The sequence below is a fragment of the Phreatobacter sp. genome, from assembly GCF_052440005.1.
Classification (GTDB): domain Bacteria; phylum Pseudomonadota; class Alphaproteobacteria; order Rhizobiales; family Phreatobacteraceae; genus Phreatobacter.
The window spans coordinates 1-45656 of the sequence record NZ_JBQVQL010000030.1; the positions used below are offsets into that span (position 1 = coordinate 1).

Annotated in this window: 46 protein-coding genes and 1 pseudogene; 24 read left to right on the forward strand and 23 right to left on the reverse strand. The window is 70.2% G+C overall.

The window, feature by feature from the left end; translation table 11 throughout:
* Positions 1 to 663, reverse strand: a 663-nt coding sequence (locus ACT6XY_RS09545; RefSeq protein ID WP_444748102.1) for a hypothetical protein, incomplete at its 3' end; no start/stop codon positions are given.
* Positions 664 to 1028: 365 nt separating this feature from the next.
* Positions 1029 to 1760: a rhomboid family intramembrane serine protease gene (locus ACT6XY_RS09550; RefSeq protein ID WP_444748103.1), complete on the reverse strand. Its 732-nt coding sequence runs from the start codon at positions 1758 to 1760 to the stop codon at positions 1029 to 1031.
* A gap of 144 nt (positions 1761 to 1904) precedes the next feature.
* Between ACT6XY_RS09550 and ACT6XY_RS09555 the strand changes: the two genes are divergently transcribed.
* Positions 1905 to 3062 (forward strand): trans-sulfuration enzyme family protein, encoded by a 1158-nt coding sequence (locus tag ACT6XY_RS09555; RefSeq protein ID WP_444748104.1) that lies wholly within the window; start codon positions 1905 to 1907, stop codon positions 3060 to 3062.
* Positions 3063 to 3066: 4 nt separating this feature from the next.
* On the opposite strand, the gene ACT6XY_RS09560 is transcribed toward ACT6XY_RS09555, so the two are convergent.
* Entirely contained in the window at positions 3067 to 4749 is a 1683-nt protein-coding gene (locus ACT6XY_RS09560; RefSeq protein ID WP_444748105.1) for an acyl-CoA dehydrogenase family protein, read from the reverse strand.
* A gap of 97 nt (positions 4750 to 4846) precedes the next feature.
* The gene (locus tag ACT6XY_RS09565; RefSeq protein WP_444748106.1) at positions 4847 to 5725 is read right to left on the reverse strand and encodes a DMT family transporter; all 879 of its coding nucleotides are present in this window, start codon (positions 5723 to 5725) and stop codon (positions 4847 to 4849) included.
* A 1125-nt stretch (positions 5726 to 6850) separates the two neighbouring features.
* Here ACT6XY_RS09565 and ACT6XY_RS09570 point away from each other — a divergent pair.
* Positions 6851 to 7900, forward strand: a pseudogene (locus ACT6XY_RS09570) (methyl-accepting chemotaxis protein); the annotation flags it as partial.
* An 81-nt stretch (positions 7901 to 7981) separates the two neighbouring features.
* Here ACT6XY_RS09570 and ACT6XY_RS09575 read toward each other — a convergent pair.
* Positions 7982 to 8332, reverse strand: coding sequence for a RidA family protein (locus ACT6XY_RS09575; RefSeq protein ID WP_444748107.1), 351 nt, complete (start codon positions 8330 to 8332; stop codon positions 7982 to 7984).
* Between the two features lie 164 nt (positions 8333 to 8496).
* On the opposite strand from ACT6XY_RS09575, the gene ACT6XY_RS09580 reads away from it, so the two are divergent.
* On the forward strand, positions 8497 to 8913 hold the full coding sequence (locus ACT6XY_RS09580; RefSeq protein WP_444748108.1) for a tellurite resistance TerB family protein: 417 nt from the start codon (positions 8497 to 8499) through the stop codon (positions 8911 to 8913).
* Between the two features lie 4 nt (positions 8914 to 8917).
* Here the strand turns inward: ACT6XY_RS09580 and ACT6XY_RS09585 are convergent, their stop codons facing one another.
* Together ACT6XY_RS09585 and ACT6XY_RS09590 are read right to left on the reverse strand one after the other, a co-directional pair.
* The gene (locus ACT6XY_RS09585) at positions 8918 to 9970 is read right to left on the reverse strand and encodes a patatin-like phospholipase family protein (RefSeq protein WP_444748109.1); all 1053 of its coding nucleotides are present in this window, start codon (positions 9968 to 9970) and stop codon (positions 8918 to 8920) included.
* Positions 9970 to 10755, reverse strand: a complete 786-nt coding sequence (locus tag ACT6XY_RS09590; protein WP_444748110.1) for a 3-hydroxybutyrate dehydrogenase — start codon at positions 10753 to 10755, stop codon at positions 9970 to 9972. The genes ACT6XY_RS09585 and ACT6XY_RS09590 overlap by 1 nt, the downstream gene beginning before the upstream one ends.
* A gap of 151 nt (positions 10756 to 10906) precedes the next feature.
* Between ACT6XY_RS09590 and ACT6XY_RS09595 the strand changes: the two genes are divergently transcribed.
* Complete coding sequence (locus tag ACT6XY_RS09595; protein ID WP_444748111.1) at positions 10907 to 11404, forward strand: Fur family transcriptional regulator; 498 nt, start codon at positions 10907 to 10909, stop codon at positions 11402 to 11404.
* Positions 11405 to 11408: 4 nt separating this feature from the next.
* On the opposite strand, the gene ACT6XY_RS09600 is transcribed toward ACT6XY_RS09595, so the two are convergent.
* A complete protein-coding gene (locus tag ACT6XY_RS09600) occupies positions 11409 to 13499 on the reverse strand; it encodes a HAMP domain-containing methyl-accepting chemotaxis protein (RefSeq protein WP_444748112.1) in 2091 nt (696 codons plus the stop codon).
* A gap of 239 nt (positions 13500 to 13738) precedes the next feature.
* Here ACT6XY_RS09600 and ispG point away from each other — a divergent pair, with 239 nt between their 5' ends.
* Together ispG and ACT6XY_RS09610 are read left to right on the forward strand one after the other, a co-directional pair.
* The gene (ispG, locus tag ACT6XY_RS09605; RefSeq protein ID WP_444748113.1) at positions 13739 to 15001 is read left to right on the forward strand and encodes a flavodoxin-dependent (E)-4-hydroxy-3-methylbut-2-enyl-diphosphate synthase; all 1263 of its coding nucleotides are present in this window, start codon (positions 13739 to 13741) and stop codon (positions 14999 to 15001) included.
* 3 nt (positions 15002 to 15004) lie between these two features.
* Complete coding sequence (locus ACT6XY_RS09610) at positions 15005 to 15862, forward strand: SDR family oxidoreductase (RefSeq protein WP_444748114.1); 858 nt, start codon at positions 15005 to 15007, stop codon at positions 15860 to 15862.
* Between the two features lie 98 nt (positions 15863 to 15960).
* Here the strand turns inward: ACT6XY_RS09610 and ACT6XY_RS09615 are convergent, their stop codons facing one another.
* Positions 15961 to 17574 carry a phosphoenolpyruvate carboxykinase gene (locus tag ACT6XY_RS09615; protein WP_444748115.1) on the reverse strand — a complete coding sequence of 538 codons (1614 nt, stop codon included), beginning with the start codon at positions 17572 to 17574 and terminating at the stop codon, positions 15961 to 15963.
* Positions 17575 to 17823: 249 nt separating this feature from the next.
* Between ACT6XY_RS09615 and ACT6XY_RS09620 the strand changes: the two genes are divergently transcribed.
* Together ACT6XY_RS09620 and ACT6XY_RS09625 are read left to right on the forward strand one after the other, a co-directional pair.
* On the forward strand, positions 17824 to 18885 hold the full coding sequence (locus tag ACT6XY_RS09620; RefSeq protein ID WP_444748116.1) for a lysine-2,3-aminomutase-like protein: 1062 nt from the start codon (positions 17824 to 17826) through the stop codon (positions 18883 to 18885).
* Positions 18886 to 18889: 4 nt separating this feature from the next.
* On the forward strand, positions 18890 to 19102 hold the full coding sequence (locus tag ACT6XY_RS09625) for an alkylphosphonate utilization protein (protein ID WP_106750662.1): 213 nt from the start codon (positions 18890 to 18892) through the stop codon (positions 19100 to 19102).
* 345 nt (positions 19103 to 19447) lie between these two features.
* Here ACT6XY_RS09625 and ACT6XY_RS09630 read toward each other — a convergent pair whose 3' ends face one another.
* The 3 genes from ACT6XY_RS09630 to denD all read right to left on the reverse strand — a co-directional run bounded on the left by ACT6XY_RS09630 (position 19448) and on the right by denD (position 21754).
* Positions 19448 to 19951, reverse strand: coding sequence for a MaoC family dehydratase (locus ACT6XY_RS09630; RefSeq protein ID WP_444748117.1), 504 nt, complete (start codon positions 19949 to 19951; stop codon positions 19448 to 19450).
* Between the two features lie 97 nt (positions 19952 to 20048).
* Positions 20049 to 20762 (reverse strand): DNA/RNA nuclease SfsA, encoded by a 714-nt coding sequence (sfsA, locus tag ACT6XY_RS09635; RefSeq protein WP_444748118.1) that lies wholly within the window; start codon positions 20760 to 20762, stop codon positions 20049 to 20051.
* Between the two features lie 5 nt (positions 20763 to 20767).
* Positions 20768 to 21754: a D-erythronate dehydrogenase gene (gene denD, locus ACT6XY_RS09640; protein WP_444748119.1), complete on the reverse strand. Its 987-nt coding sequence runs from the start codon at positions 21752 to 21754 to the stop codon at positions 20768 to 20770.
* Between the two features lie 371 nt (positions 21755 to 22125).
* Here denD and ACT6XY_RS09645 point away from each other — a divergent pair, with 371 nt between their 5' ends.
* The gene (locus ACT6XY_RS09645) at positions 22126 to 23751 is read left to right on the forward strand and encodes a GMC family oxidoreductase (protein ID WP_444748120.1); all 1626 of its coding nucleotides are present in this window, start codon (positions 22126 to 22128) and stop codon (positions 23749 to 23751) included.
* A gap of 142 nt (positions 23752 to 23893) precedes the next feature.
* Here the strand turns inward: ACT6XY_RS09645 and ACT6XY_RS09650 are convergent, their stop codons facing one another.
* Together ACT6XY_RS09650 and ACT6XY_RS09655 are read right to left on the reverse strand one after the other, a co-directional pair.
* Complete coding sequence (locus ACT6XY_RS09650) at positions 23894 to 24874, reverse strand: Gfo/Idh/MocA family protein (protein WP_444748121.1); 981 nt, start codon at positions 24872 to 24874, stop codon at positions 23894 to 23896.
* On the reverse strand, positions 24871 to 26037 hold the full coding sequence (locus ACT6XY_RS09655) for a M20 aminoacylase family protein (protein WP_444748122.1): 1167 nt from the start codon (positions 26035 to 26037) through the stop codon (positions 24871 to 24873). Before ACT6XY_RS09655 ends, ACT6XY_RS09650 begins: the two co-directional genes overlap by 4 nt.
* 155 nt (positions 26038 to 26192) lie before the next feature.
* Here ACT6XY_RS09655 and ACT6XY_RS09660 point away from each other — a divergent pair, with 155 nt between their 5' ends.
* From ACT6XY_RS09660 to ACT6XY_RS09670, 3 genes are all read left to right on the forward strand, one after another.
* Positions 26193 to 26480: a CopG family ribbon-helix-helix protein gene (locus tag ACT6XY_RS09660; protein WP_444748123.1), complete on the forward strand. Its 288-nt coding sequence runs from the start codon at positions 26193 to 26195 to the stop codon at positions 26478 to 26480.
* On the forward strand, positions 26477 to 26758 hold the full coding sequence (locus tag ACT6XY_RS09665) for a type II toxin-antitoxin system RelE/ParE family toxin (protein WP_444748146.1): 282 nt from the start codon (positions 26477 to 26479) through the stop codon (positions 26756 to 26758). The genes ACT6XY_RS09660 and ACT6XY_RS09665 overlap by 4 nt, the downstream gene beginning before the upstream one ends.
* Positions 26759 to 26831: 73 nt before the next feature.
* A complete protein-coding gene (locus ACT6XY_RS09670) occupies positions 26832 to 27080 on the forward strand; it encodes a toxin-antitoxin system YwqK family antitoxin (RefSeq protein WP_444748124.1) in 249 nt (82 codons plus the stop codon).
* Here the strand turns inward: ACT6XY_RS09670 and ACT6XY_RS09675 are convergent.
* The 7 genes from ACT6XY_RS09675 to ACT6XY_RS09705 all read right to left on the reverse strand — a co-directional run bounded on the left by ACT6XY_RS09675 (position 27064) and on the right by ACT6XY_RS09705 (position 33022).
* On the reverse strand, positions 27064 to 27921 hold the full coding sequence (locus tag ACT6XY_RS09675) for a crotonase/enoyl-CoA hydratase family protein (protein ID WP_444748125.1): 858 nt from the start codon (positions 27919 to 27921) through the stop codon (positions 27064 to 27066). The genes ACT6XY_RS09670 and ACT6XY_RS09675 overlap by 17 nt on opposite strands.
* A 100-nt stretch (positions 27922 to 28021) precedes the next feature.
* The gene (locus ACT6XY_RS09680) at positions 28022 to 28402 is read right to left on the reverse strand and encodes a methylglyoxal synthase (protein ID WP_444748126.1); all 381 of its coding nucleotides are present in this window, start codon (positions 28400 to 28402) and stop codon (positions 28022 to 28024) included.
* Between the two features lie 36 nt (positions 28403 to 28438).
* Positions 28439 to 29722: an HlyC/CorC family transporter gene (locus ACT6XY_RS09685; RefSeq protein WP_444748127.1), complete on the reverse strand. Its 1284-nt coding sequence runs from the start codon at positions 29720 to 29722 to the stop codon at positions 28439 to 28441.
* 121 nt (positions 29723 to 29843) lie between these two features.
* Entirely contained in the window at positions 29844 to 30326 is a 483-nt protein-coding gene (locus ACT6XY_RS09690; protein WP_444748128.1) for a GNAT family N-acetyltransferase, read from the reverse strand.
* An 8-nt stretch (positions 30327 to 30334) separates the two neighbouring features.
* Entirely contained in the window at positions 30335 to 31477 is a 1143-nt protein-coding gene (gene aroB, locus ACT6XY_RS09695; protein WP_444748129.1) for a 3-dehydroquinate synthase, read from the reverse strand.
* Positions 31474 to 32079, reverse strand: a complete 606-nt coding sequence (locus ACT6XY_RS09700) for a shikimate kinase (protein WP_444748130.1) — start codon at positions 32077 to 32079, stop codon at positions 31474 to 31476. The genes aroB and ACT6XY_RS09700 overlap by 4 nt, the downstream gene beginning before the upstream one ends.
* 55 nt (positions 32080 to 32134) lie before the next feature.
* Positions 32135 to 33022 carry an HpcH/HpaI aldolase/citrate lyase family protein gene (locus tag ACT6XY_RS09705; protein ID WP_444748131.1) on the reverse strand — a complete coding sequence of 296 codons (888 nt, stop codon included), beginning with the start codon at positions 33020 to 33022 and terminating at the stop codon, positions 32135 to 32137.
* Between the two features lie 120 nt (positions 33023 to 33142).
* Between ACT6XY_RS09705 and ACT6XY_RS09710 the strand changes: the two genes are divergently transcribed.
* The 3 genes from ACT6XY_RS09710 to ACT6XY_RS09720 all read left to right on the forward strand — a co-directional run bounded on the left by ACT6XY_RS09710 (position 33143) and on the right by ACT6XY_RS09720 (position 36608).
* Positions 33143 to 34336: an NAD(P)/FAD-dependent oxidoreductase gene (locus ACT6XY_RS09710; RefSeq protein ID WP_444748132.1), complete on the forward strand. Its 1194-nt coding sequence runs from the start codon at positions 33143 to 33145 to the stop codon at positions 34334 to 34336.
* Between the two features lie 16 nt (positions 34337 to 34352).
* Positions 34353 to 35339: a ketopantoate reductase family protein gene (locus ACT6XY_RS09715; RefSeq protein ID WP_444748133.1), complete on the forward strand. Its 987-nt coding sequence runs from the start codon at positions 34353 to 34355 to the stop codon at positions 35337 to 35339.
* 102 nt (positions 35340 to 35441) lie between these two features.
* Complete coding sequence (locus tag ACT6XY_RS09720; RefSeq protein ID WP_444748134.1) at positions 35442 to 36608, forward strand: M20 aminoacylase family protein; 1167 nt, start codon at positions 35442 to 35444, stop codon at positions 36606 to 36608.
* A 15-nt stretch (positions 36609 to 36623) separates the two neighbouring features.
* Here the strand turns inward: ACT6XY_RS09720 and ACT6XY_RS09725 are convergent, their stop codons facing one another.
* Entirely contained in the window at positions 36624 to 36890 is a 267-nt protein-coding gene (locus ACT6XY_RS09725) for a BolA family protein (protein WP_444748135.1), read from the reverse strand.
* A 129-nt stretch (positions 36891 to 37019) separates the two neighbouring features.
* Here ACT6XY_RS09725 and leuD point away from each other — a divergent pair, with 129 nt between their 5' ends.
* Positions 37020 to 37625, forward strand: a complete 606-nt coding sequence (gene leuD, locus ACT6XY_RS09730; RefSeq protein WP_444748136.1) for a 3-isopropylmalate dehydratase small subunit — start codon at positions 37020 to 37022, stop codon at positions 37623 to 37625.
* Positions 37626 to 37698: 73 nt separating this feature from the next.
* Here leuD and ACT6XY_RS09735 read toward each other — a convergent pair whose 3' ends face one another.
* Positions 37699 to 38262: a hypothetical protein gene (locus ACT6XY_RS09735; RefSeq protein WP_444748137.1), complete on the reverse strand. Its 564-nt coding sequence runs from the start codon at positions 38260 to 38262 to the stop codon at positions 37699 to 37701.
* Between the two features lie 135 nt (positions 38263 to 38397).
* Here ACT6XY_RS09735 and ACT6XY_RS09740 point away from each other — a divergent pair, with 135 nt between their 5' ends.
* The 8 genes from ACT6XY_RS09740 to ACT6XY_RS09775 all read left to right on the forward strand — a co-directional run bounded on the left by ACT6XY_RS09740 (position 38398) and on the right by ACT6XY_RS09775 (position 45387).
* Entirely contained in the window at positions 38398 to 40035 is a 1638-nt protein-coding gene (locus tag ACT6XY_RS09740) for a sensor histidine kinase (protein ID WP_444748138.1), read from the forward strand.
* Positions 40032 to 40754: a response regulator transcription factor gene (locus ACT6XY_RS09745; protein WP_444748139.1), complete on the forward strand. Its 723-nt coding sequence runs from the start codon at positions 40032 to 40034 to the stop codon at positions 40752 to 40754. Before ACT6XY_RS09740 ends, ACT6XY_RS09745 begins: the two co-directional genes overlap by 4 nt.
* A 117-nt stretch (positions 40755 to 40871) precedes the next feature.
* Positions 40872 to 41282 carry a RidA family protein gene (locus tag ACT6XY_RS09750; protein WP_444748140.1) on the forward strand — a complete coding sequence of 137 codons (411 nt, stop codon included), beginning with the start codon at positions 40872 to 40874 and terminating at the stop codon, positions 41280 to 41282.
* 23 nt (positions 41283 to 41305) lie between these two features.
* A complete protein-coding gene (locus tag ACT6XY_RS09755; RefSeq protein WP_444748141.1) occupies positions 41306 to 42103 on the forward strand; it encodes a chorismate mutase in 798 nt (265 codons plus the stop codon).
* Between the two features lie 38 nt (positions 42104 to 42141).
* Complete coding sequence (hisC, locus tag ACT6XY_RS09760) at positions 42142 to 43245, forward strand: histidinol-phosphate transaminase (RefSeq protein WP_444748142.1); 1104 nt, start codon at positions 42142 to 42144, stop codon at positions 43243 to 43245.
* Complete coding sequence (locus ACT6XY_RS09765; protein WP_444748143.1) at positions 43242 to 44162, forward strand: prephenate/arogenate dehydrogenase family protein; 921 nt, start codon at positions 43242 to 43244, stop codon at positions 44160 to 44162. Before hisC ends, ACT6XY_RS09765 begins: the two co-directional genes overlap by 4 nt.
* Before the next feature lie 5 nt (positions 44163 to 44167).
* Positions 44168 to 44608 carry a cupin domain-containing protein gene (locus tag ACT6XY_RS09770; RefSeq protein WP_444748144.1) on the forward strand — a complete coding sequence of 147 codons (441 nt, stop codon included), beginning with the start codon at positions 44168 to 44170 and terminating at the stop codon, positions 44606 to 44608.
* Positions 44609 to 44622: 14 nt separating this feature from the next.
* Positions 44623 to 45387 (forward strand): GNAT family N-acetyltransferase, encoded by a 765-nt coding sequence (locus ACT6XY_RS09775; RefSeq protein WP_444748145.1) that lies wholly within the window; start codon positions 44623 to 44625, stop codon positions 45385 to 45387.
* Positions 45388 to 45656 lie beyond the last annotated feature (269 nt).

Genomic DNA, 45656 nt, shown 5'->3' on the forward strand with positions numbered 1-45656 from the left:
GATCGGCACGGTGCGCACGAGGCGCGGCTGCTCGGCATTGCCGGTCGGCAGCGCCGACGGCGTCGCCGCGGTGCCGCCGCCGGGCGGGTTGAAGGTCGTCAGCGCGGCGATTCCGAGGGCGGCCAGCGCCGCCACCACCAGCACGACGAGGAACCACTTGAGGCGCCGGGGGGAGGGGTCCGGCACGCGCACCGAGGCACCGCCGCCGCGGGCGACCTCCAGCTCCTTCTCGAGCTGCACCAGCGCCGAGAGATGCGAGATCTGCGCGTCGAGCTGGTCGTACCAGCCGTCGAAGTCGTCGGGGGCCGGGTCGCTCGCCCTGTAGGCGCGGTCGAGCCCGTCCAGCGAGGCCCTGAGGTCGATGTGCGGCCCGGTCGGCGGGGCCCCGATGTCGGTCCCGAAGCGGGTGATGGCGATGGCGAGATCGTTCTCGGCCCGCGCGATCACGTCGCGCAGCGCCGCCCGGGTCTCCGCATTGATGCGATGGGCGAGGCGCTTCAGCTGGGCCGGCGGATCGGCCACCAGCTTGAGCTCGGCCGCCGCCTGACGCAGCGCGTCCTCGATCGTGCCCGCGGGGCGGGTGAGGCCCCCCATGCGTCCGCCATAGACGTCGAGGACATGGAACCGGTAGCGATAGGCGGAGACGAGCGGGGCGACGTCCACGAAATTCCGATCCTCGCTTCAGGCCGCCGCGGCGGCGCGGCCGGCGACCCGTCCCGTCGGGGGAAGGCACTGCGGCGGCGTGTCGACGAAGGTGGTGGTCATGGGGGTATGGTGTTCCGGCCCGGCGCATGGTGCGGAGCCTGTCACCTGTGCTGTCCGCAAGGGGCGAGCTTCGGGCAAAACCGTGTCGAAAAAACGGGCGGTGCCGCGCGGGCGATCGCTCGCCGCGCCACCCTGCCCGCCGCTGGCGGCAGCCCGTCCGTCGCGCCCCATATGCTCCCCCCGAATCGCACTCCAACGCGCAAGCGGGCCAAAGGTTCCCTGCTGTTTAGGCGAAAGGGTTCCCAGAGGAAAGCAAGGTCTCCTCACCGGAGCTTCAGCGGGATTCGCGGCACGGTCACCGGCAGCTGCCGCTCGTGGCTGAAGAAGATGACGTCGCGGTTCTTCATCACGCCGACCAGGGCGGCGCCCGCGGCGAGGCCGCCGACATGGGCCCACCAGGCGGTGGCGCCGCCCACGGTGGTGAAGAGGTGATAGACCTGCAGCATGACCCAGGTGCCGAGGGCCAGCCAGACGGGGATGGTCAGCGGCAGGATGTTGAACACCAGCCCGAACACCCTGACGCGCGGATAGAGCAGCAGATAGGCGGCGAGCACGCCGGAGACGGCGCCCGACGCCCCAACCAGCGGCGCCTGGGACGCCGGGTTGATGGCGAGATGCGCCGCCCCGCCGATCACCCCGCAGAGGATGTAGAAGACGAGGAAGCGCCAGTGCCCCATGGCGTCCTCGATGTTGTCGGCGAAGACCCAGAGGAACAGCATGTTGCCGATCAGGTGCATCCAGCCCCCGTGCATGAACATGTAGGTGATCCACGTCGCCCAGGTCGGCACGACGGCGAGGTGCGGGGCGAGCTGCGCCTGCTCCGTCACCACCGCCGGGATCAGCCCGAGGCCGAGCATGTTGGCGGTGGCCGACTGGGCCGGCACGAGCCCCGTCGTGGCGAGGAACAGCGCGACGTTGAGGCCGATCAGCGCGAAGGTGACATAGGGCGCCGTGATGTGGCGGTGGGGGTTCTGGTCGGCGAGGGGGAGGAACATGGGAGCATGTTAGCCGCGTGCGCCGAAACCTGCCATCGTGTGCGCCATGCCGCCCTCCGGCTTGATTCCACGATACAGGAAATGTAGTTGCGGATGATGGAACCCGGACGCAGCGGGTTCGCCGCCTCACCCGGGACATCGCTCATGACCGCCAAGCCGACCGGCCTTCAGCCACGCACGCTCGCCGCCCAGGCGCTCGGCTGGGAGGAGGCCGAGACCCACGCCGTGGTGACGCCCATCCATGTCGCCACCACCTTCATCCGCGACCCGGACAACCAGTACCGCAACGGCTTCATCTACGGCCGGCCCGACAACCAGACGGTGCGCCAGTGCGAGGCCGTGCTGGCGGCGCTGGAGGAGGGGCCCGAGGCCCTGCTGCTGGGGTCCGGCATGTCGGCGGCCACCGCCGTGGTCATGGCCCTGCCGGCCGGCGCGCACATCGTCGCGCCCACCGTCATGTACTGGGCGCTGCGCAACTGGCTGATGAACGACGCCGTCACCTACGGCTACACCACCACCTTCGTCGACACGACGGACCTCGCCGCCGTGAAGGCCGCGGTCGAGCCGGGCAAGACGAAGCTCGTCTGGCTGGAAACGCCGTCGAACCCGCTCTGGACGGTCTCCGACATTGCCGCCATCTCCGACATTGCCCATGCCGCCGGCGCCATCTGCGCGGTGGATTCCACCGTGGCGACGCCGGTCTTCACCCGGCCGCTGACGCTCGGCGCCGACATCGTCATGCATGCCGCGACCAAGTACCTCAACGGTCACTCGGACGTGGTCGCCGGCGCCCTCGTCACCCGCGAGGTCAACGAGTTCTGGGCGAAGGTCCGCCGCGTGCGCTCCATGCACGGCCAGATCCTCGGCCCCTTCGAGGCCTTTCTGCTGATGCGCGGCATGCGCACCCTGCACGTGCGTGTCGAGGCCCAGGCCAGGGCCGCCCTCGCCCTCGCCGAGCGGCTGAAGGCCCATGCCATGGTTGCCGACGTGCTCTATCCGGGCCTGTCCTCCCACCCCCAGCACGCGCTCGCGGCGCGGCAGATGCAGGGCGGCTTCGGCGGCATGATGTCGATCCGGGTGAAGGCCGGCGAAAACGCCGCCGTCTCCACCGCCGCCCGCGTCGAGCTGTGGAAGCGCGCCACCTCACTCGGCGGCGTCGAGAGCCTCATCGAGCACCGCGCCTCCATCGAGGGCGCCGGCTCGCCCTGTCCGACGGACCTCCTGCGCCTGTCGGTGGGGCTGGAGGCCGTCGACGACCTCTATGCCGACATCGACCGGGCGCTCAGGGCCGCCAACGCCTGAGCGATCAGTTCGCCCCGTCGAGCAGGCGGCGGGCGATGACCTGCGCCTGGATTTCCGCGGCGCCCTCGAAGATGTTGAGGATGCGCGCATCGCAGAGCACTCTGGACACCGGATATTCCAGCGCGAAGCCGTTGCCGCCGTGGATCTGCAGGGCGTTGTCGGCCGCCGCCCAGGCGACGCGCGCGCCGAGCAGCTTCGCCATGCCGGCCTCGAGGTCGCAGCGCCGGTCGAGGTCCTTCTGGCGGGCCGAGAAATAGGTGAGCTGGCGGGCGATCATCACCTCCACCGCCATCATCGCGATCTTGTCGGCGACGCGCGGGAAGGCGATCAGCGGCTTGCCGAACTGGACGCGCTCCTGGGCGTAGCGGAGCGCCAGGTCCATGGCCGCCTGCGCGACGCCGACCGCGCGCGCCGCCGTCTGGATGCGCGCGGCTTCGAATGTCTGCATGAGCTGCTTGAAGCCCTGGCCCTCGACGCCGCCGAGCAGGTTCTCTGACTTGACCTCGAAGCCGTCGAAGGAGATCTCGTATTCCTTCATGCCGCGATAGCCGAGCACCTCGATCTCGCCGCCCGACATGCCCTTGGCCGGGAAGGGGTCCTCGTCCGTGCCGCGCGGCTTTTCCGCCAGCAGCATCGACAGGCCCTTGTAGCCGGGCTCGGCCGGGTTGGTGCGCACCAGCAGCGTCATCACGTCGGCGCGCACCGGATGGGTGATCCAGGTCTTGTTGCCGGAGACCTTGTAGACGTCGCCCTCGCGCACCGCGCGGGTCTTCAGCGAGGCGAGGTCGGAGCCGGTATTCGGCTCGGTGAAGACGGCGGTGGGCAGGATCTCGCCCGAGGCGATCTTCGGCAGCCAGTGGTCCTTCTGTGCCTGCGTGCCGCCGGCGAGGATCAGCTCGGAGGCGATCTCCGAGCGGGTGCCGAGCGAGCCGACGCCGATATAGCCGCGGGAGAGCTCCTCGGAGACGACGCACATGCTCTCCTTGCCGAGGCCCATGCCGCCATAGCTCTCGGGCAGGGTCAGGCCGAAGACGCCGAGCTCGGCGAGCTTGGCGATCACGTCGAGCGGGATATAGGCGTTCTGGAGGTGCCACTCGTGGGCGTGGGGGAGGACCTCGGCGAGCGAGAACTTCCGCATCTCGTCGCGGATCGCCTCCAGCGTCTCGTCGAGGCCCGGCTCGCCGAAGTGACCGGAGGATTCCTGCTCGCGCACGAGTTCGGCGAGGCGGGCGCGGTTGGCCGCCGTATTGCCGGTGGCGATCAGCGTGTCGGCTGCGCCGGCGAAGCGGCGCAGGATGTCGCCGGCCTTAAGGCCGACATCCGCCGGGCGCACCATCTCGCCCTGGCTCATCGGAATGCCGCCGACGATCTGCGACAGGTACTCGCCGAGGCCGATGCGGACGATGAGGTCCTCGATCTCGCCGAACTTGCCCTCGGCGCCGAGGCGCTCCTGGTAGGAGGCGAGCTGACGGACGCTCTCCACATAGGTCGCGAGCCAGGCGAGGCCGTGGGTGGCGCGCTGCTCGCGCTCGATGGCGGCCCCGGAGATGCGGCCGTCCTCGGTGACGAGGGCGCGCACCGCCGCGGTCGCGTCCGCCAGCACCGCGTCGGCGGCGGTGACGGCGCCCTGGGCGAGTTCGGTCAGCGACTGCGCGGGAGCATCCTTGCTTGCGAGAGCAGGGCTCATGGTGGTTCCCTCGGGGTGTTCGTTGTTGCTGCAACGCAAAATAACGCAGCGCCGCCGCGTTTCAATCCGGCAAATGACCGGGTCGTCGCTGTCCGGGTCAGGCCGGCCGCGTCGCCAGCCAGACGCCGGCCGCCGTCACCGCCATGCCGACCAGCTGCACTGTGGTCAGGGTCTCGCCGAAGAAGACGAAGGCCATCAGGGCGGAGACCGCCGGCACCAGGTAGATATAGGCGGTGGCGCGCGACACCTCGCCCCGGCGGATCAGGTAGAGGAACAGGAAGATGCCGCCGACCGACAGGGCGAGCACCGACCAGGCCATGGTCAGGATCAGCGTCTGGTTCCAGATGGCCTCGGCACGGCCGAACAGCAGGAACAGCGGCAGCATGGTCAGGGCCGCGCCGACATATTGCCAGCTCGTCGTCGTCCGCATGTCGCCGCCGGAGACGAAGCGCTTCTGGTAGAAGGTGCCCGCCGTCACCGAGACCATGCCCAGCACGTTGACGACGAGCGGCGTGACGATGGCCTCGTAGGTCTCCGGGCTGACGCCGACGACCTTCGGGGCCAGCACCAGCACGATGCCGAGGAAGCCGAGCGCGACGCCCGCGCCCTGCCGCGCGGTGATCCGCTCGCCGAGGATGGCGGGCGCGAGCAGCGCGGTCATCACCGGCTGCAGGCCCGCCATGATGCCGGAGACGCCGGAGGGCACGCCGTTGGCGACCGCCCACCACACGGCGGCGAGATAGAGGGCGTGCAGCAGCACGCCGGACATCATGGCGTGGCCGACCTCCCGCCCCGATCGCGGCCAGGGCGCGCCCATCGCCACCGCGATTCCCGCGATCACCGCCGCCGCCATGGAGAAGCGCAGGAACAGGAACCACAGCGGATCGGCCAGGCGCGCCGAGAATCCGGCGACGATCCACCCCGTGGACCAGGCGAGGACGAAGAGAAAGGGCACCGCCCGCACGGCGAGGGACATGGACATCTCGAAAACCAGGGGCGCGGACCGTAGGGCGCGGCACGCGGAAACTCAATCATTGACGCTGGGGAAGTTCAGGGCCGGGCAACCCGCTGTAAATGCAAGATTTCTTCAATCGCTATGCGCGCCGGATAGCCATTCGTTAAGATGTCGCGGGCAGTATTGCGGCATTGCCCGCCCCTAGGCTTCAAAGAAATGGCTGCTCGTATGCCCGCACTGTCCGTTCGCTTGAGGATCGCTCTTCTCGCCATCGTTCCTATCGTCGGGGTTCTCGCAGCCGGCGGCGCGGCCTGGTACGGCCAGAGGTCGGCGGCCAGCGCCTTCGAGGCCTATGACGATTCGGCGGGCCTCGCGACGGATGCCGCCCGCGTCCGGGCCAGCGTCCGCGATCTGCGCTTCGCCGCCCTCGACTATGCCGAGCGGCACACCGAGGCGGCCCCCACCAATTTCGCCCGCGCTCGCATGGAGGCCATGATGGCCCTCGGCGAGGCCCGCCGCAAACCCGCCGCCGCCGCTCTCCAGACCGAGATCGAGCAGTCGCTGAAGCAGCTCGGCGAGGCCGCCTCCGCCTTCGACCTCGTCCGCGTCACGATCGAGACGCTGGGCACCAACGAGACCTCGGGCCTCACCGGCCGCATGAACGAGTCGGTGCAGCAGCTGGAGGTCCAGGCCCGCCGCGTCGCCGCCAACTTCGACGACGGTGCCGGCATCCTCGAGCAGGTCCTGCAGATGCGCCGGCACGAGAAGGACTTCATGCTGCGCGGCCTCGACTCCGACCTCGAGGCCTTCCGCCAGGCCCGCACCAAGTTCATCAACGAGGTGAACCGCTCGGTCGTCGCCCCGGCCACCAAGGCCGAACTCCTGAAGGCCGGCGAGATCTACTGGCCGGCGCTCGACTCCTATGTCGACGGCACCCGCACGGTCGAGAAGACCGTCCAGCAGCTCGACCAGCTCCTCACCGCCCTCGACCAGCAGACCAACGTCCTCGTCGCCGCCGCCAACGACGGCAAGACCCGCGCCAACGAGGCGCGCCTCGAGGCCCAGTCCGCGACCATGATGCTGGTCATCGGCATCATCGTCGGCATGGTGCTCCTCTGCGGCGTGGTCGCCATGGTCCTCGGCCGCTCGATGACCCGGCAGATCGGCGGCATCACCGTCTCGATGCGCGAACTCGCCGGCGGCAACACCGCCGTCGAGGTGCCCTCGACGGATGCGGCCGACGAGCTCGGCGAGATGGCCCGTGCCGTCCTCGTCTTCCGCGACAATGCCATCGAGCGCGAGCGCCTCGCCGCCGAGCAGATCGCCGAGGTTGAGTCCCGCAACCGCCGCGCCGCCGTCGTCGACAATCTCATCAAGGGCTTCGAGCAGGCCGCGGATCGCTCGCTCGGCGCGTTGCGCAGCGCGTCCGGCCAGCTCGACGGCGCCTCCGACCAGCTCGACGGCACCTCGGGCGCCGTCACGCAGGAGGCCGTCACCGCCTCCGGCGCCATGGAACAGGCGGCCAATTCGGTCTCCTCCGCCGCCGCCGCCGCCGAGGAGCTCGCTGCCTCCATCGCCGAGATCGCCTCGCAGGCTTCCAAGTCGACCGAGGTCGCCGGCACCGCCGTCACCGAGGCCGAGCGCACCGCCCAGACCATGGGATCACTCGCCCAGGCCGCCTCGCGCATCGGCGAGGTGGTGAACCTCATCCAGGCGATCGCCGGCCAGACCAACCTGCTCGCCCTCAACGCCACCATCGAGGCGGCACGCGCCGGCGAGGCCGGCAAGGGCTTCGCGGTGGTCGCGTCCGAGGTGAAGAGCCTCGCTGCCCAGACCGCCCGCGCAACGGAAGAGATCGCCTCGCAGATCGGCGCCATCCAGCTCGCCTCCGGCGACGCCGTGGACGCCATCGACAAGGTCGGACAGGTCATCGGCGAGATGCGCGGCATCGCCGCCTCCGTCGCGGCGGCCGTCGAGGAGCAGAACGCTGCGGTCTCGACCATTGCCGAGGCAGTCAACCGCGCCTCCGACGAGACCCGCGGCGGCGCCGAGGCCATGGGCCGCGTCGGCGGCACCGCCCAATCCGCGCAGGCGACCGCCGAGGACGTGCGCGCCCTCTCGGGCCGGCTCGGCGAGGAGGCCCAGGCGCTGGACCGCGAGATCCGCACCTTCCTCGACGGTGTCCGCGCCGCCTGATCCGTCACCCTTCCCCAAAGCGAAACGGCCGGGGAGAGCCCCGGCCGTTCGTGTTTCAGACTGCGGCCGAAGCCGGCATCGTCACTTCGCGGCGACGACCATGATCTCGACGGTGAACTGCGGCGCGGCGAGCTTGGCCTCGACCGTGGCGCGGGCCGGGGTCTGGCCGGGAACGACCCAGGCGTCCCACACGGCGTTCATCTCGGCGAAGGTCGACATGTCCGACAGCCAGATATTGGTCGACAGGAGGTTCTGCTTCGACGTGCCGCACTCGGCGAGGAGGGCGTCGATGGTCTCGAGGATTTCCTTGGTCTGCTCCGTCACCGACTTGCCGGCCGCCTTGTGGGCCACCTGTCCCGCGAGATAGACGGTGTTGCCGTGGACGACGGCACCGCTCATGCGCGGACCGACCTGCTTGCGCTCGATGGCCATGTTTGTCTCTCCTTGGAACTGCCTGATCGCAGAACGCGTCTCCTAGCGCGGGCCGCGCGTCAGGCCAACCCGTCCCGCCGCTTCGGCGCCATGCACCCGGCGTCGCATCCCCCGGCCCGCGCCCGCACGGCCCGTCTCCCCGCCACCCACCGGACCCCGCCCCCATGCTTGACCGCTTCCTGTCCATGATCACCGACCTGACGGACGGGCCCCATGAGGCCTTCGGCGACGACGACTACAGGCTCGCCGCGGCAGCCCTCCTCGTCCACGTCATGGCCGTCGACGGGCGCGTCTCGGACAGCGAGCGGACGCGTATCGAGACGGTGCTCGCCTCCGGCTTCGCCCTCTCCGCCGCCGATACCGGTCGGCTGATCGAACGGGCGATCGACGCCGAGGCCTCCGCCGACAGCTGGACCTCCTTCGCCGACCTCCTCGCCAAGCGACTCGACGAGGACGGCCGCCGGCGCATCGTCGACATGATGTGGAGCGTCGTCCTCGCCGACGGCGCGGCCGCCGAGCTGGAGGAGGCGGTGGTCGAGCGCGCCGCGGCGCTCATGGGTGTCGAGGCGCCGCGCCGCTGAGGCCTCAGGCCCACTCGGCCGCGATCTCGGCCTCGAGGTCGAGGGTCGAGCGCTCGCCGATGTCGGCGAAATGGGCCTTCAGGAACCGCCGCGCCGCCTTCTTGCCCGCGGCGTTGAGCTCCAGCAGGAAGTCGTAGTCGGTGACGACCTTCGAGCCGGCGGTCAGCCCCTTGAGCGAGTCGCCGAGCGCGATGCGATGCAGGTTCACGCGCTTGTACTCGCCGGGCTTGCGGCCGCGCGGCAGGCGGCCCTCGTTGACAAGGCGGGCGACGAAGGCCGCGGCCCTGAGTTCGGCCTGCAGCGAGGAATTGAAGGTGATCTCGTTCAGCCGGTCGACGATGCCGCGCGACGTCGTCGGCGTCTCCTTGCGGACCACCGGATTGATCTGGACCAGCAGCACGTCTTCCGCATCCGTCGCCCGGTAGAGCGGGAAGATCGGCGGATTGCCCATGTAGCCGCCGTCCCAGAACGGCGTGCCGTCGATCTCCACCGCCTTGAACAGGGTCGGCAGGCAGGCCGAGGCCATCACCGCGCGGCAGGTGATGTGCTCGCGCCGGAAGACGGTGAGCTTGCCGGTCTGCACGTTGGTGGCCGAGATGAACACCTTCACCCCGTCGAAGGCGGCGAGGCGGTCGAAATCGACGAACTTCCGGATCAGGTCTTCCAGCGGGTTGATGTCGAAGGGATTGAGGTCGTAGGGCGAGAAGTAGCGCTGCATCGCCGTCACCCAGGTCTCCATCAGCGAGCCCTCGTAGGGCACCACGGAGAAGAGCCGGTCGAGCGCGCGACGCTGCAGGGTCGTCATGCTGCCGTCGACGGAGGCCGCCTTCCAGAAGCGGCCGAGCCGTTCGCGCGCGGCCTCGGGGCCACCCTCCGCGAGCCCGTCGGCGAGCAGCACCGCATTGATGGCGCCGGCGGAGGCACCCGTCACGCCCTCGATCACCAGCCGCCCGTCGCGCAGTATCTCGTCGAGCACCCCCCAGGTGAAGGCGCCGTGCGCGCCTCCGCCCTGCAGGGCGAGGTTGATGGCCTTGGTGGCCTTCGGCGCCTTCGCCATCACGCCGCCGTCCAGCCGCCGTCGATCACGTTGTTGGCGCCGGTGATGTTCTTCGCCGCGTCCGAGCAGAGCCACAGGGCGAGCGCCGCCACCTCCTCCACCCGCACGAACTGCTTGGTCGGCTGGGCTGCCAGGAGCACGTCGTTCATGACCTGCTCCTTGGTCATCCCGCGCGCCTTCATCGTGTCGGGGATCTGCTTCTCGACGAGGGGCGTCCAGACATAGCCCGGCGAGATGCAGTTGGCGGTGATGCCGAAGGTCGCGAGCTCCAGCGCGATGGTCTTGGTGAAGCCGAGCAGGCCGTGCTTGGCGGCGACATAGGCCGACTTGAACGGTGAGGCGACCAGCGAATGGGCGGAGGCGATGTTGACGATGCGCCCGTGCTTGCGCGCCTTCATGCCCGGCACCACCGCCTTGGCGAGGTGGAACGACGCCGTCAGGTTGATGCCGATGATGGCGTCCCACTTGTCGGTGGGGAACTCCTCCACCGGCGAGACGAACTGGATGCCGGCATTCGACACGACGATGTCGACCTTGCCGAAATCGGCCTCGGCAGTCGCCACCATCGCGGCGATCTCGTCCGGCTTCATCATGTTGGCGGGGGAGAACAGCACCTTGCGCCCGGTATCGGCCGCGAGCTTCGCCCGCGTCGCCTCCAGCTCGGCCGCTTCGCCGAGGCCGTTCAGCATGACGTCCGCGCCGGCTTCGGCCAGGGCGGTCGCTATCGCCAGTCCGATGCCGCTGGTCGACCCCGTGACGATCGCACTCTTTCCCGCAAGGCTCATGATCCCTATCTCCTCAAGGCGGCCGGACCCGCTCGGCCATCACTGGCCCGGGTTTTGTCGCAATGCAACATGGCGATACGGCGACGCGCTTTGGCCCGTCCCCCCGCCATGCTAGGAAGCTGGAATCCCGGAACCGCGAAGGCAAGCAGCGATGCTGAAGTCCCGACACGCGCACGATCACTCCTGCGAGCACGGCCACCCGCCGGTGGACGTGCTGAAGGTGGCGGAAGCGCGCTGTGCCGAGAAGAAGCTGAAGCTGACGCCCATCCGGCGCGAGGTGCTGTCCCATCTCGCCGCCTCGCCCGCACCCGTCGGCGCCTATGACCTGATCGAGCGCATGCATCGCGAGAGCGGCCGGCGCCCCGCGCCGATCAGCGTCTACCGCGTGCTGGACTTCCTTTTGGAGGCGGGCCTCGCCCACCGCATCGAGAGCCGCAACGCCTTCGTCGCCTGCGCCCACCGCCACGAGGGCCGCGACCTCGTCGTCTTCATGATCTGCGATTCCTGCGGCTGCGTGTCGGAGGCCTCCGGCGCGCCGGTCGAGAAGGACCTCGCGGCCATCGCCGCAGGCGCCGGCTTCAAGCCGGCGACGCAGGTAGTGGAGATGTTCGGCCGCTGCGCCCATTGCGACGCACCGGCGGAGGCCTGACGCGTCAGGCCGCGCGCAGGGCCTCCACGAAGGTCTGCACCTCCGCCTGAAGCGTGCCGGCATTGGTCGACAGGTCGCTGGCGAGGTCCATCAGCGCATGGGCCGAGCGTCCCGTCGCCTCCGCCGCCTGGCCGACGCCGCCGATCGTGCCGGTGACGCCCGTCGCCGCACCCGCGGCGCGCTGGCAGTTGCCGGCGATCTCGGTGGTGGCCGACCCCTGCTCCTCCACCGCGCTCGCCACCGCTGCCGTGATCTCGCGGATGCTGCCGATGCTGGTGGCGATGGCGTCGATGGATTCCACCGTCTCCGCGGTCGCGTTCTGGATCTCGGCGACCTTGGCGGCGATGTCCTCGGTGGCTTTGGCCGTCTGCGCGGCAAGGCTCTTCACCTCCGAGGCGACCACCGCGAAGCCCTTGCCGGCCTCGCCGGCGCGCGCCGCCTCGATGGTGGCGTTGAGCGCCAGGAGGTTGGTCTGGTCGGCGATGGCCTTGATGAGGTTGATGACGTCGCCGATGCGGTCGGCGGCGCTGGCGAGGTTGCGGATCTGGCTCTCGGTCACCCGCGCGTCCGACACGGCCTTCTCGGCGCTCTGCGAGGAGCGCACCACCTGCACGTTGATCTCGCGCACCGATGCGGCGAGTTCTTCCGTGGAGGCGGCCACCGTCTGCACGTTGATCGAGGCGGTCTCCGCCGCACCCGCCACTTCGCCGGCCTGGCGGCTCGTCTCCTCGGCGGTCGCCGAGAGGTCGCGCGCGGCCTCCTCGACCCGCCCGGACGAGGCGGTGAAGGTCTCGGCCAGCGCGCTCATGCGGGCGACGAAGTCCTCCGCCACGGCGTTGCGACGGGCGAGGCGCCCGGCCTCCGCCGCACGGGCCTCGTCCTGGGCGGCGCGGGCGTCCGCCGCCGCGGCCATCGTGTCGCGGAACACCTCCATGGTTCCCGCCATGGCGCCGATCTCGTCGCGGCGGCCGGTGCCGGGGATGGCGGTGTCGAGGTTGCCCTCCGACAGGCTCTTCATGGCCCGCGTCATTCCGGCGATCGGCGTCGCGATCATCCGCGACAGCAGGAAGGCGATGACGAGGCCGGCCAGAGCCGACAGGCCGGCGGCGGCGAGCAGCAGCGTGGAGAGCGCCTGCGCCATGTCGACGGCGGCCGCCGTCTCGGCCGCGAGCAGCCCCGTCTGCGCGTCGATGAGGCCGCCCTTGCGCTCGCCTCCGGTGGTGAGCGGGCCCTGGAGGGCGGTGAGGATCTTGTCGCTGATCGGCGCCACCCGGTCGGTCAGGTGGTTCATCGGGCCGTTCCATGTCGGGCCGCTGCGCTCGTTGATGACCAGCGTGGCGCCGCGGCGGATCGAGATGATTCCGACGCGCACCCGGTTCAGCACGCGCATCTGGTCCGGCGACATGGCGCCGGTCATGTCGGTGATGGTCTTCAGTCGGGCGTTGACGGTGTTCCAGGACTGCTCGAACTGCGCCTTCTCCGCGTCCTGGCCACGATGGACGAAGCCGCGCAGGTCGCGCACTGCCGACAGGATGCTCGCCTGCAGGCCCACCGCGGCGCCGAGAAGCCGGTCGTTGGCCTGCGGGTTCTGGATCTCGCGGGTGACGAGTTCCGTCAGCGCAGCCTCCAGCGGCTGGAGCTGCGGCGTCACCATCCGCTCGTAGGTGGCGAGCGCCGGGTACTGCGCCGGCGTGTTGATGAGGGCGAGGAGCGCCTTGTGCGCCTCCTCCAGCTCCTGGAGCAGCGGCCGCACGGCGGTCCAGGAAGCGCGCTGCGCGTCGGTCGGGAACGAGGCGGCGAGCCCGTCCATGCGGTCGCGGCTCTCCTTCAGGCTCGCCCAGGCGGTGTCCCACCGCGACAGGTTCACGTCGTCGGGGGCGATCATCTGGTCGCGCAGCGCGATCCCGGTCTGCGACAGCTCGTCGGCCATCTTCATGCCGAGCAGCGCCGTCGGCGAGCGCACCGCCGAGACCTGCTCCATGCTTGCCGCGATCTGTCCTGCCTGCCGGACCGAAACCGCCGCGCTCGTTGCCGCAATGATGATGAGGGCTGCGAAGCCAATCACAAGTTTAGCGCGCAGATTAAGGGCGATCATGCTGAAATGTCCATGTCCGGATGCCGGCGGAAGCTTGAGTCTGCGTCCTCAACAGGACGTTAAGTTTCCGGTTGCGGGCAGCAATTGCTGCAACCTTACGCTGGGTGATCCGTAGTCTTCCGGAAGCACGAGACCCGTCCGCGCCGCCGCGGCTGCCCATTTGCGCGCCATCACTGCGTGGCGCTGGCGCAGCCCCGCGGCTCGGGCTATTTGAACGGGGTCAGCGGAGACGAGAAACGATGATCCAGGGATTTGGGGTGAAGCCCCGGCACCGGACGGTCGGAGTGACCGTCGGCAGGGGCGCTGCGGCCGTCATGGTCGGGGGCGGCGCGCCGATCGTCGTCCAGTCGATGACCAACACCGACACCGCCGACATCGAGGGAACCGTGCGCCAGGTCGCGGCCCTCGCCCGCGCCGGCTCCGAACTCGTGCGTATCACCGTCGACCGCGACGAGAGCGCCGCGGCCGTGCCGCACATCCGCGAGAAGCTGATGCGCATGGGCGTCGGCGTGCCGCTGGTGGGAGACTTCCACTACATCGGCCACAAGCTGCTGGCCGATCATCCCGCCTGCGCCGAGGCCCTCGACAAGTACCGCATCAATCCCGGCAATGTCGGCTTCAAGGACAAGAAGGACCGGCAGTTCGCCATGATCGTCGAGAAGGCGGCCGAGCACGGCAAGGCCGTGCGCATCGGCGCCAACTGGGGCTCGCTCGACCAGGAACTGCTCACCCACCTGATGGACGAGAACGCGAAGAGCCCCGAGCCGCGCGACGCCCGCGCCGTCATGCACGAGGCCATGGTGCAGTCCTGCGTCCTCTCCGCCGACCGGGCTGTCGAGATCGGCCTGCCGAAGGACCGCATCATCCTCTCCGCCAAGGTCTCCGCCGTGCAGGACCTCATCGCCGTCTACCGCATGCTGGCGGCGCGATCGGACTACGCCCTCCATCTCGGTCTGACCGAGGCCGGCATGGGCTCCAAGGGCATCGTCGCCTCCTCGGCCGCCCTCGGCGTCGTGCTGCAGGACGGCATCGGCGACACGATCCGCGTCTCGCTGACACCCGAGCCGAACGGCGACCGCACGCTCGAGGTCAAGGTCGCGCAGGAAATCCTGCAGACCATGGGCATCCGCACCTTCGTGCCGCTGGTGGCGGCCTGCCCGGGCTGCGGGCGCACCACCTCGACCCTGTTCCAGGAACTCGCCCAGGACATCCAGGGCTTCATCCACAGCTCGATGCCCGAGTGGAAGACGCGCTACCCCGGGGTCGAGGCGCTGAACGTCGCGGTCATGGGCTGCATCGTCAACGGTCCCGGCGAGTCGAAGCACGCCGACATCGGCATCTCTCTGCCCGGCACCGGCGAGAATCCGGCCGCCCCGGTCTTCGTCGACGGCGAGAAGGTCACCACCCTGCGCGGCCCGACGCTCGCGGCCGACTTCAAGGCCATGGTCATCGACTACATCGACAAGCGCTACGGCGTCGGCGGCCGGCAGGCGGCGGAATAGGCCATGCAGTCCTGCCTCGTCACGGGCGTCTCGTCGGGCATCGGCGAGGCCATCGCGGCCGACCTCGTGAAGCGCGGCTGGCGCGTCTTCGGCACGGTGCGCCGCGCCGAGGACGGCGAGCGCCTCGACAACGACCTCGGTCCCGCCTTCACCCCTCTCGTCTGCGACGTCACCGACGTCGAGAGCCTGTCGCGCGCCGCCGCGACGGCGTCGGACCTGCTCGGCGGGGCGCCGCTCGACGGCCTCGTCTGCAATGCCGGCATCTCCCTGCCAGGGCCGCTGCTGCACCAGTCGCTCGACGAGCTTGACCGCCAGTGGAAGGTCAACGTCCTCGGCCAGATCGCGACGGTGCAGGCGTTTGCCCCGCTGCTCGGTGCGCAGGAGGGGTTCGTCGGCCGCCCGGGTCGCATCGTCATGATGTCCTCGGTTTCGGGGAAACTCGCCTGGCCCTTCGTCGGCGGCTATGCGGCGACCAAGCACGCGCTGGAGGCGGTGAGCCATGCGCTCCGCCGCGAGCTCATGCCCTTCGGCGTCGACGTCGTCATCGTCGGTCCGGGGCCGATCGCGACGCCGATCTGGGAGAAGTCGGCCGGCGCCGTGGAGAAATCGCGCTACCAGGGAACGTTCTACGGGCCGCTGATCGACCGCTTCGAGCGGGAGGTTCTCGCCCGCGCCCGCCACGCCCTGCCGGCATCCGCCGTGGCGGAGGTGGTGCACACGGCGCTCTCCGCCGCGAGCCCGAAGGTGCGCTACACCATCACCCCGTCGACCCTGATGAACTGGGTCCTGCCGCTCCTGCTGCCGGCCCGCTGGCTCGACCGCATCGCGGCCAAGCGCCTCGGGCTGACGCGGAAGGGATAGCCGCGCCTCCTCGGCGGCCCTGTCACCCCACCCGCGGGAGCCGGAATGAAAAAGCCCGGCGCGAGGCCGGGCTTTTCCATTGAGATCGGTCGTGGAGCTCACTCCGCCGCGAGCTGCACCGCGGGCGCCGCCGCCTTCACGTCCGCGTCCACATAGGGCTCGAACTTGGCGAAGTTGTCCTGGAACATCTGCACGAGCTTGCGCGCCGTGGCGTCGAACTCGGCTTTATCGCGCCAGGTCTTGATCGGATAGAGCATGTGCGGCGGCACGCCCGGCACCGAGGTCGGCACCGCGAAGCCGAAATAGGGGTCGCGGCGGAAGTCGGCGCGATTGAGCGAGCCGTCGAGGGCCGAGCGCAGCAAGAGGCGCGTGATCGAGATCGGCATGCGGCGGCCGACGCCATGCTTGCCGCCGGTCCAGCCGGTGTTCACCAGCCAGCAGTCGACGTGGTGCTTGGCGATCAGCTCGCGCAGCAGGTTGCCGTATTCCGACGGATGGCGCGGCATGAACGGCGCGCCGAAGCAGGTCGAGAAGGTCGGCTGCGGCTCGGTGACGCCCTTCTCCGTGCCGGCGACCTTGGCGGTGAAGCCGGAGAGGAAGTGGTACATCGCCTCCGCCGGCGTCAGCTTGGCGATGGGCGGCATGACGCCGAAGGCATCGGCGGTGAGCATCACGATGTTCTTCGGATGGCCGGCGCGGCCGGTCTCCGAGGCATTGGCGATGAAGTGCAGCGGATAGGCGATGCGGGTGTTCTCGGTCTTCGAGCCGTCGTCGAAGTCCGGGATCCGCGAGACGGGATCGATGACCACGTTCTCCATCACCGAGCCGAAGCGCTCGGAGGTGGCGTAGATCTCGGGCTCGGCCTCGCGGGACAACTTGATCGCCTTGGCGTAGCAGCCGCCCTCGAAGTTGAAGACGCCGTCGCGGCCCCAGCCGTGCTCGTCGTCACCGATGAGGGTGCGGCTGGCATCGGCCGAGAGCGTCGTCTTGCCGGTGCCCGACAGGCCGAAGAACACCGCAACCTCGCCCTGGGGCGAGACGTTGGCCGAGCAGTGCATCGGCATCACGTGCTGCGGCGGCAGCAGGAAGTTGAGCATGGTGAAGACGCTCTTCTTCATCTCGCCGGCATAGGAGGTGCCGCCGATCAGCACGATCTTGCGGGTGAAGTCGCAGGCGATCACCGTCTCGGTGCGCACGCCGTATTTCTTCGGGTCGGCCTTGAACGAGGGCAGGTCGACGATGGTCATGTCCGGCACGAAGGAGGCGAGCTCCTCGCGCTTCGGGCGGATCAGCAGGTTGCGGATGAAGAGGTTGTGCCAGGCATATTCGGTGAAGACGCGGGTCTTGATCCGGGTCGCCGGGTCGGCGCCACCGTGGAGGTCCTGGGCGAAGAGCTCGCGGCCCTTGGCATGCTCCAGCATGTCGGCCATGAGGAGGTCGAAGGCCTCGGGCGAGATGGAACCGTTGTTGTCCCACCAGACCGTGTTCTCGGTGGTGGCGTCGCGCACCACGAACTTGTCCTTCGGAGACCGGCCGGTGTGCTGGCCGGTCTCGGCGACCAGCGGCCCGCCGGCCGAGAGCTTGGCCTCGCCGCGGGCGATCGATTCCTCGACCAGCTGCGGCTCCAGATAGTTCCAGTGCAGGGCCTTCAGCCCCGAAAAGCCGAACGCGTCGGCCCCATGCGCCTTGTTCCAGGTTCCGGTCTCGGCCAAGGAAGTCCTCCCCTAAAGGGTCCGCGTCTCGGCGCTTGCCGCGCCTTGGAATGCCATGCAGTCAGGCGCCGGGTCCGGGGGGCCGCGGCGGAGGCAAACCCCGTAATCCAAAGGCTCTTTGCCGGCAAGCCCGACTGAGGGCTGATCCCCGTCCCGCGCAGAGCTTTTTCGTCAACGGCCATGGCCGGCGGGCGGTTCCCGGCGCAGCCGGCCCTTGCCTTTGCGCGCGTCAGGGATCATGAGGCCGCCATGACCCGCCCCGACCGCACCCTGCGCACGGCGGCCGACCTCCTCGCGGCCGGCCTGATCGCGCCCGCCGACGCCGCCGCTGCGGCGAAAGTCGGGGAGCGCTACGCCGTCGCCGTGACGCCCGCCATGACCGCGCTGATCGCGCGGGGGCCGTCCGGAGATCGCGCGGCCGATCCGATCGCCCGCCAGTTTCTCCCCGACCTCAACGAGCTGGACATCCGGGCCGAGGAGCGCGCCGACCCGATCGGCGACGAGGCGCATTCGCCGCTCACCGGCATCGTCCACCGTTATCCCGACCGGGTGCTCCTGAAGATCGTCCACGTCTGCCCGGTCTATTGCCGCTTCTGCTTCCGCCGCGAGATGGTCGGCCCGGGCGGCAAGGGCGCGCTGGACGAGGCGGAGCTCTCCGCCGCCATCGCCTATGTCGCCGCGCGGCCGGATATCTTCGAGGTCATCCTCACCGGCGGCGACCCCTTCGTGCTCTCCGCCCGGCGGGTGCGCGACGTCACCCGGGCGCTCGCCGCCATTCCGCACGTCAGGGTCATCCGCTGGCACACCCGCGTGCCCGTCGTCGCACCCGAGCGCGTCACCGCCGACTTCGCCCGCGCCCTGCGCGCGCCTGGCAAGGCGGTCTATGTCGCCGTCCACGCCAACCACGCCCGCGAGTTCACGCCCGCCGCCGAAACGGCCCTCGCCCGCCTCGCCGATGCCGGCATCGCCCTCGTGAGCCAGTCGGTGCTGCTGCGCGGGGTCAACGACGACGCCGACACCCTCGCCGCCCTGATGCGCGCCTTCCTCGCCAACCGGGTGAAGCCCTACTACCTCCACCACCCGGACATGGCCCCCGGCACCGCCCATTTCCGCCTCTCCATCGCCGAGGGCCAGGCGCTGATGCGGGCCCTGCGCGGCCGCCTCTCCGGCCTCGCCCAGCCGACCTACGTGCTCGACATCCCCGGCGGCGAGGGCAAGGTCCCCGTCGGGCCGCACTATCTCGGTGCCGGCGAGGTCGAGGACTGGCGCGGCGCGCGCCACACCTATCCCCCGGCAGAGACGAAGGACTGAAATCATGGACGTGAAGGACTCGAACGGGGCGATCCTGAAGGACGGCGACAGCGTCACCATCATCAAGGACCTCAAGGTGAAGGGCACCTCGGTGACGCTGAAGCGCGGCACGCGGGTGAAGTCCATCCGCCTCACCGACGACCCCGACGAGGTCGAATGCAGCGTCGACAAGGTCAAGGGCCTGGTGCTGCGGACGGAGTTCCTGAAGAAGGCGTGAGGGGAGGGTTAGCGCCGCTCGACGCGTCGTGACGGATGGTCACCCGCTCCGCGTCATGCCCGGGCTTGTCCCGGGTATCCACGAATTGACCACCGCGTTTCGAGGAATTCGTGGATGCCCGGCACAGGGCCGGGCATGACGGCATTGTGGCCCGGTCGTCAGTGCGAAAATCGCGCCCGTCACCCCCGGCGAGCCCGAAGGGCGAGGGAAGGGGGGCCAGGGCCCGGCGCGACGCCAGCTGTCGGGGCACGACGCGGGTAGTCCCCCTCCCCGCGTCAGCGGGGAGGGTACGGGTGGGGCCTTCAGGCGAGCGCCTTGGCTGACGTCACGGGAGGCAGGCTGCCCTCACCCCTTCGGCTCGGGCCGGTGCTTGCCGCCCGGGCCCTGTCCCCGCCGATAGACCATCACCGTCCGCTTGAAGGTGATCACCACGTCGCCGGCCTGGGTGTAGCCCCTGGTGCGCACGGTGAGGATGCCGACCTCCGGCCGCGAGCCGGAATCGCGCTTCTCCAGCACCGCGCTCTCCGAATAGATCGTGTCGCCCTCGTAGACGGGCGCCGGCAGGCGCACCTCGTCCCAGCCGAGATTGGCGAAGACGTTCTGGCTGATGTCGGTGACCGACTGTCCGGTCACCAGCGCGATGGTGAAGCAGGAATTCACCAGCGGCTTGCCGAAGCCGGTCGACGCCGCATAGTTCGCGTCGAAATGCGGATGGGCGGTGTTCTGGGTGAGCAGCGTGAACCAGATGTTGTCGGCCTGCGTCACCGTGCGCCCGAGCGGGTGCTTGTAGACGTCGCCGATCTCGAAATCCTCGAAGAAGCGGCCCTGCCAGCCCGGTTTCACGCTCATGCCATCGCTCCCGTCGTCGCGGCGCGCCGGCCGCATCGTCGGCCCTTCATGGAAGAGCCGGACTGCCGCGGCAAGCCCACCGATCAGGCGGGGCGCTCTACTCCGCGATCTCCACCGCCCGCTCCACCACGATGGCCTCGGGGCTCAGGCGGCAGCGAAAGCTGAGCATCTCGACGCCGCGCGCCCGCGCCCGGTCGAACGCTTTGCCATAGGCCGGGTCGATGTCGCGGGCGAGGGCGAAGCGCTCCGCCCCGCCGTACTGGATGAGGAAGACCATCACCGCCCGGTGGCCGGCCTCCACCATGTCGCCGAGCTCATCGAGGTGCTTCGCCCCGCGCGCGGTCACCGAATCGGGAAATTCGGCGAGGCCCGGCCGGCGCATCAGGTGGACGTTCTTCACCTCGACGTAGCAGGGCGGCCGTCCCTCTCCCGTCAGCATCATGTCGACGCGGCTCGCCTTCCCGTAGGCCACCTCCCGCCGCAGCGTGGCATAGCCGGCGAGCGGCGCGATCGTGCCGTCGACGATCGCCTCCTCCACCAGCGCATTGGGATGGGCGGTGTTGATGCCGACCAGCTCCGGCCCGCGGCCGAACTCCGCCTCCACCAGCTCCCACGACAACGGGAGCTTGCGCGCCGCATTGGCCGAGCGCGACAGCCAGACCCGGTTGCCCGGTGCGGTCAGCCCCAGCATCGCGCCGGGATTGGCGCAATGGGCGGTGACCGCCTCGCCGGTGTCGAGCACGACGTCGGCGAGGAAGCGCTTGTAGCGCTGGACGAGCCGGCCGGGGACGAGAGGAGTGGGGAAGCGCATGCCCTTCAGGCGACCTTGCCCCCGAGCTCGTCCTCCACATGGGCGCGGACGATCTCCTCGAAGCTCGTCTCCGCCCTGAAGCCGAGCTCGGCCGCGCGCTTGGCGTTGAAGCGCTGCGACCAGCCGGAGACGATGCGGATGATGAGTTCGTCCGGCTCGCGGCGCACGAGCTTCAGGGCCTTCTCGCCGCCGATCTTGCGCAGGGCCTCGAGCTGCTCGCCGACGGTGGCCACCACGCCCGGCATGGAGAGGTTGCGCCGCCAGCCGAGCTGGGCGGTGTCCATGGTCGCGGCATGGATGAGGAAGCCCACCGCCGAGCGCGGGCTCGCATGGGTGTGGACCACGTCGTCGCCCACCGGCAGCACGGCCTCCATCCCCACCAGCGGCTCGCGGATGATGTTGGAGAAGAAGCCCGAGGCCGCCTTGTTCGGCTTGCCGGGGCGCACGCAGATGGTCGGCAGGCGGATGCCGACGCCGTCGAAGAAGCCCTTGCGCGAATAGTCGGTGAGCAAGAGCTCGCCTATGGACTTCTGCGTGCCGTAGCTGGTCAGCGGCGTGTGGAAGAACTCGTCCTCGATGAACTCGTGGAACGGCGCGCCGTAGACCGCGATGGAGGAGGTGAAGACGACGCGCGGATGGTAGGGCGCCTTGACGCCCTCCTGGCGGATCGCCTCGTAGATCTGCCGCGTGCCGTCGAGATTGATGCGGTAGCCCTTGTCGAAATCGACCTCGGCCTCGCCGGAGACGATGGCGGCGAGGTGGAAGATGACGTCCGGCCGTCCGGCGATCATCGGCCCGGCGGTGTTGGGGAAGGAGATGTCGACGGCCCAGCTCGTCACCTTGCCGGCGAAGCCCGCGGGCTTTTCCGGGGCCACCACGTCGACGAGGGAGAATTCGGTGATCGGCTTGCCGCCGAGGGCTCCGTCGCGCACCAGTTTCTCGGTCAGCTTGCGGCCGACCATGCCGGCGGCGCCGATGATCAGGATATGCATGGACGTGTCCTCTTCCGTTTTTCAAACGATTTGGACCGGAGGCTAGCGCGGCCCGCGCCGGCAGGGAATGGGGCACGCGCGAGGGGGCGGGTTGCAGGTTTGGGGTTCTGTGGACGTCCGTACCTGTGGGTTTGCTGCCCCCCACACCTGACCCCTCCCCCGCTTTGCGGAGGGGAGCGGTCAGGTTTGGGGGGCCGTGAACAGAGCCCTCCGATCATGGAGAGCGGTGAACCGCTGACGAAGGGGATGGTGAGGACCGCGCGCCCGTGACCCGCTCCTCCCTCCGTCCCGATTGACCTGACCCCCCGCCGCGCGCGATGGATCGGGGAAGGGCCGCCGACGAGCCCGATTGACAGTGCCGGAGGGGAGCCATGGCCCGCACCATCGAGGGTGAGTGGGACTACATCGTCTGCGGAGCCGGCACCGCCGGCTGCCTCATGGCGAACCGCCTCTCCGCCGACCGCCGCAACCGCGTCCTCCTGCTGGAGGCCGGCACCAAGGACGACTGGATCTGGTTCCACATCCCGGTCGGCTATCTCTTCGCCATCGGCAATCCGCGCGCCGACTGGATGTTCCGCACGGAGGCCGAGCCCGGCCTCAACGGCCGCTCGCTCATCTATCCCCGCGGCAAGGTGATCGGCGGCTCCTCCGCCATCAACGCCATGATCACCATGCGCGGCCAGAGCGCCGACTACGACCACTGGCGCCAGCTCGGCCTCGCCGGCTGGGGCTGGGACGACGTGAAGCCGCTGTTCATCGGGCTGGAGGATCATTTCCTGGGCCAGAGCGAGCATCACGGCACCGGCGGCAACTGGCGCGTCGAGGCGCCGCGGGTGCGCTGGGACCTGCTCGACCGGGTGCGCGAGGCGGCGGTGCAGATGGGCGTGCGCCCGCTCGACGACTTCAACACCGGCGACAACGAGGGCACCGCCTATTTCCACGTCAACCAGAAGAAGGGCCTGCGCTGGTCCTCGGCCCGCGGCTTCCTCAAGCCGATCATCGACGAGCGCGACAATCTCGACCTGCTCTCCGGCGTGCTCGTCGAGAAGGTGATCGTCGAGGACGGCCGCGCCACCGCCGTGCAGATACGCCAGGGCGGCGAGAGTGTCCGCGTCCGCTGCCGCGGCGAGGTGGTGCTCACCGCCGGCTCCATCGGCTCGACCCAGATCCTCGAACTCTCCGGCATCGGCCACGGCGACGTGCTGCAGCGCCACGGCATTCCCGTGGTCAAGGAGAAGCCGGGGGTCGGCGGCAACCTGCAGGACCATCTGCAGATCCGCGCCATCTACAAGGTCCAGGGCATCAAGACGCTGAACGAGACCTACCACAACCTCTTCAAGCGCGGCCTCATGGGTCTCGAATACGCCTTCCGCCGCACCGGCCCGCTCACCATGGCGCCGAGCCAGCTCGGCATCTTCACCCGCTCCGATCCCTCCCAGGAGCGGGCCAACATCCAGTTCCACGTCCAGCCGCTGTCGCTCGACAAGTTCGGCGATCCGCTGCACCGCTATCCCGCCGTCACGGTCGCGCCCTGCAACCTCAGGCCCACCTCGCGCGGGCAGGTTCACATCCGCTCCGCCGACCCGACCGACAAGCCGGTCATCGCGCCGAACTATCTCGCCACTGACGAGGACCGGCAGGTGGCGGCCGATTCGCTGCGCGTCACCCGCCGCCTGATGGGCCAGGCCGCGCTCGCCCCCTACCGCCCGGAGGAGGTGCTCCCCGGTCCGGTGATCGGCGACGACGCCGAGAGCCTGGCGAAGGCTGCCGGCGACATCGGCACGACCATCTTCCATCCCGTGGGCACGGCGAAGATGGGCCTCGCCTCGGATCCTCTCGCCGTGGTGGACGAGCGCCTGCGCGTCATCGGCATCGAGGGGCTCAGGGTGGCGGACGCCTCCGTCATGCCCACCATCACCTCCGGCAACACCAACACGCCGACGCTGATGATCGCCGAGAAGGGCGCGAAGATGATTCTGGAGGACGGGCGGGGGTGAGGCGGGGGGTGTAGCCGAAGCGCGCGCCGGTCTCTCCGCGTCATGCCCGGGCTTGGCCCGGGCATCCACGAATTCTCATGCGTGCGGTGTTCAAGTCGTGGATGGCCGGGCCAAGCCCGGCCATGACGGCGAGGGCGGTGGCTCAGCCCGCCCGCGACGCCAGGATCGCCTCCACCATCTCCTGCACCTCCAGCGCTTCCGCCAGGGTCGCGAGATGAAACGCCTCGCCGCGCACCAGCGCCGCGACGCCTTCCAGCTGGCGGCGCAGCACCAGCGGCCGCATCTTCTCGTTGGGCAGCGCGTTCGGGTCCGGCTGCCAGGAGCCGTCCTCCATCCGCCGCTCGGCGATGGACCAGTCGCGCAGCCGGACGGCGCCCGCATCGCCCTCGATCATCCAGATGTTGTGGTCGTCCTTCTCGGTTGTGCCGACCGCACCGCTGAGCGTCACCGGCAGGCCGCCGGCGGTGAGCGTCGCGGCGATGCGGCGCTCGGACTTGCCCGGCTCCGGATACTCCGCCGTCGCCTCCAGCCCCGCCAGCGGGCCGCCGAGGCGGCGCGACAGGAACAGGAAATGCGACACCACCTCGCGGGTGAACCCGCCCTGTGCGGTCCCGTCCAGCCAGCCCGCCGCGTCCCGCTGCCAGGAGCGCGGCCAGGTCGCGAAGGCGACCTCGATGGTGATGCCTCGCGGCGTCCCGACCGCGCCCTCGCCGATCCAGCGCTGCAGCGCCGCCACCCCGAAGGAGGAGGCGAAGGGGAAGTTGACCGCACCCTTGCCCCCGGCCTCCGCCACGAAGGCGCGGGCGTCGGCGACGTCCACCGCCAGCGGCTTCTCGCAGAAGACGGACTTGCCGGCCGCCAGCGCCGCCCGGGCATGAGCCAGATGCGAGGAGGGCGGCGAGGCGATGTAGAGGCAGTCGCAGGCGGCGATCACCGCCGCCGCGCCGTCGAGGCGCGGCACGCCCGGAAAGGCCGCGGCGATGCGCGCCATGGCCTCGGCCGAGGGATCCCAGATGCCGGCGATGCGGACGACGTCTGAGGCCTGTGACAGGGCGGCGCCGAGGAGGCGCTCGCCCATGATGCCCGCGCCGACGATGCCCAGCGCGACAGGTGCTGCGGTCATGCCGGCATCGCCGCTTCGACGATCTTGGCGAGATAGCTCGTGCCCACCGGGATCGCGTTGTCGTCGAAGTTGTAGGCCGGGTGGTGGCAGGCGGCCGTGTCGCCGTTGCCGAGGAAGATGTAGCTGCCCGGCCGCTCGTTGAGCATGTAGGAGAAGTCCTCGGCGCCCATCAGCGGCGGCGTCTCGGGGTCCACCTTGTCGGCGCCGACGACGGACTGCGCCACCTTCACGGCGAAGTCGGTCTGGTCGGCATGGTTGAAGGTGACGGGATAGCCGCGCTGGTAGTCGACCGTGCCGACGCAGCCCATGCCCTTGGCCATGCTCTCGACCAGCTCCTTCATCCGCGCCTCCACGAGGTCCTGGATCTCCGGCTTGAAGGTGCGCACCGTGCCGAGCATGCGCAGGGTCTGCGGGATGACGTTGAAGGCCTCGCCCGCCTTCACCGAGGTGATGGAGACAACCGCGCTCTCGATGGGGTCGACGTTGCGCGAGACGATGGTCTGCATGGCGAGGCCGATGGCAAATCCCGCCTGGACCGGATCGACGCACAGATGCGGCATGGCGCCGTGGCCGCCCTTGCCCTCGATGTCGATGATGAAGCGGTCGGCGGCCGCCATGGCCGGGCCCTTGCGCACGGCGAAGGTGCCGAGCGGGATGCCCGGCATGTTGTGCAGGCCATAGACCTCCTGGATGCCCCAGCGGGTCATCAGCCCGTCCTTGACCATGGCGTCGCCGCCGCCGCCGCCCTCTTCGGCCGGCTGGAAGATCATGATGGCCGTGCCGTCGAAATTGCGCGTCTCGGCGAGGTACTTCGCCGCGCCCAGCAGCATGGCGGTGTGGCCGTCATGGCCGCAGGCGTGCATCTTGCCCGGCACCTTCGACTTGTAGGGCAGATCGGTCGCCTCTTCGATCGGCAGCGCATCCATGTCGGCGCGCAGCCCGATCACCTTGCCGGACCCGCTCTTGCGGCCCCTGATGACGGCGACGACGCCGGTCTTGCCGATGCCGGGAACCACCTCGTCGCAGCCGAACTCCTTCAGCTTCTGCGCGACGATGCCGGCCGTGCGGTGCACGTCGTAGAGCAGCTCCGGGTTCTCGTGGAAGTCGCGGCGCCAGGCGGTGATCTCGTCGTGGAGGTCGGCAACGCGGTTGATGACGGGCATGGAAGTCTCCGGAAGGGCAGGCGAAAGCGCGAGGCTAGCGCGAAGACCGGTGCGAGGCGAGGGGGCCGGCGGGATCGCTGGAATGCCGGGAGGTCATGTGATCGCGCTTCAGCCCCGTCGTGCTAGGGTGACACTTCTTACCAGGAGGTGTCACCATGGCGGCAGGCAAGGCCACGACGACGCTGAAGCTGGACGAGACGCTCAAGGAGCGCGTCCGGCAGCTGGCCGAGAGCCGGCAGCGATCCCCCCACTGGATCATGCGCGAGGCCATCGCCGATTATGTCCAGCGAGAGGAGGCGCGCGAAGCCTTCCAGCGCGAGGCCATGGACTCCTGGCGGGCCTTCCGCGAGACGGGTGAGCATCTGACGGGCGCCGAAGTCGATGCCTGGCTCGCCGGCTGGGGCACGGACGACGAGGCCGAGGCTCCCGCTTGCCACGAGTGATCGTCACCGCGGCAGCGGTTGCCGGGCTCGAACGGTGCCGGCGCGTCCTCGCCGCGCGGGATCGCCGGGCCTCGCAGCGGGCCTCGGCGGAAATCCGCCGGCATTTCGACGCGCTGGAGAGGCTGCCGGCCATGGGTCGGCCCGTCGGCCTTGCAGGGCTTCGCGAACTGGTCATCCCCTTCGGTACCGCGGGCTACGTCGCGCTCTATCGTCACGAGCCGGACGAGGATCGGGTGCTGATCCTCGCATTCCGCCATCTGCGGGAGTTCGGCTACTGACGCGGCCTGACCTGCCGCGGACCAGACTGTCAGCGGTAAGGGTGGCCCGGCGGGGCGCGAGGGGGAGACGAGCATGTCGGACCGGACGCAGCCGTTCGAAAAGCGGCATCGCGACGGCAGCCTCTGGGCCCGCGGCCAGACGGCGGGCGGCGAGCCCACGGGCTACTGGGAGTGGTTCCGCAAGGACGGCACGAAGCTGCGCTCGGGCTCCTTCGACAAGGGCGTGCAGGTCGGGGAGTGGACCACCTACGACGCCTCCGGCCATGCCCACCGCACGACCTGGTTCGTCGCCGGCAAGCGGCGGACTACCCGCCCGGATTGATCGGCCGGTTGAGCGTCCAGTCGAAGGTGCCGGCGTCGCGCTCGCGCACCGCCTGCTTCCAGCCCACCTCCTCCGCCCGCGTCTTGAAGTTGATGCCCTCCGGCGAGTGGCGGGTGATGCCGTCGAAGATGGTGGCGAACATCTGCGTCTGCTTCAGGCCCATGGCCTCGATCGCCTGGTTGACGACGAGCTTCTGCATCATCAGCTGGTTGACCGGCACGGTCGCCATGCGACCGGCGAGAGCCTCCACCTCGGCGTCGAGGTCGGCGGCCGGCACCGCCTTCAGGACGAGGCCGAGCTTCTCCGCCTCGCGGCCGTCGATCTTGTCGCCGGTGAAGAGCATGCGCTTGGCCTTTTCAGGGCCCAGCCGGTAGACCCACATGGCCGTCGTCGGGCAGCCCCAGACGCGCACCGGCATGTAGCCGATGCGGGCCTCCTCGGCCATGACGATGAGGTCCGAGCACATGGCGATGTCGGAACCGCCGGCCACCGCGAAGCCGTGCACCTTGCAGATCACCGGCCGGTAGGACCGCCACAGCGACATGAACAGCTCGGTGTTCCGCATCATGAAGGCGTAGTCCTTCATCGGGTCCCAGGGCATGTCCTGCGTCGCCTGGCCGTTGCCGTTGCCCTCGGCGTAGTAGGTGAGGTCGTAGCCGGCGCAGAAGGCCTCGCCCTTGCCCGAGAGCACGATGACGTGGACGCCCGGGTCGCCGTTGGCGCGGGCGACGCAGTCGGCGAGCTCGGCCGGTACCTCGTCGTCGATGGCGTTCATCACCTCCGGCCGGTTGAGCGTGATGCGGCCGATCCGCCCGTCCTTCTCGTAAGTGACCTTCGCCATGCCATCCTCCCCTGCCGCCGGGCGGCCCTTGCCGGAGCGATGCTAGCGCCGCGCGGGGTGGGTGATGAGTCGGCCGTTGCGCAGGCGGCAGGGGGCGCCCTCAGACGACGGCGATCAGCCTGTCCGCGGTGGCGAGGTTGCAGGCCATCGGCACGTCGTAGACTACAGCAAGCCGCGTCAGCGCCTTCACGTCCACGTCGTGCGGGTGGGGCGACAGCGGGTCGACCAGGAAAACCAGCATGTCGATCTGCCCCTCGACGATGAGCGCGCCGATCTGCTGGTCGCCGCCGAGCGGGCCGCTCTTCATCAGGCGGATGTCGAGGTCGGGCATGTCAGCCTTGAGGAGCGAGCCCGTCGTGCCGGTCGCCACCAGCCGGCGGCGGGCGAGCCGGCCGTGGTGGCGGCGGGCCCAGGCCAGCATGTCCGGCTTCTTCTTGTCGTGGGCGATCAGGGCGATCAGGGGTCTGGTGTCGTCCGCCATGCGATGTCCTTTCGGCGTCCCGCCCGCGCCGGCCGCTCAGTTGATGCGGTCGAGCGGGGTGATCTTCAGGGCCGAGATGCGGTTGCGCTGGCGCCGCAGCACCTGGAAGCGGAAGCCGTGGAAGGTGAAGGTCTGGCCGCTCTCGGGGATCGACCGCGCCTCGTGGATGACGAGGCCGGCGATCGTGGTCGCCTCTTCGTCGGGCAGGCGCCAGTCCATCGCGCGGTTGAGGTCGCGCACCGGCACCGAGCCGTCGACGTTGACCGAGCCGTCCGGCTGCGGGCGCACGCCCGTCACCTGCACGTCGTGCTCGTCCTTGATGTCGCCGACGATCTCTTCGATGATGTCCTCGAGGGTCACGAGGCCCATCACCTCCCCGTACTCGTCCACGACGAAGGCGAAATGCGTCTTGCGGCGCAGGAAGGCCTTGAGCTGGTCCTGCAGGCTGGTCGAATCCGGCACGAACCAGGCCGGCAGGACCAGGGTCGCAGGATCGACCTTGGCGAGGTCGCCGCCAGCGGCCGCCAGCGCCCGCAAGAGGTCCTTGCCGTGCAGCACGCCGATGATGTTCTCCGGCGAGCCGCGCCACAGCGGGATGCGGGTATAGGGCGCGGCCAGCACGTCCCGTACGACCTTTTCCGGCGCGTCGCCGGCATCGATGGTCACCATCTTGGTGCGGTGGACCATGACGTCCTCGACGGTGAGGTCCTTCAGGTCGAGGATGCCGCCGACCATGTCGCGGTCGTGCTTCCCGAACGAGCCCTCCTTGTGCATCAGCTCGACCGTGCTGCGCAGTTCCTCTGCGCCGGTGAGCACGTTCTGATTCTCGTTGATGCGCATGCCGAAGAGACGCAGCACGCCGCGCACCACGGCCTCCACCGCCACCAGGATCGGGCCGAACAGCGCGACGACCAGCGCCACGGGGCGGGCGTAGATCAGCGCCATCCATTCGGGCCGCGAGATGGCCACGGTCTTGGGCAGAACCTCGGAGAAGACGATGAGCAGCACCGACATGACCGCGGTGGCGTAGATCACGCCCTCGGCGCCGAGGACGGCGACGAAGAGCGAGGTAGCGAAGGCGGCGACGCCCGTGTTGACGATGTTGTTGCCGACCAGCATGGCGCCGATCAGGCGTTCGCGGGTGTCGAGCAGGCGGCTGACGATGCCGGCCCGCTTGTCGCCGGCGCTCTCCAGCGCCAGCATCCGCGCCTTGGAGGCCGCCGACATGGCCGTCTCGGCACTGGAGAAGAAGGCCGACAAGAGCAGGCAGACGACGATGAGCGCCACTGCCAGCCAGGGATTGATTGCAAGTTCGTCCATGGTCCTCGTGGGCCGCTCGGGGCCTCGTCCCTGTGGAGATCGGTCCGTGTCCGGTTAGACCTAAAGGCTTTCGGCGGTGAGGCAAAGGCGCCGGCGGTGCGGCCCTGCCCGCCGGTGCCGTTCAGACCACCCTTTTCTTGGCGATGACCACGTCGTCGGACCAGTAATCCACGAAGCCCATGCGGCTGTAGTAGGCGAGCCCGCCGCGGTTCTCGCGGCGGATGGTCGCGTCGATGGCGATCGCCCCGGCCGCCCGCGCCGCGGCGAGGGAGGCGGCGAACAGCCGGCCGCCGACCCCGGCGCCCTGGGCCTCCACGGAGACGAAGGTGGCGACGAGGGCCCAGTCGGCGGGAAGAGGGTTGGCGCCGGTCCACGCCGGGTCGGCCCATTCGAGCGCCTGGAACCCGAGGATGGCGCCGGCCCGCTCCGCGACATGGCAGGCGATGGCGCGCGGCGGCGCGACATAGAGGCGGATCATCAGGTCGACGTCGAACGGGTCGCGATGGGCGGTGGTGCCTCCCTTCGCGATGATGGCGTTGAGAAGCGCGACCATGGCGGCAGCGTCGCCGGCCTCCGCGCGGCGGATGACGGGCGCGTCGCTCACCGTCCGCCTCACCCTCTCGCCAGTTCCTCCGCCAGGAACGCGCGCACGGCGGCGGGATCGACGTCCCTGGCGATGAAGCTCTCGCCGATGCCGCGGGCGAGGATGAAGGTGAGCTTGCCGCGGGCGACCTTCTTGTCCTGGCCGATGGCGGCCATCAGCCGGTCGACGTCGCCGACGCCGCCGGGAATCTCGGAAAGCTCGGTCGGCAGGCCGACCGCCTTCAGGTGGTTCGCCATGCGCGCGGCATCGACGGGAGAGCACAGGCCGAGCTGCGCCGAGAAGCGGAAGGCCTGGCACATGCCGATGGCGACGCCCTCGCCGTGGACGAGGCGGGCGCCGTCGTAGCCCGTGGCCGCCTCCAGCGCATGGCCGAAAGTGTGGCCGAGATTGAGGAGGGCGCGGTCGCCGGTCTCGGTCTCGTCGCGGGCGACGACGGCCGCCTTGGCCCGGCAGGAGGTGGCGATGGCGTGGACGCGGTCGCGGCCGCCCTGGAAGACGCCGCGCCAGTTCGCCTCCAGCCAGCCGAAGAAGCCGGGGTCGTCGATGAGGCCGTACTTCGCCACTTCGGCATAGCCGGCGCGGAACTCGCGGGTGGAGAGGGTGTCCAGCACGTCGGTGTCGGCCAGCACGAGGCCCGGCTGGTAGAAGGCGCCGATCAGGTTCTTGCCGTGGCGGGAATTGATGCCGGTCTTGCCGCCGACCGAGGAATCGACCTGGGCGAGCAGCGAGGTCGGCATCTGCACGAAGCCCATGCCGCGGCGCACGATCGCGGCGGCAAAGCCCGCGAGGTCGCCGACGACGCCGCCGCCGAGCGCCAGCACGATGTCGCCGCGCTCCAGCCGGTGGGCGAGGATCTGGTCGACCACCTCCTCCAGCACGGCAAAGCGCTTGGTCGCCTCGCCCGGAGCGACGGTGATGCGGTGGTGGCGGATGCCGGCGGCCGAAAGGCCAGCCTCCAGCGCCGGGCCGTGGATCTCGCCAACATGGGCGTCCGTGACGATGGCGACCGCGCGGCCGGGAAAGCGTTCGGCGAGCGTTGCCCCGGCCCCGCGGACGAGGCCCGACCCGATGAGGATGTCGTAGGAGCGCTCGGCGAGCGCCACGGGCACCCGCGTCAGGCCTTGGGGATCGTCGGTGGCGGCAGGGGTCACGGCACGTCTCGTTCGGCAGGCGGCATGATGTGGGCGGCCAGCGCCCGGATGACGTCCTCGACCACGTCCTCGTGGGTCGCCTCGCGGGAGAGGACGGTGAGCGCCGCCTCGGCATAGACCGGATAGCGCTCGTCCATCAGCCGCTTCAGCACCGCCTGCGGATCGTCCGCCTTGAGGAGGGGCCGGTCGCCGCGCCGCTTGACGCGCTTCATCAGCACGTCGAGGTCGGCCTTGAGCCAGATGGAGATGCCCCGCTCGCGGATGCGGTCCCGCGTCCCGGCGTTCATGTAGGCGCCGCCGCCGGTCGCCAGCACCTGCGGGCCTGCGTCGAGGATGCGGGCGACGACACGCACCTCGCCGGAGCGGAAATAGGCCTCGCCGTGCTTGTCGAAGATCTCGGGGATCGTCAGGTCCGCCGCCTTCTCGATCTCCGTGTCGGCGTCGACGAAGGGCAGGCCCAGCCGGTGGGCGAGCCGGCGGCCGATGGAGGACTTGCCCGCGCCCATCAGCCCGACGAGCACGATGGAGCGCGTGCCCAGCGCCTCGCGCAGCCGCTTCACGTCGATGGCGGCCGGAGCCGCCGAGGATACCTCACCCGCCATGACGCCCGTGTCTCACGGATTGGGGCGGCAGGGCAACCGAGCGGTTGGGCGGAGTTCAGGCCGTCGACTCCCGCGCCGCGATGGCGTCGGCGATGGCGACGAGCTTGCGCCCCATCTCGGCGTGCAGGCGTTCCACCATCCGCCCCTCGACCTGGATCGCGCCCTTCGCGGCGTTCTCCGGCAGGTCGAAGGCGGCGATGATGGTGCGTGCCCAGGCGACCTCCCTCTCGGCTGGCGAGAAGGCGGCGTTGCAGGGCGCGATCTGGCTCGGATGGATCAGCGTCTTGCCGTCGAAGCCCATGTCGCGCGCCTCGGCGCATTCGCGGGCAAAGCCCGCCTCGTCGGCGATCTCGTTCCACACCCCGTCGAGGATGGCGAGGCCGTGGGCGCGGGCCGCGGCGAGCGAGGTCATCAGCCAGGCGTTCATCGGGGCGCGTCCGGGAACGATGCGCGCGCCGGTCTCCTTGGCGAGGTCATTGGTGCCCATGACGAAACCGGAGAGGCGCGTCGTGCGGTCGGCCGCGGCGGCGCCGATGGCGCCCGCATTCAGCATGGCGAGCGGCGTCTCCATCATCGCCCAGACGGCGGTGTGCTCCGGTGCCCCAGCCGCCGCGATGGCCTTGCCGGCGGCGACGAGATCCTCCGGCCGGCTCACCTTGGGCAGGAGGATGACGTCGGCGCCGGAGGGGGCGAGGGCCTTCAGGTCCTCGGCGCCCCAGGCGGTGTCGAAGCCGTTGAGCCGCACCACGACCTCGCGCGGGCCGAAGCCGCCCTCGCGCACCGCTTGCGCCACCTGGCCGCGGGCGATCTCCTTGGCGTCGGGCGCCACCGCGTCCTCGAGGTCGAGGATGACGACGTCGGCGGGCAGCGTGCGCGCCTTCTCGAGCGCCCGGGCATTGGAGCCGGGCATGTAGAGGACGGAGCGGCGGGGACGGATCGGCATGGCGTTGGGGTCCGGAGGTGGGCTATGTGCGGCAAGGCTAGCTGCATCGCAGCATGCATGCCATCGTCCTTCCGAACGAGACGATAAATCCGCAAGAGACAAGACGCGTGACACACGCTGATGCCGAAAGAGACAAGACGCGTGACACACGCTGATGTGCTGATCGTCGGCGGCGGAATCATGGGTTCCTGCACCGCCTATTTCCTCAAGAAAGAGCTCGGCTATGCCGGCACGGTGCGCGTCATCGAGCGCGACCCGACCTATGCGCAGGCCTCCACCACCCTCTCGGCCGCCTCCATCCGCCAGCAGTTCTCGACGCCCGAGAACATCCGCATGAGCCGCTTCGGCATCGAGGTGATCCGCGGCCTCAAGGACAGGTTCGGCGCTGAGGCCGATATCGGCTTCCGCGAGGGCGGCTATCTCATCCTCGCCTCCGAGGGCGGTCGCGCCGTGCTGGAGGCGAACTGGAAAACGCAAAGCTCCGAGGGCGCCGACATCCTTCTGCTCGGCCCCTCCGAGCTGAAGGCGCGCTTCCCCTGGATCTCCACCGAGGACATCGCGCTCGGCGCCTTCGGCCGCACGGGCGAGGGCTGGTTCGACGCCGCCATGCTGCTCGACCTCTTCCGCAAGGCGGCGCGGGACGCCGGCGCAACTTACGAGAAGGGCGAGGTCGCTTCCCTCACCCGCGAGGGCGACCGCGTCACCGGCGCGGTGATGCAGGACGGCCAGGCACGCTCCTGCGGCACGCTGGTGCTCGCCGCCGGCGCCTGGGCGGGCAGGCTCGCCGCGGGCATCGACGTGCCGCTTCCCGTCGAGCCGAGGAAGCGCACGGTCTTCGTGGTGAAGTGTCCGCAGACCTTCCCCGACATGCCGCTGATCGTCGACCCCTCGGGCGTCTGGATGCGGCCCGAGCGCGACCTCGTCATCGGCGGCTGGGGGCCCGGCGAGAACGATCCAGATCCCGCCGCCTATGGCGATTTCGAGCCGGCCCACGACGAGTTCGAATCCTATGTCTGGCCGGCCTGGGCGACGCGCATCCCGGCCATGGAACAGCTCCGCCAGATGCGCGCCTGGGCCGGGCACTACGACTTCAACACGCTCGACCACAACGCCATCCTCGGCCCCCATCCGGGCGTCGCCGGCCTCATGTTCATCAACGGCTTCTCCGGCCACGGCCTGCAGCAGGCGCCCGCCGCCGGCCGGGCGCTGGCCGAACTCATCGTCCATGGCGGCTGGCGCAGCCTCGACCTTTCCGTCTTCGGCTTCGACCGCATCCTGCGGAACGCGCCGGTCCTCGAACTCAACGTGATCTGACCCCGGAGCCTCCCCCATGAAGATCTGCATCTTTGGCGCCGGCGCAGTGGGCGGCAACGCCGCGGCCCGGCTGATCGCGGCGGGGGACGCCGAGGTTTCCATCGTGGCGCGCGGCGCCCATCTCGCCGCCATCCGTGAGAAGGGCGTGACGCTCCACACCGAGGGCCAGACCCTCGGCGGCAAGCCCTTCGCCGCGACCGACGACCCCGCGACCCTGCCGCCGCAGGATCTCGTCGTCGTCACGCTCAAGGCCCATTCCCTGCCGGCGATCGCCGCGCCGCTGAAGGCGCTGCTCGCCCCCGGCGCCGCCGCCCTGTTCTTCACCAACGGCGTCCCGTGGTGGTGGAACCACGGTCTCTCCGAGGACGGCTCGCTCCCGCTCCTCGACCCCGAGGGCCGGCTCTGGCGCGACCTCGGGCCGGAGAGCGTGCTCGGCGGCGTCGTCTATTCCGCCAATGCCATCACCGAGCCCGGCGTCATCACCCATTCGGCCGGCAACCGCTGGATCATCGGCGAGCCCACCGGCGACGCCTCGCCGCGCGCCGACGCCGCGGCGGAGGTCTTCCGAAAGGCCGGGCTCAACGGCGAGGTCACCGCCGACATCCGACGGGCCATGTGGGAGAAGCTCGTCCTCAACATCGCCGCCAATCCGCTCTGCGCCCTGACGCGCCTGCCGCTCGGCCGCTGGCACGAGGTGCCGGCCATCGCCGACCTCGGCGTCACCCTGATCCGCGAGCTCCTCGAGGCGGCGAAGGCGGTCGGCTGGGACCTCACCGCCACCGTCGATCCCGCCGCCTCGGTGCCGGCGAAACCGGGTCGCCCCGGCGGCCGGCCCTCCATGCTGCAGGACGCCGAGGCCGGGCGCCCCATGGAGGTCGAGGCCATCGTCGGCCAGCTCCAGGCCTTCGGCCGCGACACCGGCGTCGCCACCCCCGCCATCGACGTGGTGTTGCCCATGCTCAGGGCCCTCGACGCCTCCAACCGCGAGGCGGTGAAGGTCTGAGCTTCGGATGGCGCCGGCGCATTCCAGCGATCCGCCGGCGCTCTCGCCACCAGTGTGGCCACGCGCTAGCCTCGCCGCCTCGCCTGCAGTCCGGAGCCTCCCATGCCCATCGTCAACCGCATCTCCGCCCTCCACGAGGAGGTCACCGCCTGGCGGCGCGAAATCCACGAATATCCGGAGCTGCAGTTCGACGTGCACCGCACCGCCGGCATCGTCGCCGACAAGCTGCGCGAGTTCGGCTGCGACGAGGTCGTGCCGGGCATCGGCCGCACGGGGGTCGTCGGCATCATCCGCGGCCGCAGCAATGCGTCCGGCAAGGTGGTGGGTCTGCGCGCCGACATGGACGCCCTGCCGCTCACCGAGATCACGGGACTGCCGCATGCCTCCAAGGTGCCGGGGAAGATGCATGCCTGCGGCCATGACGGCCACACCGCCATGCTCCTGGGCGCCGCCAAGTATCTCGCCGAGACGCGCAACTTCGACGGCACCGTCGCCGTCATCTTCCAGCCGGCGGAGGAGGGCGAGAAGGGCGGCGAGGCCATGGTCCTCGACGGCATGATGGAGCGCTTCGGCATCCAGGAGGTCTACGGCATGCACAATGCGCCGGGCCTGCCCGTCGGCCAGTTCGCCATCCGCCCGGGCCCGATGCTGGCGGCGGTGGACAATTTCCGCATCCACGTCGAGGGCAAGGGCGGCCATGCCGCGCGCCCGCACCAGTCGATCGACACGATCCTCGTCGGCGCGCACATCGTCGCGGCGGTGCAGTCCATCGTTGCGCGCAACGTCGACCCGCTGAAGAGCGCGGTCATCTCCATCTGCGCCTTCAACGCCGGCTTCACCAACAACGTCATTCCGCAGACGGCGGAACTGCGCGGCACCGTGCGCACCCACGACGCCGCCGTGCGCGACCTGATCGAGGTCCGGCTGAAGGAGGTGGCGGAGAAGACCGCCGCCGTCTTCGGCGCCACCGCCACGGTGCACCATGAGCGCGTCGTGCCCGCGACCGTCAACGATCCCGCACACACGCCCCATGCGGTGGCCGCGGCGGCCGCGGTGGTGGGCGAGAAGGCGGTCAACGACGACGCCCCCCAGATCATGGGCGGCGAGGACTTCTCCTACATGCTCCAGGCCCGCCCCGGCGCCTTCATCTTCATCGGCCAGGGCGACACGGCCTCCGTCCACCACCCGGCCTATGACTTCAACGACGAGATCATCCCGCTCGGCATGAGCTACTGGGCGAAGCTCGTCGAGAGCCGCATGCCGGCCTGAGGGCGCGGCGCCGGACTATTCCCCCGGCGCCTTCGTCTCCATGGCGAGGGCGTGGACGCGGCCCTTCAGCTCGGCGTCGAGGGTCTGGTTGACCATGCGGTGGCGATCCACCCGCGACTTGCCGGCGAAAGCCGCCGACACGAGCTTGACTCGGAAATGGGTTTCCCCGCCCTCGCGCCAGCCGCCATGGCCCTGGTGGTGGTGGCTCTCGTCGATCACCTCCAGCGCGGTGGGCGCGAAGGCCGCGGTGAGCTTCTCGGTGATGGTGTCGCGAACGGTCATGATCGTCTCCCGGACCTGCCATATCGGCCGGCCGGGCCGCCGCCGCAACCCCGCGGCCCGTAAGGCCGCCTTGCCGGGGGCCGCGCCGCTCTGATACATCCCGCGCAACGAGCCGTGAGGGGGAAACCCATGCAGAAGTTCACCGTCCTGACCGGGGTCGCCGCGCCGATGCGCACGATCAACGTCGACACCGACATGATCATCCCGAAGCAGTACCTGAAGACGATCAAGCGCACCGGCCTCGGCAAGGGCCTGTTCTCCGAGGCGCGCTACAAGGACGACGGGTCGGAGAACCCGGATTTCGTCCTCAACAAGCCGGCCTACCGCAACGCCCAGATCCTCGTCGCCGGCGACAATTTCGGTTGCGGCTCCTCGCGCGAGCATGCGCCTTGGGCGCTGCTCGACTTTGGCATCCGCTGCGTGATCTCCACCAGCTTCGCCGACATCTTCTACAACAACTGCTTCAAGAACGGCGTGCTGCCGATCAAGGTCTCGCCGGAGGACCTGGAGAAGCTGTTCGAGGATGCCGACCGCGGCTCCAACGCCACGCTCACCGTCGACCTCGAGGCCCAGGAGATCCGCGGTCCCGACGGCGGCACGATCAGCTTCGACATCGACCCGTTCCGCAAGCATTGCCTGCTCAACGGCCTCGACGACATCGGCCTGACCATGGTCAAGGAAAAGGCCATCGACCGCTTCGAGACGACGGTCTCCACCGCCCGCCCCTGGCTCTGACGGAAAGACCCGGCGCGATGCGCGCCGGGCCATCCGGGGGAACGGGAAGGAAGGGGCGGGCCGCGTCGCCCGCTCAGTTGCCCGCGAAGGGCAGCGACGAGTGGTGCACCACGATGCGCAACTGGCCGGCGCCGTCCTTCACGAAGGTCCAGGTCTTGTCGACCGTCGTCACCTGGCCGTTCGGGCCGGTGATCGCCACGTTGCCCATGGTCGAGGCCGAGGTGCCGGCGATGAAGATGGCGCTGTTGGCCACCTCGCACTTGGTCCAGCCCTTGAGCGCGAAGCCGGTATCCTTCGGGAACGCGCTGTCGCCGCCGACGAAATAGGCCAGCGCGCCGGCGCGGGTGGTGCGGAAGGTCTGCGGTGCCACGGTGAGCGTCGGTTTGAACAGCACCGCGCCCATCTGGTAGCCGTAGGCGGCATCGATGACCCGCTCGGCCAGCGCGCGCGCCGCCGCCGGCCCCTGCGAGGCGTGGGTTGTGCTGATCGACACCAGCGCGTTGCACCAGGCCCTCTGCGCGGCGACGACCTCGGCCTCGGTCACCGCCTGGTTGACGACGGTCTGCGCCGAAGCCGTGGCGACGGGAAGGGCGAGCGACAGGAAGGCGGCGGCCAGGATGGGACGGCGGATGGACATGGTGATTCCTCAGGTTGCCGGACAGGGTGTGGCGCCGACGGTATCGCCGTCCGGGCCGCAATCGGTGTAGGCTGCCGCCGCTGACGCCGGCTTGAACCGGGAATGAGCGGGTCCTGAACGGTTCATGAAAACGAGATGACGATCCAGTCCCCGGCCCGGTCGAACGTCTTCGGACGGCGCCTGTCCCTGGCCCTGGCGCTGCTGGGGTCGATCGCCGTCGTCCAGGGCGCCGTGGCGCTGTGGGCCGTGGGCATGGCGGAGCGCCACGTCCTGCGGGGCAGGGTCGCCGCCGACATCAAGCAGGGTTTCACCGACCTGCGCTCGGACAAGCAGCAGTTGCGCAACTGGCTGGCCCAGCACCAGTTCGGCGCCGCGGCCGACGAGGGCCAGCGCGACGCCCTGCTGGGGCGGATGCGGGTCGTGCTCGGTGAGCTCGGGGGCCTCGCGGCCCAGGCCGTCGCCCTCGACGACAGCCCGCCCGCGCGCCAGCGTCAGGCCCAGCGGGGAGACGCGCTGCGGGTGCTGGAGGGCAGCCTCGCCCAGCTGGGGCGCGGCCTCGCCAGCCTCGATCCTCCGTCGGGCGGAACGGCCGCGGCCCTCGCCTGGCGTCTCGCCAACGATCTCTTCGACCGTGCGGAGGGCCGCGACCTCCGCCTCCTGCTGGCCGAGAGCGTCGAGCGTGAGGACACGGCCCTGCGCGAGAAGCGGGCCGACACGGACCATGCGCTGGCCTGGTTGCGGCGGTTCTGGATCGGGTCGACCGCGGCGCTGGTGCTGGTCGCCCTGCTGCTCGCCGCCCACTTCACGCGCGCCCTGCGCGGACCCCTGCGCGGGCTCGCCGACGGCGCGGCGGCGCTGCGGGCGGGAAACCTCGCCCATCGCATTCCCGTCGGCGGCACCGACGAGTTCGCCGACGTGGCGCGCAGCATGAACGCCATGGCAGCCGAACTCGCCGAGCGCCGGCGGATCGAGTCGCAGGCGCGCCTGGCGCTCGAGGAGCAGGTCGCCATCCGCACCGGCGAACTGAGCGCCGCACTCGCTGCCCAGAGTGACGCGGAGGCCCGCCGCCGCAGGCTCTTCGCCGACATCAGCCACGAACTGCGCACGCCGACCACGGCGATCCGCGGCGAGGCGCAGGTCGCGCTGCGCGGCCCCGACAGGCCGGCGGAGGACTACCGGGGGTCGCTGAGGCGGATCGAGGACGCCTCGCGCCAGCTCGCCCTCGCCATCGACGACCTCCTGACCATGGCGCGCAGCGACATCGACGCCTTGTCCATGCGCCGGGTGCCCCTGGATCTGGTGCCGGTCCTCGACGACGTTCTGTCCCATGGCGCGGCCATGGCGAAGGCCGGCGAGGTGACATTGCGCCATGCTCCCTGGCCCGAGACCCTCCCCGTCACCGGCGATGCCGACCGGCTGCGGCAGCTGCTGCTCGCCCTGCTGGACAACGCCGTCCGCTATTCGAAGCCGGGCCAGTACGTGCGCCTGGAGGCCGCCCGCGTCGAGGGGGAGGGCGGCAGGGTGGAGGTGCGCATCCACGATGCGGGCATCGGCATCGCCGCGGAGGAACTGCCGAAGGTCTTCGACCGCAGCCATCGCGCGCCGAATGCGATCAGCCATCGCGCCGACGGCAGCGGCCTCGGCCTGCCCATCGCCCGCGTCCTCGCCCGCGGGCATGGCGGCGAGATCACCCTCGCCAGCAACCCTGCGAGCGGCACGACGGCCACGCTCACGCTGCCGCTCGCACCCGCAGGATCGGCGGTTTCCGCATGAACATCCTGATCATCGAGGACGACGACCGCATTTCCGGCTTCCTGCAGCGTGGCCTGCGGGCCGAGGGCATGCGGGTGCAGGTTGCCCGCAACGGCAGCGAGGGGCTGGACCTCGCCCGCGCGGCCTGGCGGGACCATCGCGCCGGCGGCGAGACCACGCTCGTCATTCTCGACCTCATGCTGGGAGACGTCAGCGGGCTGGAGGTTTGCCAGACGCTGCGCGCCGGCCAGGTCGAGCTTCCCATCCTCATGCTGACCGCGCTGTCCACCGTCGAGGATCGCGTGAACGGCCTGCGTCTCGGCGCCGACGACTATCTGTGCAAGCCGTTCGACTTCGAGGAACTGCTGGCCCGCATCGAGGCCCTCAGGAGGCGCGGGCGCGCCTTGCAGTCCGCCGCTCCCATGGTCCTGCGGGTCGACGACCTGGAGCTCGACCGCACCACGATGAAGGCGACGCGGGCGGGAAAGGTTCTGGCGCTCACGGCGCGGGAACTGGCGCTGCTCGAACTGCTCATGAGCGCCCCGGGGCGGCTGTTCAGCCGCGAGCGGATCCTCGCCAATGTCTGGGGCGTCAACGAGGACCCGCTCACCAACATCGTCGATGTCTATATCGGCCGGCTGAGGGGCAAGATCGACGCAGGCCAGACCCAGCCCCTGATCCATACGCAGCGGGGACTCGGCTATCGCCTCGAGGCAGGCCCTGCCGGCGCCGCCCGCTGATCGCGCCCGAAAGGGGGCTACGGCCGGCATGGGGCCATTCGTGTTGTCCGATCTGTTCCTGACGGCACCGACTGTGTAAACGTCGCGGCCCGCGCTTATCGTGACAGGACCACCGCCATGGAACGCCGCCTCATCTCCACGGGCTCCCCCTTCGAGAAGACCGCCGGCTATTCCCGCGCCGTGGTCCAGGGTGGCTTCGTCTTCGTCGCCGGGACGACGGGCTACGACTACGCCACCATGACGCTGCCGGCCACGGTGGAGGAGCAGACGCGCAACTGCTTCCGCACCATCGCCGCCGCGCTGAAGGAGGCCGGCACCTCCATGGCCAACGTCGTGCGCGCCACCTACTACATCACCGATGCGGCCGATGCCGAGACGGTCTTTCCCATCTTCGGCGAGGTCTTCGGCGACATCCGCCCGGCCTCCACGCTGCTCGTCGTCGCCGGCCTGTTCAAGCCGGAGATGAAGATCGAGATCGAGGTCACCGCCGCCCTGCCGGGCGTCGCCACCGACACCCTCTTCTCCTGACGCCGCCACCGGCCGGACCTGCCATGACCGATCCCACCCTGCCGAGCCTCGCCGACCTGCGCGGCGAGATCGACCGCATCGACGCCGCCATGCACGGCCTCCTGATGGAGCGCGGCCAGATCATCGAGCGGCTGATCGAGGTGAAGAAGACCGCCGAGACCGGCTCCGCCTTCCGGCCCGCCCGCGAGGCAGACGTCGTCCGCCGCCTCGTCGACAACCACAAGGGCCGCCTGCCGGTGGAACTCGTGGTGCAGATCTGGCGGCAGATCATCTCCACCTTCACCTATGTCCAGTCGCCCCACTCGGTACATGTCGTCATGGGGCCGGAGCAGGAGAACGCCCGCGAGCTCGCCCGCTTCCATTTCGGCTTCGGCGTGCCGCTGGTGAAGCACTCGAGCCCGGCTTCCGTCGTCGGCGCCATCGCCCGCGACCGCGGCGATCTCGGCCTCATCGGCCTCGGCCCCGCCCGCGAGCCCTGGTGGGAGAAGCTCGGCGGCCCCGGCCAGCCCATCGCCATGGCCACGGCCCCGGCGATCGCCCGCGCGGCGAGCCCACGCCCGCCGCAGGCCCTCGTCATCGGCCATCCCTCCATCGACACGGCGGGCCTCGACACCCGCCTCGTCGCGGTGACGCTCGCCGGCCGCCCGGCCGTGGAGGTCGACGCCGTGCTGGCGAGCGCCGACGAGGCCGGCCGCCACCACCTTCTCGCCTGGGGCCCGCGCGAGGCCTCCGAGGCCGAGATCGCGCAGGACGCCGCTTCCGGCATGGCTGTTGAAGCCGCCCGCACGGTCGGCTACACCGCAAGGCCGATCGCCGCCTGACGGCGATGGCAGGCCAGCCCTTCCTTTCCGGTGCCGACATGACCCTCGAAGCCACGCGTCCCGTTCCCCGTCCCGGTGTGATGGCGATCGACGCCTATGTGCCGGGCAAGTCCGGCGCCCCCGGCGTCGCCAAGGTCTACAAGCTCTCCTCCAACGAGACGCCGCTCGGCGCGAGCCCCATGGCGATCGCCGCCTACAGCAAGCTCGCCGGCAAGCTGGAGCTCTACCCCGAGGGCTCCTCGGCCGAGCTGCGCCAGGCCATCGCAAACCTCTACGGCCTCGACGCCGACCGCATCCTCTGCGGCTCGGGCTCCGACGAGCTGCTGTCGCTGCTGACCAACGCCTATCTCGGGCCCGGCGACGAGGGCGTGTTCACCGAGCACGGCTTCCTCGTCTACAAGATCGCCATCCTCGCGGCCGGCGGCACGCCCGTCGTCGTCAAGGAAAAGAACCTGACAGCCGACGTCGACGCCATCCTCGCGGCGGTGACGGAGAAGACGAAGATCGTCTATCTCGCCAACCCCAACAATCCGACCGGCACCTACATTCCCTTCGACGAGGTCAAGCGCCTCCATGCCGGCCTGCCGAAATCGGTGCTGCTGATCCTCGACGCGGCTTACGCCGAATATGTCCGCCGCAACGACTACGAGAGCGGCCTCGAACTCGTGGCGTCGAACGAGAACGTCGTGATGACGCGCACCTTCTCGAAGATCTACGGCCTCGCCGCGCTGCGCATCGGCTGGATGGTCGGCCCCGCCCATCTCATCGACGCGGTGAACCGCATCCGCGGCCCCTTCAACGTCAATGCCGCGGCGAGTGCCGCCGGCGCCGCCGCCATCGCCGACCAGGCCTTCCTGCAGAAGGCGGTGGAGCACAACGACGTCTGGCTGCCCTGGCTGACCGCCGAGATCGAGAAGCTCGGCCTCGAGGTCACGCCCTCGGTCGGCAATTTCCTGCTGATCCATTTCCCGAAGGACGCCGGCAGGACCGCGGCCGATGCCGACGCCTATCTCGTGTCGAAGGGCCTCGTGCTGCGCCGCGTCGGCGCCTATGGGCTGCCCGACGCGCTGCGCCTCACCATCGGCGACGAGGAGGCCAACCGCCACCTCGTGGCAACGCTCGCCGAGTTCATGAAGCGGTGACCGGCCAGCCTCTTTTCGGCAAGGTCGCGCTGATCGGCATCGGCCTCATCGGCTCGTCCATCGCGCGCGCCCTGCGCCAGCTGCCCCTCGCCGGCACCGTCGTCGCCGCCGACCGGTCGGACAGCGTCGTCGCCCGCGTGCGCGAACTCGGGATCGCCGACGAAGCGACCACCGACATGGCCTCCGCCGTGACGGATGCCGACCTCGTCATCGCCTGCGTGCCCGTCGGCGCCATGGGGGCGGTCGCCGAGGCCATCGGCCCGCATCTGAAGCCGGGCGCCATCGTCTCCGACGTCGGCTCCACCAAGGGCTCGATCGTCGCGCAGATGGCGCCGCACATGCCGCCGGGCGTGCACCTGATCCCCGCCCACCCCGTGGCCGGCACCGAGCATTCGGGACCCGATTCCGGTTTTCCGGAGCTGTTCCACGGCCGCTGGTGCATCCTCACGCCCGTGCCGGACACCGACCCTGAGGCCGTCGAGCGCCTCGCCGCCTTCTGGCAGGGGCTCGGCTCGAAGACCGAGGTCATGGCGCCGGACCACCACGACCTGGTGCTCGCCATCACCAGCCACGTGCCGCACCTCATCGCCTACAACATCGTCGGCACCGCCTCGGACCTGGAGACCGTCACCGAGAGCGAGGTCATCAAGTTCTCGGCCGGCGGCTTCCGCGACTTCACCCGCATCGCCGCCTCCGACCCGACCATGTGGCGCGACGTCTTCCTCCACAACAAGGAGGCGGTCCTCGAGGTGCTGGGACGCTTCACCGAGGATCTCATCGCCCTCCAGCGCAACATCCGCTGGGGCCAGGGCGACCAGCTCTTCGACCTCTTCACCCGCACCCGCGCCATCCGCCGCTCGATCATCGACCAGCGGCAGGACACGGCCGATCCGGACTTCGGCCGGAACAGGAAGTGACGCAGATGACGGCCGGGCCCATGACGGCGGATGCGATCATCGCCCTTCTGGGGCTCCAGCCCCATCCCGAGGGCGGCTATTTCCGCGAGACCTTCCGCGACGCGCCCGGCGCGGATGGCCGCGCCGCCTCCACCGCCATCTATTTCCTGCTGAAGCGCGGCGCGCGGTCCCACTGGCACACCGTGGACGCGGTCGAGATCTGGCACTGGCATGCCGGCGCGCCGCTGAAGCTGTCGCTCGCGGCGACCGACGCCGGCCCGGTGACCGAACTCGTCCTCGGCGCGGATCTGGCGGCGGGACAGCGGCCTCAGGGGGTCGTGCCGCCGCACCACTGGCAGGCGGCCGAGACGCTCGGCGACTGGACGCTGGTGGGCTGCACTGTCGCGCCCGGTTTCGACTTCGCCGGCTTCAGGCTGGCGCCTCCCGGCTGGAACCCGGGCACCTGACAAGGCATGACCCCATGAACGATCCCGCCGTGGTCCGCACCCTCGAGGAGCGCCTCTTCAATGCCTGGCCGGCGCTGCAGACCGTCTATTGCGACGGCTGGCTGCTGCGCATGGCCGGCGGCCATACCAAGCGCTCCAACGCGGCGAGCCCCTTCTATCCCTCGACGATCTCCGGCGAGGAGCTGATCCGCACCGTGCGGACGCTCTACCGCAAGGCCGGCATCGAGCCGATGGTGCGCATCACGCCGCTGGCGGGCGAGGGCATCGACGCCGCCCTCGCGAGCGCCGGCTGGACGATCTACGACGAGACCGACGTGATGGTCGCCCCGCTCGCCGACCGGGTGAAGATGAGCGGCGCGCCCGACGCCGCCGTGGTGCTGTCGGAGGAGCCCTCGCAGGCCTGGATCGACGGCGCGGCCGGGGCCTACGAACTCGCCGACTGGCAGCGCGACATGCTCGCCCGCATCGTCGGCGCCATCCGCGTCGAGACCGCCTTCGCCACCGTCTATGTGGACAAGCAGCCGGTCGGCTTCGGTCTCGCCGTCGCCGACCGCGGCTATGTCGGGCTCTACGATCTCGCCGTTGCGCCCGCCGCGCGCGGGTCGGGGGCGGGGCAGCGCATGATCGGCGCGCTGCTGCACTGGGGCCGCTCCCACGGCGCCCACACGGCCTATCTGCAGGTGCGCAAGACCAATGTGAAGGCCCACGCGCTCTACCAGCGTCTCGGCTTCACGGTCGCCTATGACTACCACTGCCGGCGGATGGCGCGGGCGGGCTGAGCTTCGGCAGGCCGCCCGGCACCCTGCATGGCGCCAAGTGCGTCCTTCGAGGCTGCAGGGCACATCCTGCGCTCGGCCGGGGATGACGGCCAGCGGCGACGGGCCGCCACTTCCCCCGCTCCCAGCCGCCGCCGCATCTTCACCTCTCCCCGGCGGGGAGAGGTCGCCGAGCGTGAGCGAGGCGGGTGAGGGGGAGAGCGGCAGATGGAGAGCGCCATGGGGGCCCCCCCCCCCCCCCGCGCGCCCGGACCGCCCCCCGCGGGGGGGGT

What these genes read in the sequence shown, in the direction of transcription:
- ACT6XY_RS09595 (WP_444748111.1), top strand. Translation starts at nt 10,907, where the DNA reads ATGCTGAAGTCCCGACACGCGCACGATCACTCCTGCGAGCACGGCCAC.
- ACT6XY_RS09675 (WP_444748125.1), bottom strand. Translation starts at nt 27,921, where the DNA reads ATGGCGAAGGTCACTTACGAGAAGGACGGGCGGATCGGCCGCATCACG.
- ACT6XY_RS09660 (WP_444748123.1), top strand. Translation starts at nt 26,193, where the DNA reads ATGGCGGCAGGCAAGGCCACGACGACGCTGAAGCTGGACGAGACGCTC.
- ACT6XY_RS09725 (WP_444748135.1), bottom strand. Translation starts at nt 36,890, where the DNA reads ATGACCGTTCGCGACACCATCACCGAGAAGCTCACCGCGGCCTTCGCG.
- ACT6XY_RS09560 (WP_444748105.1), bottom strand. Translation starts at nt 4,749, where the DNA reads ATGAGCCCTGCTCTCGCAAGCAAGGATGCTCCCGCGCAGTCGCTGACC.
- ACT6XY_RS09735 (WP_444748137.1), bottom strand. Translation starts at nt 38,262, where the DNA reads ATGTCCATCCGCCGTCCCATCCTGGCCGCCGCCTTCCTGTCGCTCGCC.
- ACT6XY_RS09685 (WP_444748127.1), bottom strand. Translation starts at nt 29,722, where the DNA reads ATGGACGAACTTGCAATCAATCCCTGGCTGGCAGTGGCGCTCATCGTC.
- hisC (WP_444748142.1), top strand. Translation starts at nt 42,142, where the DNA reads ATGACCCTCGAAGCCACGCGTCCCGTTCCCCGTCCCGGTGTGATGGCG.
- ACT6XY_RS09650 (WP_444748121.1), bottom strand. Translation starts at nt 24,874, where the DNA reads ATGACCGCAGCACCTGTCGCGCTGGGCATCGTCGGCGCGGGCATCATG.
- ACT6XY_RS09625 (WP_106750662.1), top strand. Translation starts at nt 18,890, where the DNA reads ATGGACGTGAAGGACTCGAACGGGGCGATCCTGAAGGACGGCGACAGC.
- ACT6XY_RS09600 (WP_444748112.1), bottom strand. Translation starts at nt 13,499, where the DNA reads ATGATCGCCCTTAATCTGCGCGCTAAACTTGTGATTGGCTTCGCAGCC.
- ACT6XY_RS09590 (WP_444748110.1), bottom strand. Translation starts at nt 10,755, where the DNA reads ATGAGCCTTGCGGGAAAGAGTGCGATCGTCACGGGGTCGACCAGCGGC.
- ACT6XY_RS09680 (WP_444748126.1), bottom strand. Translation starts at nt 28,402, where the DNA reads ATGGCGGACGACACCAGACCCCTGATCGCCCTGATCGCCCACGACAAG.
- ACT6XY_RS09580 (WP_444748108.1), top strand. Translation starts at nt 8,497, where the DNA reads ATGCTTGACCGCTTCCTGTCCATGATCACCGACCTGACGGACGGGCCC.
- ACT6XY_RS09710 (WP_444748132.1), top strand. Translation starts at nt 33,143, where the DNA reads ATGCCGAAAGAGACAAGACGCGTGACACACGCTGATGTGCTGATCGTC.
- ACT6XY_RS09770 (WP_444748144.1), top strand. Translation starts at nt 44,168, where the DNA reads ATGACGGCCGGGCCCATGACGGCGGATGCGATCATCGCCCTTCTGGGG.
- ispG (WP_444748113.1), top strand. Translation starts at nt 13,739, where the DNA reads ATGATCCAGGGATTTGGGGTGAAGCCCCGGCACCGGACGGTCGGAGTG.
- ACT6XY_RS09620 (WP_444748116.1), top strand. Translation starts at nt 17,824, where the DNA reads ATGACCCGCCCCGACCGCACCCTGCGCACGGCGGCCGACCTCCTCGCG.
- ACT6XY_RS09575 (WP_444748107.1), bottom strand. Translation starts at nt 8,332, where the DNA reads ATGGCCATCGAGCGCAAGCAGGTCGGTCCGCGCATGAGCGGTGCCGTC.
- ACT6XY_RS09630 (WP_444748117.1), bottom strand. Translation starts at nt 19,951, where the DNA reads ATGAGCGTGAAACCGGGCTGGCAGGGCCGCTTCTTCGAGGATTTCGAG.
- ACT6XY_RS09720 (WP_444748134.1), top strand. Translation starts at nt 35,442, where the DNA reads ATGCCCATCGTCAACCGCATCTCCGCCCTCCACGAGGAGGTCACCGCC.
- ACT6XY_RS09670 (WP_444748124.1), top strand. Translation starts at nt 26,832, where the DNA reads ATGTCGGACCGGACGCAGCCGTTCGAAAAGCGGCATCGCGACGGCAGC.
- ACT6XY_RS09775 (WP_444748145.1), top strand. Translation starts at nt 44,623, where the DNA reads ATGAACGATCCCGCCGTGGTCCGCACCCTCGAGGAGCGCCTCTTCAAT.
- ACT6XY_RS09585 (WP_444748109.1), bottom strand. Translation starts at nt 9,970, where the DNA reads ATGGCGAAGGCGCCGAAGGCCACCAAGGCCATCAACCTCGCCCTGCAG.
- ACT6XY_RS09555 (WP_444748104.1), top strand. Translation starts at nt 1,905, where the DNA reads ATGACCGCCAAGCCGACCGGCCTTCAGCCACGCACGCTCGCCGCCCAG.
- ACT6XY_RS09750 (WP_444748140.1), top strand. Translation starts at nt 40,872, where the DNA reads ATGGAACGCCGCCTCATCTCCACGGGCTCCCCCTTCGAGAAGACCGCC.
- denD (WP_444748119.1), bottom strand. Translation starts at nt 21,754, where the DNA reads ATGCATATCCTGATCATCGGCGCCGCCGGCATGGTCGGCCGCAAGCTG.
- ACT6XY_RS09645 (WP_444748120.1), top strand. Translation starts at nt 22,126, where the DNA reads ATGGCCCGCACCATCGAGGGTGAGTGGGACTACATCGTCTGCGGAGCC.
- ACT6XY_RS09705 (WP_444748131.1), bottom strand. Translation starts at nt 33,022, where the DNA reads ATGCCGATCCGTCCCCGCCGCTCCGTCCTCTACATGCCCGGCTCCAAT.
- ACT6XY_RS09550 (WP_444748103.1), bottom strand. Translation starts at nt 1,760, where the DNA reads ATGTTCCTCCCCCTCGCCGACCAGAACCCCCACCGCCACATCACGGCG.
- ACT6XY_RS09755 (WP_444748141.1), top strand. Translation starts at nt 41,306, where the DNA reads ATGACCGATCCCACCCTGCCGAGCCTCGCCGACCTGCGCGGCGAGATC.
- ACT6XY_RS09745 (WP_444748139.1), top strand. Translation starts at nt 40,032, where the DNA reads ATGAACATCCTGATCATCGAGGACGACGACCGCATTTCCGGCTTCCTG.
- ACT6XY_RS09610 (WP_444748114.1), top strand. Translation starts at nt 15,005, where the DNA reads ATGCAGTCCTGCCTCGTCACGGGCGTCTCGTCGGGCATCGGCGAGGCC.
- ACT6XY_RS09715 (WP_444748133.1), top strand. Translation starts at nt 34,353, where the DNA reads ATGAAGATCTGCATCTTTGGCGCCGGCGCAGTGGGCGGCAACGCCGCG.
- ACT6XY_RS09655 (WP_444748122.1), bottom strand. Translation starts at nt 26,037, where the DNA reads ATGCCCGTCATCAACCGCGTTGCCGACCTCCACGACGAGATCACCGCC.
- ACT6XY_RS09565 (WP_444748106.1), bottom strand. Translation starts at nt 5,725, where the DNA reads ATGTCCCTCGCCGTGCGGGCGGTGCCCTTTCTCTTCGTCCTCGCCTGG.
- ACT6XY_RS09740 (WP_444748138.1), top strand. Translation starts at nt 38,398, where the DNA reads ATGACGATCCAGTCCCCGGCCCGGTCGAACGTCTTCGGACGGCGCCTG.
- ACT6XY_RS09700 (WP_444748130.1), bottom strand. Translation starts at nt 32,079, where the DNA reads ATGGCGGGTGAGGTATCCTCGGCGGCTCCGGCCGCCATCGACGTGAAG.
- leuD (WP_444748136.1), top strand. Translation starts at nt 37,020, where the DNA reads ATGCAGAAGTTCACCGTCCTGACCGGGGTCGCCGCGCCGATGCGCACG.
- sfsA (WP_444748118.1), bottom strand. Translation starts at nt 20,762, where the DNA reads ATGCGCTTCCCCACTCCTCTCGTCCCCGGCCGGCTCGTCCAGCGCTAC.